Source organism: Pseudomonas floridensis (genome assembly GCF_002087235.1).
GTDB lineage: Bacteria > Pseudomonadota > Gammaproteobacteria > Pseudomonadales > Pseudomonadaceae > Aquipseudomonas > Aquipseudomonas floridensis.
In genome coordinates this window covers 1-56,667 of sequence record NZ_MUIO01000044.1, presented here as the reverse complement: position 1 = coordinate 56,667, position 56,667 = coordinate 1, and the positions used below count along the sequence as shown (strand labels likewise).

The window sequence follows — 56,667 nt, the reverse complement described above, 5'->3', positions numbered from 1 at the left end:
CGCCGCATCTACATCATCGCGTTGTATCTGCAGCAGGATGAAGCGGGCCAGGAAATCCTCGACGCGTTATACACGGCCAAGACGGCACGCCCCGAACTGGAGGTGGTCGTGCTGGTCGACTGGTTTCGCGCCCAGCGCGGCCTGATCGGTGCCGGACGGCAGCCGGGCAACTCGACCTGGTATCAGGCGCAGAATCTGGAATACGACCAGGAAGTGCCAATCTACGGCGTGCCGGTCCAGACTCGCGAGCTGTTTGGCGTGTTGCACCTGAAGGGCAGCATCATCGATGACTGCGTGATCTACAGCGGTGCCAGCATCAACAACGTGTATCTGCACAAGCTCGACAAGTACCGACTGGACCGCTATCACCTGATCGAAAGCGCGCCGCTGGCGGACAGCTTCGTGGGCATGGTGCAGGGCGAAATTCTGTCGTCACCGGCCGTGCATCGACTGGACCTGCAATCGCCACCGAGTTCGCGCAGCCTGCGCGGCGAGATTCGTGCGTTTCGCAGCCATCTCAAGCGCGTGGCCTATGACACATCGGCGGGCGAAAAGGAAAACGGTGAATTGCGCGTCGTGCCCCTGCTCGGTGTTGGGCCGCGCAACAGCCTTAATCGCACCATCTGCGACCTGATCGCGTCGAGCAAGATCCAGCTGACGATCTGCACGCCCTACTTTAACCTGCCGGTAGCGGTGACCCGTGAGATCAATCGCGCGCTCAAGCGGGGTGTGAACGTTGACATCATCATTGGTGACAAGACCGCCAACGACTTCTTCATCCACCCGGACGAGCCGTTCAAAGTGATCTCGGCTCTGCCCTATCTGTACGAGATAAGCCTGCGCCGCTTCACCCAGAAGCACCGCAAGGCCATCGCCCAGCATCGCCTGAACGTGCACCTGTGGAAGCATGGCGACAACACGTTTCACCTAAAAGGTATCTGGGTCGATAACCGCTATACGCTATTGACCGGCAACAACCTCAATCCGCGGGCGTTCAACCTCGATCTGGAGAACGGTCTGCTGATCGACGATCCGCAAGGTCAGTGGGCCGCGCCGCGAGAGGCGGAGATTGCGCACCTGATGCGCAACACGCAACGCGTCAGCCAGTACGATGAGCTGGACACTCTGGCCAACTACCCCGAAGGCGTGCGCAAGTTTCTACGGCGCGTCAGCCGGGTCAGGGTCGAACGGCTGCTGTACCGGATTCTGTAAGCGCTCCTGAGGTCATGACGCTCGCGGCCAGTGTTGCGAGCGCCTACCGCTGGCCCTTTGACTCAGCCTGCCAGTGAGATCAACTGCTGACGCTGAGCATCGGTCAGCGTCGGTCCAAAACCTGCGCCCACGTTTTCAGCCATGTAGCGCGGGTTGCCGGTGCCGGGGATCACACAGGTGACGGCCGGATGGGCCAGCAGGAACTTCAAGGCCAGTTGCGGCCAACTGTTGACCTCCACCTGTGCCGCCCAGCCTGGCAACGGCTTGTCCTTGAGCCGTGACAACAGCCCGCCGCCGCCAAACGGCCGATTACAGATCACCGCCACGCCACGCTCGCGACACAAGGGCAGCAAGCGTTTTTCGGCCTCGCGGTCGTCCAGCGCGTAGTTGATTTGCAGAAAGTCCAGGGGCTCCTGCCTGAGCACCGCCTCCACATCCGCATAAGCTGAAGACGTGTAGTGGCTGATGCCGATATACCGGATACGCCCTTGATCCTTCCACTGGCGCAAAGTCGGCAAATGCGTCTTCCAGTCCAGCAGATTATGAATTTGCATCAGGTCGATCCGGTCGGTCTGCAATAGCCTGAACGATTCCTCCATCTGCTCGATGCCCTCCCGGCGCCCCCGGGTCCAGACCTTGGTCGCCAGAAAGGCGGGCGAACGCGGCTCGTGAATCGACAGCAACTCACCAGTGGTCTGCTCCGCCCTTCCATACATCGGAGAACTGTCGACGACGCTGCCACCAGCCGCGAACAGCGCGTCGAGCACCGGGCGCAGCTGTTTGTAGGCCGCGCTGGACGTGGCCACGTCAAAACCGCGATAGGTGCCGAGGCCGACGACAGGCAGCGGCTCGTTACTGGAGGGAATCGCTCGGGTCAGCATGGGTTTGCCTCCGGGTCTCAGTTTGGGGGGAAGTGATGAGGGAGAAACAGGTGATGACAGTGTCGGCGGCTTGTCGCCACCGGCGGCGCTGTCGAACACCAACGCCGCGCCCACGCCTGCCGCGAGGGTAAGCAGTCTTCTGCGGGTCAGGTGATGGGGTGGCGTCATGACGTTCTCCTTATCTATCTGTCCTGCTCTGGTTGCCGGGCTCGCGAGAAAACCTGGCTACGGCCGTTTCGCGCCCAGTTGCTTCCACATTTTCTGGGTGATTCTCTGTCGGTTGGCGTAGCCCTTCCACGGATCGCCTCTCAGCTTGCGCAAGCGCTGCTCAAGGTTAGTGATGTCCCACTGCGCGGACGATGTCAGCCCTGCCAGCTCATCAAGGGCAATGGGCACCGAGACCGGCAGTCCGGGACGAGCGCGTACCGAATAGGCCGTGACCGTACTGCCACCCCGGCCGTTGCGCAGGTAATCGACGAAAATCCGGCCGACCCGGTTCTTCGGTCCCATGGTCGCCGTAAAGCGTTCGGGCAGTTGCCGGGCGACGAACTCGGCGATGGCCTTGGCAAAGCCTTTTACCGTATCCCAGTCAGCATGCCGGGCGAGTGGCACGATGATGTGCATGCCCTTGCCGCCGCTGGTTTTCAGGAAGGCGTCAAGTCCCAGTTCTTCCAGTACCGCAAGAACCATCTGTGTCGCCTCGATCATGCTGCGCCAAGGCAGCGCCGGATCCGGGTCAAGGTCCAGAACCAGATGATCCGGCGTTTCGATCCGATCGCTGGTGGCGCCCCACGTGTGAAATTCGATTGTGCCCATCTGCGCGGCACCAACCAGGGCCTGCACCGTGTCGATCTCCATCAGTGCTGCATGGTCCGGATCGAGCTTACGGTCCAGTTGCCTGATGTGCGGAATCGCAAGGCGTTCGGAATGCTTCTGGAAGAACTGTTCGCCATCGATGCCTTCCGGGCACCTCAGCAGTGCCACCGGACGATTGTTGAGGTAAGGCAGAATCCATTCGGCAATCGACTCGTAAAACTGCGCAAGCTCGATCTTTTGCGTAGCAATTTTGGTGTCGATGACTCGCTCCGGATGACTGATCCCGACGCCCGCCACATTGACCTTCCCCTTCGCGGCCTTGTGCGGCGCAGGAACGTCTGCCACCTTGGCGGGCTTTTTCGTTGCTTTGGGCCGGCTGGCGGGCTCGACCGGCCGCGGGTACTCGCGAATCACTTCACTGGCGGGCTTGTCGCTGCGCAGTCCAATGAACGCCGCCTGACGCAGAATGCCTTCACGGGTCCATTCGGCGAACTCCACTTCACAGATCAGCTGCGGCTCCAGCCAGTGCACGCCTCGCCCCTGCATGGCGGTAAGTTGCTTGTCCAGTGGCGAGGTATCGCGTTGCAGTGGCTGCAGTTGCTCGTGCAGTTGCTTGAGTGTCACGCTACTGAATCCAGTGCCCACCCGCCCGGCATAAACCAGCCCCTGATCATCGTGGACCGCCAGCAGCAAGGCACCAAATGAAGAACGGCTGCCTTGCGGTGCGGTGTAGCCGACAATCACGAACTCCTGACGCAACCGGCATTTGAGCTTGATCCAGTCTGCATTGCGCTTGCTGACATACGGGCTGCCTGCCCGCTTGCCGATCACGCCTTCCAGGCCCATGGCGCTGGCGCTCTCAATAATATCCCTGTGCCCGGAGCGAAACGCGTCCGAGAACCGCAACAGACGACTGCGCTGCTTGCCGAGCACCTGCCTGAGGGCATCGCGGCGTTGCTCGATGGCAATCTCGCGCAGGTCCTCGCCACTCAGATAAGGCATGTCGAACAGGTAGTAGACGATGTCCTTGCTGCCACCCGTCTCGAATGCGTTCTGCAACGCCTGGAAATCCGGCAGGCCTTCATCGTTGAGCACCACGACTTCGCCGTCGAACCAGGTGTCCTCCAGTTTCAGGCCTTTGAGCGCCTTGACCAGCTCGGGCAGACGATCGCTCCAGTCATGGCCGTTGCGGGTAAACAGGCGCACCTCATCACCCTGAATGCGGGTCAGAATCCGGTAGCCGTCGAATTTGATCTCGTACAGCCACTCACCGGCAGGTGGAGCATCGACCAGGGTGGCGAGTTGCGGGGTCAACAGTTCGGGAAGCGCCGTTTTGGGTTTCGCTGCAGCGCGAGACGATTTTGCCGGCACAGCGCGGGTCTTGCGGGTGGCCGGGCGTGTCTTTTTGGCGGCTGGAACCCGACCGACGCCGACGTGCGCGCCGCTGACGACACTCTGCGGCTGCTGTTCGGTAATGTCGTACTCAGCGGCAGGCCTGGCCACGGAATCCTTTTCCTTGATCAGCAGCCACTGTTCCTTGCTGCCACTGCCCTTGAGCCGGGTGCGCACCAATGCCCAGTCCCCGGTCAGCTTCTCGCCGACCAGGGTAAATTTGAGTTTGCCCTCGGCATAGGTCTCGTGCGGGTCACCGTGCGGCTCCCAAACCCCACGGTCCCAGACGATGACATCGCCGCCGCCATACTGCCCTTTGGGAATACTGCCTTCGAAACTCGCATAACCCAGCGGGTGATCTTCGACATGCACCGCCAGACGCTTTTGCGTGGGATCCAGGCTCGGCCCCTTGGGCACCGCCCAGCTTTTGAGCGTGCCATCCAGTTCCAGACGAAAATCGTAATGCAGGTTACGCGCATCGTGCTTTTGAATGACAAAGCTCAATGCATGGGCCTTGGCCTTGCGCCGGGTGCTGCCCGCCTCCGCAGGTTCGGAAGTGATGTCGAAATTGCGTTTGCGCGTGTATTCACTGACAGGCTTGGCCATCGTCGGCAGCTCCGTACGGCTCAGGAAGCCTTGCTGGTTTTCTTGCGAGCGGGCGCCCGGCGCTTGGCAGGCGGTTTGGTCTTGGCACCTTCGCTGTCATCCGCCTTGGCGGCCGCCTTGGGTTTGGCGGCCGGTTTGCCCGCCTTGCTCTTGCTGGCGCCCCCCTTGCCCGCCAGACTGCGGCGCAGCAGATCAGTCAGGTCGATGACATCGGCACTCTTGCGCTCTTCCTCGCCGGGATCGGTTTCGACCTCCTCGATCTTGCCCTCGCGCGCCTTGGTTTCGACAAGTTGCATGATCTTTTCCTGAAAGGTGTCGCGGTAATCCTCAGGCTGCCAGTCGGCGCTCATGTCCTTGACCAGACGCTTGGCCATGTCACGCTCACTCTTGTTCAACTGCACGTCGGTCACCGCATCGCTCAGGTCCAGGTCATCAAGCTCGCGCACATCGGCGGGCCAGCGCAGAATAACCATGACCAGCGCCGACGCCAGCGGCATGACCGCAGCCAGGTGTTCCTTGGTGTGCAGCACCACATTGGCCAGCGCGACCTTCTTGGTGTCGTGCAGGGTTTCGCGCAGCAGGGCATAGACCTTTTCACCGCGCTTGTCGGGCGTTAGAAAATAAGGCGTATCGATGTTCTGCAAAGGGATCTGCTGGCTGTCGACGAAACCGAAGATATCGATGGTCTGGGTCGACTTAGGGTGCGCGGCGCGGATTTCCTGCTCGCTGAGCACCACGTAACGGTCCTTCTCATATTCCACGCCCTTGACGATGTTCTCGCTGGACACTTCCTTGCCGGTGACTTTGTTGATGCGCTTGTACCCCACCGGGTCCATGCTGCGTTTGTCGAGCCAGTCAAAATCGACGCCTTTGGACGACGTCGCCGAGATCAGTGCCACTGGTATATGTACCAGTCCGAAGCTGATCGCGCCCTTCCAGATTGCCCTTGCCATTGCCTGACTCCCTTTGAACTTAGAAAGGTGACCGGCCCGCAAGAACAAAGTTTCGGCTGGCAGACGAGCGCGGACCCGCATCCATCGCTGAAAGAAGGGTGCTCGCTCCCTTGAGCAACCCTGGCCGACCAGCCATATAGCTTATAAGTCTAAAAATATGGATTAAGGTTCTTTTACGGAATAAATCTGAGTGTCTATAAATGGCGTCACTTCCAAACGCTGTTGGCCCGCTGTCCGTAATCCAACAGTTGCCCGCAGCGACTCTGACCCGGCTGACCACTCAAGGATTTTTCATGAACGTTTTCTGGTTTCTTCCCACTCACGGCGACGGCCATTATCTGGGCACCACCAAAGGCGCGCGCCCGGTCACGCTCAACTACCTCAAGCAGGTGGCGCAGGCGGCGGACGATCTGGGGTACTACGGGGTGCTGATTCCGACCGGACGCTCCTGCGAAGACTCTTGGGTCATCGCCTCGGCGCTGGTGCCGCTTACCGAGAAGTTGAAATACCTGGTGGCGATTCGTCCAGGGATCATTTCCCCTACTGTATCGGCGCGCATGGCCGCCACACTGGATCGACTGTCGGGCGGTCGGCTGCTGATCAACGTGGTGACCGGCGGCGACCCTGACGAGAACCGTGGCGACGGCAGCTTCCTCGACCACAGTGAACGTTACGAAGTCACCGACGAGTTCCTCAAAATCTGGCGTCGCGTCCTGCAGGGCGAAGCGGTGGACTTCGAAGGCAAGCACCTGCGCGTACAGAATGCCAAGGCCTTGTACCCGCCGATCCAGAAACCCTACCCGCCGTTGTACTTCGGCGGCTCTTCGGACGCGGCCCACGACCTGGCCGCCGATCAGGTCGATGTGTACCTGACCTGGGGCGAGCCACCCGCCGCTGTTGCGCAGAAGCTGGCCGATGTGCGTGAGCGAGCGGCGCGCAAGGGTCGGACCGTGAAGTTCGGTATTCGCCTGCACGTCATCGTTCGCGAAACCAGCGAAGAGGCGTGGAAAGCCGCCAGCACTCTGATCGAACACATCAGCGACGACACCATCGCGGCTGCACAGAAATCCTTTTCGCGCTTTGACTCCGAAGGCCAGCGCCGAATGGCCGCGCTGCATGACGGACGCCGTGACAATCTGGAAATCGCGCCCAACCTGTGGGCCGGTGTCGGGCTGGTACGTGGCGGTGCCGGCACCGCACTGGTCGGTAATCCGCAGGAAGTGGCCGCACGCATCAAGGAATACGCAGACCTGGGCATCGAAAGCTTCATCTTCTCGGGCTACCCGCATCTGGAAGAAGCCTATCGTTTCGCCGAACTGGTGTTCCCGCTGTTGCCAGAACCGTACGCCAGCCTGGCCGGACGCGGCATCACCAACCTGACCGGCCCGTTTGGCGAAATGATCGCCAACGACCTGCCGCCGCAGGCCAAGTGATGTCAGTGCAACTGCTGACCCTGCCCCACTCGCCTGCGCTGGCCACCTCGATCAGGGCCACCGCGCAGGTGTTCGAAGACCCCAAATCCAGAGCATTGCTGGAACACGTTCGACAGGTCGCACCCAGCGATGCCAGCGTACTGATCATTGGTGAAACCGGCACCGGCAAGGAGCTGGTCGCCCGGCATGTGCATGCACTCAGCGCACGCCGCGACAAACCCTTCGTGGCAGTCAACTGCGGAGCCTTTTCGGAAAACCTGATCGAGGCCGAACTGTTCGGCCACGAAAAAGGCGCGTTCACCGGAGCCGTTGGCGCCAAGGCTGGCTGGTTCGAAGAAGCCAACGGCGGCACGCTGTTTCTCGATGAGATCGGCGATCTGCCCATGAGCCTGCAGGTCAAGCTGCTGCGTGTGCTGCAGGAGCGTGAAGTGGTGCGCCTGGGCTCACGTAAAAGTATTCCGATCGATGTCCGGGTGCTGGCTGCCACCAACGTGCAACTGGAAAAGGCGATCAATGCCGGGCATTTCCGCGAGGACCTGTATTACCGGCTGGACGTCGTCAACCTGGAGTTGAGCCCGTTGCGTGAACGGCCCGGTGACATCCTGCCACTGGCGTTGCATTTCATTGATGTCTATAGCCAGCGCCTGAGACACGGCCCGGTCAGGGTGAGTGCCGAAGCGGAGCACAAGCTGCGCACCTATAGTTGGCCGGGCAATATTCGCGAGCTGGAAAACGTCATTCATCACACCCTGCTGGTCTGCCGTGACGGCGTGATTCAGCGTGATGACCTGCGCATGTCCAACCTGCGCATCGAGCGACAGGATGACGGCGCACCGGTAGATGAGTCGGCCGAACAACTGCTAGGGCGGGCTTTTCAGAAACTGTTCGAAGAGCAGGCCGGTGCGCTGCACGAGAAGGTCGAAGACGCACTGCTCAGAGCGGCCTACCGGTTCTGCCACCACAACCAAGTGCACACCGCCAGCCTGCTGGGCCTGACCCGCAATGTCACGCGCACGCGACTGATCCGCATCGGCGAACTGGCCGTCAACAAGCGCAGGCCCGGTGAAAATCTCCAGGGCGACCGCATGCTGCACTTGTCGGTCTGAGCCCTTGCATCGCTATCGCTCAAGGACGAGTCGATACCTGCGTCACTCCGTGAGACGAATCGCCAGCGCCTTGGCCTGACTCGCCACATCGTTCACCGCCGTGCTCTCCCACCACATGCCGCGCAGCGGCGGTCCCATGGCGAACAGTCGTGATGAACAATGTCCTTGCGCATCCATCACCGCACCGCCCGGATCGGCCGCAATGCCCAGCGCCAGAGGGCCGGGCTTTATCAGTCCCCGCGCCAGCAACTGTCGTGGCAATGAACGGTCCACGCGACGCCAGTCGTATTCAATGCCGGTGGAATTGATCAGCGCATCTCCCGTAATCCGCGACGGTTGTTCCTCGCCACGGTAACGCAGGCTGATCTGTACCTGCCCGGACGGCAGAGGTGCAACACCTTGCAGCGAGGCAGCGCGCAGGGTCAGTCGCCCCTCTTTGACCAGACGCGCCAGCAACGCGGCGCTCGGCGGCGGCGAGCGATGATGGTGGCTCTCCCACCAGGGCCGCACGTGACGAACGAACTGGCGACGCTGAAGGTCGGTGGCCTGGTTCCAGAGCCGTCCTATGTTGGCGCGCACGGTGTCCAGCGGCGCCTGCCAGTCGATCCCGCTTTCGATGGCCAGCTCACATTGTTCGCGCACCTTGCGAACCAGTTGCCGGGTGCTGCGAATACCGGGGTCCTGGCTGAGGAAATCCGGCCATTCCGGCGGCTGACGACGAACATGCGGCAGCAGCCCGTGACGGGAATAGACCTGAATCGGACCACGATGTCCGGACTGTTCGAGCGAGACGACCGCATCGACCATGGTCAGCCCCGAGCCGATGATCAACACTCGCGCCTGCGGATCGAGCTGGCGCATCGCGGCGACGTCCCACGGGTCGAGAGCCGCCGCATTGAGCCCGTTCGACTCGCGCTGCGGCGTGCGTGACGCGGCATACATGCCGGTGGCCAGGACCGCGACATGGCCGTGCAGGGTTCGCCCGTCGGCCAGCGTTACCTGCACGCCTTCAGCCTGGGTCTGGATATCCACGGCCTCTGCGCACACATGCTCGACAGTGGAGCCCTGCGCGGCACCGACGGACTGAGCCTCCCTCAATCGTTGCTGGACATAGAGCCCGAACACCCCGCGTGGCGGGAACAATTCGGCAACCGGAACACGCTGCCCGGCAGCCTCGGGCCAGCCGCCTGTAGCCAGGTATTGGGTCAGCCAGCGCGTCAGGTCGTCGGCGTCATCCGCGTCGGCGCTCATGCGCGCCGCGTTGCCATTGAGCGTGTGCCCAGGCTCGGTCGCGCTGTAGGCTTCGCCGCGGCCCAGCTCCTCACGGGTTTCGACAATCAGGATCCGCCGCGCCCCCGGTCTGCGTAACAGCTGCACCGCCAGCATGGTGCCACTCAGGCCTCCACCGATGATCAAAATGTCCGCTATGGGAAGGGTGTTATCGATCATCTGATCAGGGCCTCGCACTGGTGCCGCGTGAGTGGGACTGGAAGCTTACAGCACCACGTTGCGCACGAAGCGCAGCGTGACGGTGCCTTCGTTGCAATAGCGGTGCGGCTGGCTGCTGGGGAACATGTAGAACTCGCCGGGCCCGACATGCCGTGGCGCGACCGCGTCGCTAAAGCGAATAATCAGGTGCCCTTCCACGACATAGACCTGCTCGCTCCAGCCTTCGGGGTCGGCGTCGGCTGCATACAGGTCGTCCGGTGCCAGGCAGAACTCCCACAGCTCGACTTCCCGCCGGGCATTGGCCTTGGCCAGCAGCACAGCCTTGCTGCCCTGAATCGTACCCGCCCAGGCCAGTTCATTGATACGGCTGTGATCACGAACATCGGGCGCTTGAATCAGGTCGCTGAACGCTACTTCCAGCGCTTCGGCCACGCGGTCCAGCGTCGCCAGGCTCACGTTCTTTTCTCCGGCCTCAATGGCCACCAGCATCCGCCGGCTGACACCGGACTTTTCTGCCAACGCGGTCTGACTCAGATCGGCAGCGTTGCGCAGGCGGCGCACGTTCTGACTGACATGCTGCAATACCGGCGCGCGCTGGGAATTTTCTTTATCCATGGGAGTGCTCATCTGAACCAGTTGCGCATTATACTGCACACTTTTGCGACGCCATTGTGTGTCGACCCTCTTGTCACAAGCAAGGCCGTGGGATCTGGATCCGACATGAAGTCTATCAGCCGTACACCCCGTATCAGCAAGGCAGAAGCCGTGCTCATTTTCATCACCATGCTCTGGGGCGGAACGTTTCTGCTCGTGCAATACGCCATGACTGTGAGTGGGCCAATGTTCTTCGTCGGTCTGCGTTTCGCCGCCGCGGCCCTTATCGTTGCGTTGTGTTCCATGAAAGTGATGCGCGGGCTGACGCTGGTCGAACTCAAGGCCGGTGTACTGATCGGCACGGCGATCATGCTCGGCTACGGTTTGCAGACCATCGGCCTGCAAACCATTCCCAGCAGTCAGTCGGCGTTTATTACCGCGCTTTACGTGCCTTTCGTGCCGCTGCTGCAATGGCTGGTGCTGGGGCGACGTCCAGGGCTGATGCCAAGCCTGGGGATCGTGCTGGCCTTTACCGGACTGATCTTGCTCTCCGATCCGCAGGGCACCTCGCTGCACATGAGCTCCGGTGAGATCGCGACCCTGATCAGTGCCGTAGCCATTTCCGCTGAAATCATTCTGATCAGTGCCTACGCGGGCAAGGTCGATGTGCGCCGGGTCACGGTCGTGCAACTGGCGACCGCCTCGTTTCTGGCATTTCTGATGATCGTACCCACCCAGGAGCGCCTGCCGGATTTCTCCTGGACGCTGGTGTTCATCGCGATCGGCCTGGGCGTGATGAGCGCAGTGATTCAGGTGGCCATGAACTGGGCGCAGAAAAGTGTCTCGCCAACCCGCGCGACCGTGATCTACGCGGGTGAACCCGTGTGGGCAGGCATTGTCGGACGACTGGCTGGCGAGCGTTTGCCGGGTATCGCCCTGCTGGGCGCCGCGCTGATCGTCATGGGCGTGATCGTGAGCGAGATGAAGCGTCGCCCGGTACCGGTCGATCGGATGGACGTGGAACGGGAAGGCGTGGAAGAAGCGGACTGAGGCGCACCCTGACGCTGCAACTGACATCAATCCCTGTGAAGATGGCTGACACGGCGCTGCCAGACACTTTTTGTACAGAATTTGAAAAACTGTCCCTTTGGTATCGAAGTCTCTGGCACGTATGATGCTTGATATTTCCCTGCAGATTAGAAGCCTATGTCCCTGATAGTTCTACTGCTTCTGCCCTTCATCGGCAGCTGTCTGGCGGCCTTTTTGCCGCACAATGCGCGTAACGCGGAATCCCTTCTTGCCGGTCTTGTCGCCCTGATTGGCGCTGTGCAGATGGCCCTGTGGTTTCCGCAGATCGCAGACGGCGGGGTCATTCGTGAGGAATATGTCTGGCTGCCCAGCCTGGGACTGAATTTCGTGCTGCGGGTCGATGGCTTCGCGTGGCTGTTTTCGATGCTGGTGCTGGGAATTGGCGCACTGGTGTCACTGTATGCGCGCTATTACATGTCGCCGGATGATCCGGTGCCGCGCTTTTTCGCCTTCTTCCTGGCCTTTATGGGCGCCATGCTCGGGCTGGTCATGTCCGGCAACCTGATTCAGATCGTGTTCTTCTGGGAACTGACCAGCGTCTTCTCGTTCTTGTTGATCGGCTACTGGCACCATCGCGCCGACGCCCGACGCGGCGCCTATATGGCGCTGATGGTCACCGGCGCAGGCGGGCTGGCGCTGCTGGCGGGGATGATGATGCTGGGTCACATCGTCGGCAGTTACGACCTGGACCGCGTACTGGCTTCCGGCGACGCGGTTCGTGCCCATGCGTTGTACCCGGTGATGCTGACGCTGGTCCTGATCGGCGCCTTGAGCAAGAGCGCCCAGTTTCCATTCCATTTCTGGCTGCCTCACGCGATGGCCGCCCCCACTCCGGTGTCGGCGTATCTGCACTCGGCAACCATGGTCAAGGCCGGTGTGTTTCTCATGGCACGTCTCTGGCCGGCCTTGTCAGGCACCGAACAGTGGTTCTGGATCGTCAGCGGTGCTGGCGCCTGCACCCTGATTCTCGGTGCCTATGCTGCGATCTTCCAGAATGACCTTAAAGGTCTGCTGGCCTATTCCACCATCAGCCACCTGGGTCTCATCACCCTGCTGCTGGGCCTGAACAGCCCGCTGGCGGCAGTCGCTGCGGTCTTCCACATCCTTAACCATGCCACCTTCAAGGCCTCGCTGTTCATGGCTGCGGGCATCATCGACCATGAGAGCGGGACGCGAGACATCCAGCGCCTCAGCGGGCTGATAAAACTGCTGCCCTACACCGCCACGCTGGCGATGGTCGCCAGTGCGTCGATGGCGGGCGTACCACTGCTCAACGGTTTTCTGTCCAAGGAAATGTTCTTCGCAGAAACGGTGTTCATTTCCGCGACCGCCTGGGTCGAGATCGCCCTGCCAGTGGTGGCGACCATCGCGGGCGTGTTCAGCGTGGCGTACTCCCTGCGTTTCACCGTCGATGTGTTTTTCGGTCCGGCGGCCAAGGATCTACCGCACCTGCCGCATGAACCGCCACGCTGGATGCGCGCGCCGGTCGAGTTTCTGGTACTGGCCTGCCTGATCGTCGGGATCTTCCCTTCACAATCGGTCGCCCCGCTGCTGGCCGCTGCGGCGCAGCCAGTCGTCGGGGGCACGCTGCCCGAATACAGCCTGGCGATCTGGCACGGCTGGAACGCCCCGATGATCATGAGCCTGGTCGCGATGGCCGGTGGCATCCTCCTGTACCTGTTGCTGCGCAACTCACTGAAGAAGGACCGTTTCCCGGTGCCGCCACTGGTGGGACGTCTGAACGGCAAACGCTTCTTCGAGCGCAGTCTGGTGGTGGTGATGCACTGGGCGCGACGTTTCGAGCGCAAGGTCAGCACGCGCCGGTTGCAGCCGCAATTGTTTTTGCTGGTACTGGCGGCAGTGCTGGGCGGTTTCATTCCAATGTTTTTCAGCGGTCTGACCTGGGGCGATCGTCCGAAGATTCCGGGTTCCGGGGTATTCGTGACCCTTTGGCTGATCGCAATTGTCTGCGCCCTCGGCGCGGCATGGCAGGGCAAGTACCACCGTCTGGCGGCACTGGTAATGGTCAGCGTTTGCGGACTGATGACCTGCATCACATTCGTGTGGTTTTCGGCACCGGACCTGGCGCTCACCCAGCTGGTGGTGGAGGTCGTCACCACCGTACTGATCCTGCTGGGGCTGCGCTGGCTGCCGCGCCGCAGCGAAGAAGTCGCGGCAATCAGCACGCGCCTGCGGGCACGGACCCGCAGGATTCGCGACTTCATCCTCGCCGTCATGGTCGGCCTGGGCATGGCGACGCTGTCCTACGCCATGCTGACCCGCCAGACCCCCAACGCCATTTCGTCGTTCTACCTGAGCCGCGCCCTGCCGGAAGGCGGCGGGACCAATGTCGTCAACGTGATGCTGGTGGATTTCCGCGGGTTCGATACCTTCGGCGAGATCACCGTACTGGCGGCGGTGGCCCTGACAGTGTTCGCCCTGCTGCGCCGCTTCCGTCCGCCCAAGGAAAGTATCCCGCTGCCTGCGCAACAGCGCCTGCTGGCCCGCGATGTGGTCACCGACCTGATCAACCCGCGCAGCGCCAGCGACACGGCGCTCGGATTCATGATGGTGCCGGCCGCGTTGGTGCGCCTGCTGCTGCCGATCGCGTTCATCGTGTCGATGTATCTGTTCATGCGCGGTCATAACCAGCCGGGCGGCGGCTTCGTCGCCGGCCTGGTGATGTCCGTGGCGTTCATCCTGCAATACATGGTGGCGGGCACGCAGTGGGTCGAAGCCCAGATGAGCCTGCGCCCCTTGCGCTGGATGGGCACCGGCCTGCTGTGCGCGGTGCTGACCGGAGCAGGTTCCATGGCGCTGGGTTACCCGTTCATGACTACCCACACAGCCCACTTGCACCTGCCGGTCCTGGGTGACATTCACTTCGCCAGCGCGCTGTTCTTCGATGTCGGCGTCTACGCCGTCGTCGTTGGGGCGACGCTGCTGATCCTCACCGCACTGGCTCACCAGTCCGTGCGCAGCCATCGCCCGACCCCATTGCCCAAGCCTGTCGCCAACCCGCAAGGAGCCCTCTGATGGAAGAAGTCATCGCAATCGCCATCGGTGTGCTGGCCGCCTCGGGTGTCTGGCTGATGCTGCGGCCAAGGACCTTTCAGGTCGTGATGGGGCTGTGCCTGCTGTCCTACGGCGTGAATCTGTTCATTTTCAGCATGGGCAGCCTGTTCATCGGTCGCGAGCCGATCATCAAGGACGGCGTGCCTCAGGACTTGCTCAACTACACCGATCCCCTGCCCCAGGCACTGGTGCTGACGGCCATCGTGATCAGTTTCGCTATGACCGCGCTGTTTCTGGTGGTCCTGCTGGCGTCACGCGGCCTGACCGGCACCGACCACGTTGATGGCCGGGAGCCCAAGGCATGAGCTGGCTGAACCAACTGATCATCGCGCCGATTCTTTTGCCGCTGCTGACCGCCGGCCTGATGCTCTGGCTGGGCGAGAAACACCGTTCCCTCAAGGGACGCATCAACCTGTTGTCCAGCATGCTCGGGCTGGGCATTTCCATCGTGCTGTTTCTCTGGGTACAAAAAACCGGCAGTACCGGTTCCATCGGCGTCTACCTGCCAGGCAACTGGGGTGTACCGTTCGGCATCGTGCTGGTCGTGGATCACCTGTCGGCCCTGATGATGGTGCTGACCGGTATTGTCGGGGTCTGCGCGCTGCTGTTCGCCCTCGCTCGCTGGGACAAGGCAGGGGCGAGTTTCCATGCGCTGTTCCAGATTCAGTTGATGGGCCTGTATGGCGCATTCCTGACCGCCGACCTGTTCAACCTGTTCGTGTTCTTCGAAGTACTGCTGGCCGCATCCTACGGTCTGATGCTGCACGGCTCGGGGCGAGCGAGGGTCACGGCGGGTCTGCATTATATTTCCATCAACCTGCTGGCGTCCTCGCTGTTTCTGATTGGCGCTGCGCTGATCTACGGCGTCACCGGCACGCTGAATTTCGCCGACCTGGCGATAAAGATTCCGCAGGTGTCCGAGGCCGATCAGGGCTTGCTCCATGCTGGCGCGGCGATTCTGGCCACCGCCTTCCTCGCCAAGGCAGGCATGTGGCCGCTGAACTTCTGGCTGGTGCCCGCCTACTCCGCCGCCAGCGCGCCGGTGGCGGCGATGTTCGCCATCATGACCAAGGTCGGCGTCTATACCCTGCTGCGCCTGTGGACACTGTTGTTTTCGGGCCAGGCGGGCGCGTCGGCGTTCTTCGGTGGCGACTGGCTGATCTACGGCGGCATGGCAACCATCGTCACTGCGGCCATCGCGATCATTGCTGCGCAGCGCCTGGAGCGCATGGCCAGCCTGAGCATTCTGGTATCGGCCGGCATCCTGCTGTCGGCGATCGGCTTTGCGCAACCCAGCCTGACCTCCGGCGCGCTGTTCTATCTGGTCAGCTCGACACTGGCGCTGAGTGCGATGTTCCTGCTGGCCGAACTGATCGAGCGTTCGCGTTCGGCCAACGAGATTCCACTGGAGGAAGACGCCGACCAGTTGCCTCGTGCGCTTGAGTCGCTGCATCCGCCACCCGGCACCAACCTGGATGAACAGCAGAAAGTCGTGGTCGGTCAGGTCATTCCGGTCACCATGGCCTTTCTGGGGCTGAGTTTCGTGATCAGTGCGCTGCTGATCATCGGCATGCCGCCGCTGTCAGGCTTCATCGGCAAGCTGACGCTGCTCAGCGCACTGATGAATCCGCTCGGATTGGACGTCGCGCAGGACGAGGCGTTATCGACACCGTCGTGGATGTTGATCAGCCTGCTGATTTTTTCCGGGCTGGCATCGCTGATCGCGTTCTCCAGGCTGGGCACCCAGCGCTTCTGGACACCCTACGAGCGTCCATCGCCCATCCTGCGTCGCAACGAATGCCTGCCAATCATCATTCTGCTGGGCCTATGCGTGGCCCTGACGTTCAAGGCCGAACCGTTGCTGCGTTATACCCAGGACACCGCAGCGGCCTTGCATGAACCCAAACAGTACGTGCAGTCGGTGCTGGCTGCACGACCGGTGCCTGGCCCTGCCAGCAATGCCGGTGCGCCGGAGGTCCAACCATGAAACGCCTGCTCCCTGCACCGTTGTTTTCGCTGGCGCTGTGGGTGCTCTGGCTGGTGCTGAACCTGTCGGTAAGCCCGGGCCATCTGCTGCTCGGCGCGGTATTGGGATTTCTCGCCCCGCTGCTGATGGCACCGCTGCGGCCGCTGCCGGTACGTATCCGCAAACCGGGTACGATCTTCAAGTTTCTGCTGATGATCGGACGTGATGTGGTGGTCTCCAATGTTCAGGTCGGCCTGAGCGTGTGGACACTCAAGCGTCGTCCGCCGCGCTCGGCTTTCGTGCGTGTGCCGCTTGAGCTGCATGACGCCCACGGTCTCGCCGCACTGGCGATGGTGACCACGGTGGTGCCTGGAACGGTCTGGTCTGAGCTGGCGCTGGATCGCAGCGTACTGCTGATGCACGTCTTCGATCTGGAAGACGAGGCGCAATTCATCGAGCACTTCAAAACCACTTATGAGCGCCCCTTGATGGAGATCTTCCAATGAGTGCCCTGCTCGACAATGCCATTCTGATCAGTCTGCTGATCTTTGCGCTGGCCATGGTCATCACGCTGATCCGGCTGCTCAAGGGACCGTCTGCCCAGGATCGTGTGCTGGCGCTGGACTATTTGTACATCACAGCCATGCTGATGATGCTGGTACTCGGCATCCGCTACGCCAGCGACACCTATTTCGAAGCCGCCATGCTAATCGCCCTGTTCGGCTTCGTCGGCTCGTTCGCCCTGGCCAAATTCCTGCTGCGCGGAGAAGTCATCGAATGACAGCGTTACCGACTGACGTACCCTTCTGGGCTGAAGTGCTCACTGCTGTGCTACTGGTTGCCAGCAGCCTGTTCACCCTGACCGGCGCGCTGGGACTGCTGCGCCTGAAAGATTTTTTCCAGCGCATGCACCCGCCGGCCCTGGCCTCGACGCTCGGTGCCTGGTGCGTGGCACTGGCGTCGATCGTCTATTTTTCCGCGCTAAAGTCAGAGCCGGTGATACATGCCTGGCTGATTCCTGTCCTGCTGGCAATCACCGTCCCGGTCACCACCCTGCTATTGGCGCGAACCGCATTGTTCCGCAAACGCATGGCCGGGGATGATGTGCCGCCGGAAGTCAGCGGCGGGCGTACAGAGGGCGAGTCTGCCGGAGGCTGAACCGGCAAAAAATACCGGTGTTACTCGCTGGCCTTAAACGTCAGTTCGCCCTTGCGCCATTTGGCAGCCTTGCCGACTGCGGTTTTCAATGTCTTGCTCATGCCAGCCTGAAGCTGTTCGCTGGCGGCGAAGACCATGAAGACCGTGTGAGACTCTCTGAACACGATGCCATGACCTTCGGCCGTGTCGATGAATGCGTAGTCACCCAGACCATAGACGGTCAGCTTGATTTCACGAAACCTGATTTCCAGTTTGCCGCCTTCACGACTCGGCAACACGGAGGCGCGAAAATGATCGCCAACCTTGAGCTCAAGGCGCGGTTTGTCATCGACCACCAGTGCTGTTTCAGTGTCGATTTCTGCGATATAAATGCCTTCGGCCGATTGTTCGGTGACATAGACAAAACGTGACTGAAACTGCTTGACCAACTGTGCCCGCAAATCGCCGAGCACGAATAACGCATGGGTATCCAGGTTGCTTACAGCCAAAGTACAAACCCTCAAACGTGATAAATGATGCTGCCCGGTATGCGGGCAGTTGAAAGTCGTTCATCCGTGTTGCCGCATGGCGCGGCCAAGACCTGCTGACGCGCTGCACTGCGGGGTGCCGGACCGGCCACCACGAACCCTGTGCAGGCTGGCGACGGATTCTACCGGCTCACGGCGTCAACGGGATATATACCTTTTGTACAAACGATGTCGCACACGCGCCACCTTCGGAAGAAGGAAGACACAGCGTTCGCCGGAGGGTTGCGTGAGACGTGCCGTGGCCTTGAAAAATGGCTCGGTACCTGAACAAACATAGCACTTGCCTCGCGCATGAAAAAGGCTGAATGACCTCGCCGGCAAAATCCATCGAACTCTTGCCCGTGTCGGTGACTCCGATGAAGGACCACTGACAGCACGGGGCTTGCCCTCGTCGAGGAGATGACATGGAACTGCCCAACCCCGATTTGCCAGGTCTGTTTACCCAATTGGGTCTGGAGAACGATCAACCAAGTATCGATGCATTCGCTGCTGCCCACCGGCTGCCAGACGGCGTCAAGCTGATCGACGCTGATTTCTGGACCCCTCAGCAGGCGGCCTTTCTTCAGGAAGAACTGCGCAAAGATGCGGAATGGGCTCCCGTAGTCGACGAACTGAACGTGCTGCTGCACAACCCTGCCTGACCGGACAGAAGATGCAGGCATCATTGGCCTGCATCTTCTGAATAGGCCCGGCTACTGCGGATAGCCCGACTGACCGATATTAGGATGCAGCACTCTCCCGCCAACTTCCGGCGCGTGCACGAACACCGCATCGCTGATGCTGCCCAGCTTGCCAATCGCAGCATTCCAGTGCGCGGAGCGGTGAATGTACCGCCAGCGCAAGATCTGTTCTTCATGCTCGCTCAAGTCGTACGGCCCACCTCGAGCGTAGTCGGTCAGTTTGCGCGCAATCCCTTCAAGCTCTGGGGGCAAAGCAAATTCCTGATCAGTTGGCACAGCCCCGAACGGTACGCCCTCATCGCAGGACAGCGCGTGCATGACACGCAAATACACGCGTGACAGATGTCCGAACACTAAACGTCGCAGGGTGACGGCCACGATTGTTGAACGACCGCCCAACGCCGCCCTGCTTCGCGGCCGGTATTGATCCTCGCACGCGCGCACCTGCAGGGAAGCCTGCGTGTCCAGCGGATCGATCCAGCGTGACGAGTCCATGCTGTCCAGTTCGGCCTGTGCTTGCAGCCATGCCGATGTGGCAACTTCTGGATCATCGCCGTATACCGTGGTCATCCGTGGTCGCGTCAACAGCACGTTCTCTTCCATCTGCGGCAGGTAGCCTCCGCCAATGTCTGCGTGCGCTCCGGGCAGCACGATCTCGCGTGGCCACACCGGCCGGATGCTGTTAAGTGCAAAATTGCGCCGCAACTCATCTCGAGCGACAAGGTGCAAGACCTGTTGGGCACACCCCGGCGGCAGGTAGAGATTCACGCGTCGATTGACCGAATCACTGACATTGCCCAGGTCCTTGAAACTGCCAATGGCAGCGACCGTGTCGAACAGGCCGATCACCTTGATCAGAACGTTATCGGCCTTCCAGCTGAAGCCGTCGCTCACCGGGACCTTTCTGCTTGCCAGTACCGGCCCTAGCAGACCCCCGGACTGCTTGAGCACCTCGTTGACGAAATGCCGAGCGGACGCAGCGCCGCGACTGAAGCCGAATACATCCAGTTCAATCGCCTTGATGACGCAGCCGGGATTGTCCTGCGCAAACGTCCTGAAGCACGCGTCCAGCTTTCTGACAGCCCGCTCGACCTTGGCCACAACCCCCGTGAGACCACGACCAAAACTCTGGCCAGGCCAGAGTGAATCCCGGCCACCGGAGGTCGTCCCTGCGCCACTGACATACACGGGCCAGTAAACGCGCAACCCACAACCATCATTCACCGCAACCCGCTGATCGCGATAAAGTTCGACAAGCCTGGCAATATTGGTCAAATCATTGCTGTAGCTACTTCCGGGGTCCGCATGCCGCCCTGCGCACTCTCTGATGTGACGATCGCCATTGACCTCCATGAGCGCCTGACAATCAGCTCCGACTCGACTGTTGAGACGATTATTTCCCGTTCCGTCGAAGAATATTCCCGCACGTACTGTCACCTGCAATAAAGCCGCATCCGAAACGACGCTGGCGTTGCTCACATTCCCTGTATCTTTCATATTATTTCCGTCCTTAGATGCAACCCTGTGAAGGTCGCCTTTAAATCAACAAATTATTACGTTGATTCAAATAGCTTGCTCAGCAGTCGCAAACAGTCAAGGCACGGAAAGAATTTTCGGAACATTCCTACAATATAAAACCCAGCACAGTTAACTGCTGAAGTTCAAAAACCTCACACAGCACGTACTTGTCTACATCATTCAATCCATTCAGATTGAGTGCGCAGCATTTGAACTAACTTCAACCACTAACAGACCCTCTGTTATTTCAAGGCTCCGCCTTCTGGCTTGTAACCCAGTCGCAGACCGCCCCAATGTCGGCCCTTGATCATGATCGGCACGGAGAGATCGTGCATCAGCTCACCCGTGTCGCGGGTATAGGTTTGCAGCAACACCGGCTGCTGATGGCTGCCGCAGCGGATGCCGGTGCGATCGTCGAACTTGCGCTTGCTGCGATTGCGCGCGTTATCCACGGCGGGGTCGCCGGTCAAGGGCTGGTTGAATGCGTTGTTATGTGTCGGCACGTAGCCCTGTTGTGTACAGGCGATGGCGAACACCAGGCCTTCATGACGCGACAGCAGCGGCTCTTGCACTGCGGGCAGGACCTGATCGGTGTAGCGGTCGAAACGAGTGGTGAAACGGGTCGGCGAGGTATTGGGGATCGGTTTGTACTGGCGGTCGAACAGATCGTCGAGGCTGACGTGCCCGCGCTCGATATCGGCCTCGAATTTTGCCGCGATCTGCTGCGCACCCTCTCGGGCGAGGTCATAGATACGCTGGTGATAATCGTCCAGTCCGACCTGCGCCAGGCGCTGGCTGATGGTTTCGGCCTGCCCTTCCATCTGCACTGCGGACCTGGCCAGATGGCGGGTCTGCTCATCGCTGATTGCAAGATCGCTGCGCATGCGCTCGACGGCCGTGAACAGGCTCGCCAACTGGTCCTGATTGGTCTGGGCACCATGAGCAATTTCACCCACCTGACTCTCCACCTCAACCGCCAGCCGGGCGATATTTTCAAGGTGCTGGCCGGTCAGTTCCACTTGCTCCACGCCGCTGTTCAGGTCGGCAGACAGTTGGCGAATCTGTTCGACAACCTGCGAGGTGCGCTGCTGAATGTCGGCAACCATTTGCCCGACCTCTTGCGTTGCGCTCGCGGTACGCCCGGCCAGTCCGCGCACTTCATCGGCGACCACGGCGAACCCCCGGCCGTGCTCGCCCGCGCGGGCAGCTTCGATGGCAGCATTGAGCGCCAGCAGATTGGTCTGGCTGGCGATGGACTGAATCACCAGCGTGACCCGCTGGATTTCTTCGCTGCGCTGGTTCAACGCTTCGATCAACTCGCGACTGTCCACCGCACCCTGGCTGAGCCGGTGCATGCGCTGGATGGATTCATTCAACACCGCGCTGCCGGCATCACTGCGCTGTCTAGCCTGACTGGCGGCACTGAGTGCCTGGCGACTCAATTGGGCAGTCTGTTGCTCGGTAGCGATCATGACGTCGGCGCTGCTGACGACCTGCTCCGCCGCATCGAGTTGCGATTGCACCTTACCCGCCAACTGGCGGACGGAAAACGCTACTTGCGCGGCCGACAGCGCGTTATGGCTGGTGGTACGGGACAGATCCTGTGTCAGCCGCGCCAGGGCATTATCATCAGGCTCGGCAAGGCCTTGCGCGGTGTGAGCGGGCAGCAGACGCGGCAGCCAGATCAGCAAGAGGGCAATCGGTATAGCGAAATAGACAGACAGACTGGCGAAGGCGATTGCCGCCAGCATCAGACAAAGCGCGATGCTCTGCACGACAGGGACCCAGGAGCGGTTTGCCACGGATACGTGCTCGGTCATGCTGCGTCACCCCAGGTTGTTACCTATCGTTATTTGTCCTCATTAAACGACAGAAACCGGCCATGTGCCATGAGCCATTAGTGGTAATGGACGAGATTCACGTCAATAAATTGCAGGCACAACAAAACCGGGAGGCCATTAAGGCCTCCCGGTTCATTACGCACTGAGCTGATTCAGGCTTGCGCCTCGGAATCAGGCCTGACGCTGGTGCTTGTCGATCTGCTCGTGGCGCTCTTGCGCTTCGATGCAATACTTGGTCGTCGGGCTGATCAACAGGCGCTTCAGGCCGATAGGCTCGCCACTGTCGTCGCACCAGCCAAAGGTGTCTTCGGCGATACGCGTCAGCGCCATTTCCAGTTGAGGCAGCATGCGCTGATCACGATCGATCACGTTGACCAGCCAGTGACGCTCTTCTTCCACCGAAGCAGCGTCGGCAGGGTCTGCAGGTGTATCCAGGCTCTCGATGGCAATGCGGCTTTGCTCGATTCGCTCGTGGATTTCGACCTTCATGTTCTGCAACAGCTCGACGAAGAAAGCGTGCTGCTCGGCGTTCATGTAGTCATCGGCCGGCATGGCCAGCAACTTTTCCTTTGTCATTGATTTCTCTATAAAAAAACGTGCATTGAGGAGCGGCTCAACGTTGCCGTACAAGCGCCATGATCTCCAAGCGCCACCAGGCACTCAATTTACGAGGGGCGGCAGTCTAAGGCCGCCTCGCGCACTCGGCAACACAATTGAAGGCATTTTGAGCAACAATTGCGGGATCGCCCCTGAAAAACGGGCACCAAACCATTATTGCCATCGGTTCGATGAGGGTCTGACCGGCGCAACCCCCATCGGTTCCAGCTTCCTTATAACGCACAAAAGGGCCTGACAGGCCCTTATGTGCGCATCGCGTGTTTTAGCGTTTGGTCTTGCGCTTGTTCCGGTACTGATCGATCACCACCGCCACGACAATGATCAGCCCCTTGATGATGTCCTGAACGTAGGCGTCCACGCCGATGAACGTGAACCCGCTGGCCATGACGCCGAGAATCAGCGCACCGATCACGGTGCCGGTGATACGCCCTACGCCGCCGGCCAGGCTGGTGCCACCGATCACTGCCGCGGCGATGGCGTCCAGCTCATAGGACATGCCCATGCCGGCCTGACCGGTGGCGGCCCGCGCCGATGCGACCACGCCGGCCAGCCCGGCCAGCAGTCCGGCAATACTGTAGACAATGACCAGATGGCGCTTGACGTTGATCCCGGAAGTACGCGCTGCCTGCATGTTGCCGCCGATGGCATAGGTGTACTTGCCATACTTGGTGTAACGCAACGCGATGTGAAAGATCACCGCGACCACCAGGAAGATAATCACCGGCATGGCCCCCTGACCGATCGCGGTATAGGAGTCCGACAGCATGCTGACCGGCTGGCCTTCGGTGTAGAAACGCGCCAGACCGCGAGCGGACACCATCATGCCCAGCGTGGCGATGAAGGGTGGAATACCGGTAATGGCAATGATGCTGCCGTTGATCGCACCGGCCAGCAATCCGACCCCAAGGCCGACTACGACGGGTATCCAGACCGGCAGATCGGTCAGCGAAGGAAATACGGCGCGGGAGAAATCCGAGGTTTGCGCAAGGCTTGCGGCAATCATCGCCGACAGGGCCAGCACCGAGCCTGACGACAGGTCAATGCCGGTCGTGATGATCACCTGCGTCACACCGATCGCCAGCAGACCGATGATCGACACTTGCAGGATCATCAGCACCAGCCGCTGCGAATTGAGCAGGAAGCTCTGGTCGCGGACGATCCAGCCAAACAGTTCGAAGATCAGGCCGATGCCGATCAGCACCAGAAAAATACTCAGCTCGGTCGGCAGTCGTCGTTTGCTCTTGGTCGGCGACAGCGCCGGTTTGTTCTGCAGGATTGCGTTGCTCATGGTGTCTACCCTCTTGTTCTTGTTCTGGCGTTCGTCGAAAGGCCGGTCCTGCGTAGTCACTGGACCCGATGGCCGGACGCCAGATGCATGACGTTTTCCTGGGTCGCTTCACCGCGCGCCAGAATGCCCATCATTTCGCCCTCATGCATGACCATCACCCGGTCGCTCATGCCCAGCACCTCAGGCAACTCCGATGAAATCATGATGACTGCCATGCCTTCGCTGGCCAGCAGCGAGATCAGCCGATAGATCTCGGCCTTGGCCCCGACGTCGATGCCGCGTGTCGGTTCGTCGAGGATCAACACTCGGGGATTGGTCATCAGCCAGCGTGCCAACAAGGCTTTCTGCTGATTGCCGCCGGACAGGGTGTCGATGCACTGCTCCAGCGACGGCGTCTTGACCCGCAGTTTCTTGCACATGTCCTCGCAAAGTGCGCGCAAGGCCTTCTGTTTGACGAAACCGTTACCGGCGTAATTGGCCAGCACCGCCATTTCCATGTTTTCCATCACGGAAAGGCAGGGAAACAGCCCGGTCAGCTTGCGGTCCTCGGTCAGCAGCGCGAATCCCAGGCCGATGGCCTGATGAGGGTCTGCGATGCGCACCGCCGCGCCATCAAAATGGATTTCCCCGCCATCGCTGGGCGTGATGCCGAACAGGGTTTCGGCAATGTTGGTCCTGCCGGAGCCCATGAGCCCGGCAATCCCGAGAATCTCGCCAGCGTGCAGGTCGAACGAAACGTCCTGAAAAACGCCGTCCAGCCTTAGATCGCGCACGGAAAGCAGCAAATCACCCATCGGTTTTTCACGCTCGGGAAACAGCTGGGTCAGCTCGCGGCCCACCATCATGGAGATCAGGCTGTCGCCATCCATGCTCTCGGCACGTTGCAGGCCGATGTAGCAGCCGTCCCGAAACACCGCCACCTCATCGGCGATCTCGAACACCTCGCTCATCTTGTGCGTGATGTAAACGATGCCCTTGCCCTGCGCTCGCAAGTCGCCAATGATCGAAAACAGATGCGCGACTTCGGTTTCGGTGATCGCCGACGTCGGTTCATCCATGATCAGCACGTCGGAGTCGTAGGACACCGCCTTGGCAATCTCCACCATCTGCCGCTCGGCAATGCTCAGATTGCCCACCAGCTCTTCCGGATCAAGCTTGATGCGCAGGCGCTCGAGCAATTCGGCGGTGCAGCGAAACATTTCCCGGTGGTCGATCATGTGCAGGCCGTTGAGTTGTTCGCGGCCTATCCAGATGTTCTCGGCGATGCTCATGAACGGCATCAGGTTGAGTTCCTGGTGGATCATGGCGATGCCGGACTTCAGCGCCGCCAGCGGCGTGTCGAACGTGACCGGCTTGCCGCGCAGACGAATCTCACCGGCGTCGGGTTGATAGATGCCGGCGATGATTTTCATGAGGGTCGATTTACCGGCACCGTTCTCACCCATCAGCGCCAGCACGCTGCCGGGGCGGACTCGCAGTTGCACATCATTGAGCGCAATGACGCCGGGGAACCCCTTGCTGATGTTGCTGATTTCCAGCAGGTAAGGCGGCTGGGGCTGCGAGGCGTCGTGACCTGCACTACCGGAAGACGAGTCGCGCTTGACGGGCGTGGTGGCAGTAGCTGAACCGGACATGGTGACAAGCTCCTCGAGCGACAGGCGATGGCCCGAAGGCCACCGGACCCGTCGGCTGTTTTTATTTGAAAGAAACGACGTTTTCAGGCGTTATCAGTTGGTACGGAATGACAATGGCCTGGGACTCGAGCTTTTCCTTTTTGGCCATTTTCACTGCGGCGTCCACTGCGCCATTGGCCTGCCCTTTGGCGTCCTGATAAACCGAGACGGTCAGGTCGCCTCTGTTCACGGCGTTGAGCCCGTCGGGCGTGCCATCGACACCCGCCACGAACACGGTGCCTTTCTTGATGCCAGCCTGTTTCAGGGCCATCGCGGCACCGATCGCCATTTCGTCGTTATTGGCCAGTACGGCGTTGAATTCCTTGCCTTGAGTAATCCAGTCGTTGGTCAGGTCCATGCCTTTCTGACGCAGCCAGGTGCCAGTCTGCTCCTGGTCGATCTTGATGTTCGGGTATTTTTTCAGAACTTCCTTTACGCCATCGGTCCGGCCTTTCGTGGAATTGTTCGCCAGATCGCCCAGCAGAATCATTACACTGCCCTTGCCACCCATCTTGTCGGCGATGTACTGCATTTGCAGGCGGCCCGCTTCCATGTCATCGGACGTTACAGTTGCGACGCCCTCCGGCAGCTTCGGATCATCCGGACGGCGGTTGACGTACACCAGCGGAATACCGGCAGCGACCGCTATCTTGGTGATCCTGGCGGTGGCCGCCGTGTCGACCGGGTTGACGATCAATGCGTCGACTTTCTTGCCGATCAGTTCCTGCACCTGGTCGAGTTGCTTGTTCACATCGGCCCGGGCATCGACAAATTGCAGGGTCACGCCATCGGGCATGGTCTTGGCCTTGGCAGTCATGTCCTCACGCAGGTAAGTCAGCCAGGTGTCGTCAAACTGAGACATGGCTACACCAACCTTGACATCGGCCAGGGCGGCTCCGCTGCCCAGCATCAGCGCAAGGGCCAGAGAGGTGAAGCGAATCGGGGTCTTCATGAGGGTCTGTCTCCAAATTCTTGTTGTTGTTCGGACTTGGTAAAGACGTAGCAATGAAGCTGTAGAGCGCGTTATTCCGGCAAACGAACGCCGGTTGCACCGGGAATGCAGAACAGCAGCGCATCCTTGTGGCGCACGCACATGCCACGCGCGACGACGGTCAGGAATCGCTCCATGAGCCGGATCCAGAATGCAGAGGGAACAAAACGGTTGGCGCGAGCGTCAGGGCTGGGGGTTTTCATCGACAGTACCTATCTTGTTTTTGTTGGCGTGTCCCCGGTGATGTTCAGACGCGTCTGACAGCCCGGATGATTCGATAGTCGGTAACCTGAAAAAGACTCTATTGGAAAATATTTTCCAATTCAACTGGTTTTAGAATTTATTCTGTTTTTTCTTCTGCCGTTCCTTGAATGCAAGAAAGCCCGACGCCCTTGAGGGTGCCGGGCTAACCAAATGCGCACTGGTGGCTCGAATCGTTACAGAACCACGACACATCCCTGACGAGCGCTCAACCGCGCCGCGTCCATGACCACTGCAGAAGCCACCGCATCCTTCGCGTCCACCGGTAAAGCCCCCTGACCCTCAAAGGCGTCCTGCAATTGGCGATAGAACTCCAGCCAGCAGCCACGCTCGGACGGCACCCTCTCGCGATGATCGCCCTGTTCGAACCAGCCCCAGCGCCGGTGTTCCTCCACGCCCCAGCGCTCGCCTTCTGAACGGGGCGTCAGCCCGGCGAAGGCCGCTGCTTCCTGACCGTCCAGTCCTTCGACGCTGTAGCAGCCCTGGGACCCGCTGACCCGGAAGCGTGGCTTGGGGGTGTTCTGCAGGCAACTGCCGGACAGGTGGGAAACCACACCACTGGCATGGGTCAGTGAGACGAAGAACGTGTGATCCAGTTCATCGTCTGGAGCGGCGAACTGCAGTTCGGCATACACCCGATCCACCGGCCCGAACAGCACCAGCGCCTGATCCACCAGATGGCTGCCCAGATCACGCAGCACGCCACCGCCACTGGCCTTGCCGACCGAGCGTGGCGAATAGCGCTCGATGCCCGACTCGAAGCGGCTGATCGCGCCCAGTACCTGGTTGTCGATCAACTTGCGCACGGTAAGGAAATCCGAATCCCAGCGTCGATTCTGATAAACGCTGAGCAGAACGCCACGCCGCTCGGCGGCTTCGACCAGCATTCGTGCCTGCGCGGCATCGTTGGCAAACGGCTTGTCACTGACCACGCCGACGCCCAGTTCGATGGCCTCCAGTATCAAGGCCGGTCGCGCCGCCAGCGGCGTTGAAATCACCACCACATCAACTCCGGCAGCGACCAGATCAGCCAGCGTGTCGAACGTGGCCAGGCCAGGATGATCACCGGCCACTTCCTGCCTGCGCTCGGGCGAACGCGTCACCACGCCCACGAAGGTTGCGCCGGGTAGACTCGAAAGCAGCGTCGCATGAAAGTAACGCCCTCCCTTGCCGTAGCCCACCAGTCCTGCTCGCATGGCTTTCTCCTGTCCAGCAATAGTCAAAAAACGTAGGCCCTGGCCGACATGTGCGTCGCACAGACACTGGTCAGCGGTAGAACGCGGGTCGCTGTTCCAGATTGACCGGTACGATCGCTCCACTGCCCTGCGCCTCGATGCACGCATCGGCGGCGACCGCAGCGCAATAACCGTCCCACGCCGAAGGGCCGTTGATAGTGCCTGCACTGACCCCATCAATGAAAGCCTGCAGCTCGACGTCATAGGCGGCAATGAAGCGGTCCTTCCAGTCCATCAGAATCGCATTGGACAACTTGGCCTGGCTACGCAGCTGCACTTGCGAAGGCTCCGGCAGTTTCGCAATACCGGTCTCGCCGACCACTTCGCACTGAATGTCATAGCCGTACTGGCAATTGACGAAGACTTCGACATCGATGCGGGTGCCGCGCGCGGTTTCCAGCATCACAATCTGCGGATCACGCATGTGCGAAAGTGCCTTGCTGGTCTTGCGCGGGAACACCACCTGCACCGATACGTAGTCATCGTTGAGCAACCAGCGCAGCACATCGAGCTCATGAATCAGGGTGTCGGTAATCGCCATGTCGGTCTTGTAGTTCTCGCCAACCCTGGGGTTGCGATGCGCACAGTGCAGCATCAGCGGCTCGCCGATCTGACCGCTGTCGATTACCGCCTTCAGCGCACGATAACCCTGGTCGTACGGGCGCATGAAACCGACTTGTACCAGACGTCTGCCGCTGGCAATCTCAGCTTCGACGATGTGGCGGCAACCGGCCGCGGTCACGGCCAGCGGCTTTTCACAGAACACCGGTTTACCCGCAGCGATGGCGGCCAGCACATATTCTTCGTGGGTCGCGCCCCAGGAACAGACCAGCACCGCGTCCACATCCGGCGCGGCGATCAGCGCGTGGCCGTCACTGTACACCTCGGCGCTGATGCCCAGATCACTGACGACCCTGGCCGCCTGCACCAGATCGATGTCGGTGACCGCCACCACCTGACTGCCGAGCAGGGTTCGGCTGCAACGCCGGATATGATCCTGACCGATTGCGCCTGTACCGATCACACCTAGTTTCAAAGTCATTTCACTGTCCTGTATGAATGATTGTTCTTGTTCGAAGACGGTCTGCACAAAAGTGTGGAATCAATACTGGCGGGCCTTGGCCAGTTGCCGGGTGAGTTGCTGGTGAACCTGCTCGGCAGCACCGTTGATCGAGACCTCGGCCACACCGACCCGCCACCACGACAGGTAGTTGTGAATCATGGTCTTGGGCAGAACCTTGATGTCGATCAGCGTCGAGACGCTTTGGCGTTGCGCGTCGAGCAGCGCTTCGTGCAACTGCTCGGCGTTGCTGACCTTGTAGGTCTTGCAGCCGTAGGCCGCTGCGCTCATGGCGAAATCCACCGGCACGAAGTCGCCGTCCAGTTGGCCGGTCTGCGCGTTGCGAAACCGGAATTCGGTACCGAAACTGTTCATGCCATTGTTCATCTGCAGGTTGTTGATGCACCCGAAGGTCATGTTGTCCAGCAGCACAATGTTGATCTTGCGCCGCTCCTGGATGGAGGTGGCCAGCTCCGAATGCAGCATCATGTAGGAGCCGTCCCCTACCAGCGCGAACACTTCACGGTCCGGCTGGGCCAGCTTCACGCCCAATGCGGCGTTGACCTCGTAACCCATGCAGGAGTAACCGTATTCGACGTGGTAGGTGTCCACGCCGGTACTGCGCCAGGCGCGTTGCAGATCACCGGGCAGGCTGCCCGCGGCGGCAACGATCACCGCGTCTTCGGGCAGGTTGTGGTTGAGAATACCCAGCACCCGGCTTTGCGTGAGGCAAGACCCGGTTAGCTCGATGAATTCGCGCAACACCGCCGGGTCCATGTGGTCGTTGATTTCCGGGACGAAGTCCTGGTTCTGATATTCGACGGCGTAGAGCCGGTCGACCTCGGCATCCAGCTCGGCCTTGGCAGCGCGCGGTGCATCGCCCCAGGCCGCCCGGTAATCTGAAGCCTGCAGGCTTTCCGTCAGCGCCTGCAAGGCGAGCTGCGCATCCGCCAGCACTTGCACGCCGTCCAGCTTCTGCACGTCGAACGCGCCGACGTTGAGGTTGAGAAACTGCACGTCCGGGTTCTGGAACAGCCATTTTGACGCGGTGGTGAAATCGCTGTAGCGGGTGCCCACGCCAATGATCAGATCGGCTTCCCTTGCCAGACGGTTGGCCGCCACCGTGCCGGTCTCGCCAATGCCGCCCAGGTTCAATGGATGTGCCGAAACGATGGCACTTTTGCCCGCCTGGGTTTCCGCGAAGGGAATGGCGAAACGCTCGGCGAACGCCTGCAACGCCTGTGCGGCGCCGGAATAACGGACACCGCCACCGCAGATCAGCATCGGCTTGCGCTTGCCCTTGAGCAGCGTCAGCGCGTCGTCGAGCATGGCCTTGCTGGGCGGACGACGGTCGATGCGATGCACGCGCTTGCTCAGGAAGCTGTCGGGGTAGTCCCAGGCTTCGGCCTGAACGTCCTGCGGCAGCGCCAGCGTCACCGCACCGGTTTCGGCCGGATCGGTCAGCACGCGCATGGCATTGAGGGCTGCGCTCATCAACTGCTCCGGACGATTGATCCGGTCCCAGTATTTGCTGACAGCCTTGAACGCGTCGTTGGTACTGATACTCAGGTCGTGGAACTGTTCGATCTGCTGCAACACCGGATCCGGCTGGCGGCTGGCGTAGACATCGCCGGGCAACAGCAACAACGGAATGCGATTGGCCGACGCCGTGGCCGCAGCCGTTATCATGTTGGCCGCGCCAGGCCCGACGGACGACGTGCAGGCGTAGATTTTGCGCCGCAGGTTCTGCTTGGCAAAACCGATCGCCGCGTGGCACATGCCCTGCTCGTTGCGGCCCTGATGGACGACCAGATCGCCGCTGTCCTGCTCCAGTGCCTGGCCCAGACCCAGCACGTTGCCGTGACCAAAAATGGTGAACACGCCAGCGACAAACTTGCTCTGCACGCCATCGACTTCGACGTACTGGTTATCGAGAAACTTCACCAGAGCCTGTGCCATGGTCAGTCGGGTGGTACTCATGCTTGCACCTTGTTGTTGTTTGAGGTGGAAGGTGTCGTTGATTGCACCGCCATGTTGCGGGAGTTGCTCCTGGGATCGTCAGACCGGAGAAACGCTTTGGGACAGATGCGCCATGCTCGCCGATACCGCGTGCTCGATGTCGTCCAGCGCATGAACACTGTCGGCGAAAGGCTCGAAGGATAAATAGCCGCGATAGCCACCCCCCAGCAATCGCCCGATCTGCGCCGCGTTACCCAGAATATCCGCTTCGCCGACCAGTACCCGGTGGCCGTCGCGAATGCTGTTGAGCGGGGCCTCGGCATCCTCGACACCGGAAATGTGCACCAGGCCCGTCAGCTCCGGGAACAACTCGACTTCACCCGCCAGATGATGGTGAAAAGTGTCGTGAACCAGACGAAACACATCCAGCCCGCCAACGTTGCGGATCGCTTCGACAGCCTGGCGCTTGAGGCGTAGCGAGCACTCCTCGAACCCCAACGGCTCGATGAAACCCAACAGGCCATGCTCGCGCAGGATCGGTCCCAGCGCCGTCAACGCAGTACGCAGACCGGCGGCACGCCGGGCACTGTTGCGCGGGTCGGCACGGTCGTTGAGCGGGCAAAGCACCAACCCCTGTGCACCGCAATCGCGTGCGTATTGCGCAAGCTGCGTCGCCTGCACGCGACGCTCCTCGTTCCAGACATCGAACGGGTACAGCGCATTGATCGACAGCACTTGCACGCCCTTGGCCGCGCACTGTTCCCGCACCTGGTGTGCGGGCGAGCCGTCCTCGGTCTCGACGCCTTTGAGGTCGTTGCGAATCTCGATGGCATCACTGCCCAGCCTGACCGCCAGGTCGAGGAATCCGGTCAGCGGCAGGTGCGGTGCAACCATTCGGTTGAGGGCAAAACGCAAAGGTTGGCTCATTATTGTTGTTCTCCACAGTCTGCTGAGGAAACGCTATTTGGCAGTCGGCATGCTGAATTCAGGCCCCTTGGCGATGCTGTCCGGCCAGCGCTGCATGACGCTCTTGTAGCGGCTGTAGAAGCGCAGGCCTTCTTCACCATAGGCGTGGTGGTCACCGAACAGCGAGCGCTTCCAGCCGCCGAACGAATGCCACGCCATGGGCACTGGAATCGGTACATTGATGCCCACCATGCCAACCTTGATTGAGCGGGCGAACGCGCGCGCCACGCCACCGTCGCTGGTGAAGCACGACACACCGTTGCCGAACTCGTGAGCGTTGATCAGCTCGACCGCGCTGGCGAAGTCAGGCGCATGCACGATGCCCAGTACCGGTCCGAAGATTTCCTCCTTGTAGATCTGCATATCTGGCGTGACCTGATCGAACAGCGTCGCGCCGACGAAAAAGCCCTTCTCGGCACCTGGCACCTTGAAATTGCGCCCATCGACGATCAGCTTCGCGCCTTCCTTTACGCCCTGCTCGATGTAACCCTCGACCTTGGCTTTGTGCACGGCGGTGACCAGCGGGCCCATGTCCGAGTCGGCGTTCATGCCGTTGCCGACCTTGAGCTGGTCGATGCGCGGCAACAGTTTGTCGATCAGCGCCTGCCCGACATCGCCGATCACCACAGCGATGGAGATCGCCATGCAGCGCTCGCCGGCCGAGCCGAAGGCGGCACCGATCAGTGCGTCGGCGGCCTGGTCCAGGTCGGCGTCAGGCATGACGATCATGTGGTTCTTGGCACCGCCCAGCGCCTGCACACGTTTGCCGTGCGCGGTACCCTGGCGATGAATGTATTCGGCAATCGGTGTCGAACCGACAAAGGACACCGCTTCGATATCCGGGTGCTGCAACAACGCATCGACCGCCACCTTGTCGCCCTGCACCACATTGAATACGCCATCGGGCAGTCCGGCTTCCTTGAGCAGGCGGGCCATCAGCAGGCTGGCCGAAGGATCGCGCTCGGACGGCTTGAGAATGAAGCAGTTGCCAGTGACCAGCGCCATGGGGATCATCCACAACGGCACCATCACCGGAAAGTTGAACGGCGTGACTCCGGCACAGACGCCCAGCGGCTGGCGCAGGTTCCAGTTGTCGATGCCGCCGCCGATGTTGTCACTGAAATCGCTCTTGAGCAGGCTCGGTGCGCCGCAGGCAAACTCGACGATCTCGATGCCCCGCACCACTTCGCCACGTGCGTCGGACAACACCTTGCCGTGCTCACGACAGATGATTTGTGCCAGTTCGTCATGATGCCGGTCCAGCAATTCCTTGAACTTGAACATCACCCGCGCGCGGCGCAGCGAGGACTGATCGGCCCAGCCCGGAAAAGCCGCCTTGGCGCAAGCGACCGCCTCGTCGACGGTCTTGACACTGGCCAGGGCAACGCGGGCCTGCACGCTGCCCAGCGCCGGGTTGAAGACGTCGCTGTAGCGCTCGCTATCGCCGTTGTGCACGCGTCCGTTGATGTAGTGGCCGATCACCGGTGACTCGCTCATCTGACTGACTCCAAAAAAGGGAAATTAAAGTTCCAGCAGCCAACTGTGCTGCGGATCGTTATGGAACTGCCACGCACGGGTCGGACCGGCCATCACGTTGAGGTAATAGGATTCGTAGCCGTAAGGCACGGTCACCGGGTGATAGCCCTTGGGCACCACGACCAGATCGCTGTTTTCCACGGCCATGGCCTGATCGATGCTGCGGTCGTCGGTGTAGACGCGCTGAAACACGAACCCTTGGGGCGGGTTGACCTGGTGGTAATAGGTTTCCTCAAGAAAACTCTCATGAGGCAAGTTGTCCAGGTCATGCTTGTGCGGCGGGTAGCTGGACGAATGGCCCGAAGGCGTACGCACTTCCACCACCAGCAGCGAATGCGCGACTTCAGTGTCTGGCAAGATGTCGCACACGTAACGGGTGTTGGCCTGTTTGCCGCGCACGCTGCGCTTCATGCTGTCAGGCGTGATCAGCCGTGCCGGGACTCGCTTGGTGCTATCGCCAGGCGCGGCGCAAACCGCCAGATGAGCCGGCCCCAGCGCGGTGAAATGCGCCTGGCTGTTGGGTGGCAGGTAGACGGCGAACGGCGACTTCTCTTCGAAGACAGAATGACGATCGCCAATGTTTTCCCAATTGAACGCGCCCTGCCCCGGTGCCTCGCCGCTGACGCTGGCATGACCGGTAAGCAGCACCACGCACAGCTCTTTTTCGCCAGCGCTCAAGGGCAGACGTTCTCCCGCTTCGAGACGGTAGGCCGCAAACCCGACGTAGTCGAGCGCGCCTTGTGGCAATGCCACAACGTCACGACCCTGAGCGTTGCTTTTGATCAACAGATTCATTGTCCAGTCCTCCTTATCGAGCGTCGGCCAGCAGCTGGCGCAGTGTCTCGTAGCCTTTACTGGCGTAGATGTAACTGGGCGCGACCGCCGGGTCCTGTTCGGCCTCGACCACCAGCCAGCCGTTGTAATCAGCCTTCAACAGGACGTTCAGCAGCGCCGAAAAATCAATATCGCCATCACCCGGCACAGTGAAGGTGCCGTTGATAATGCAGTCCGGAAAGCTCCAGAGATTGTTACGCGCCAGTTGCACGACAGGCTTGCGCACGTCTTTGAAATGCACATGACAGACACGATCGATGTGCCGGCTCAGAACCTCGAGCGGCTCGCCGCCACCCATGTAGCAATGCCCCGAATCGAACAGCAGACCGACTTCGCTGCCCGTCAGCGCCATCAGACGATCGATGTCCTGCGGCGACTCGATGTACGCGCCCATGTGGTGGTGATAGGCCAGACGTACGCCCTGCGACAGCGTAAAGCGAGCAAGTTCGGTGAGCTTGTCGGCGTATTCGCGCCAGGCTTCGTCGGTATGGAAGCGCGGGCGTTCGACCAGAGGAATGCGCTGACCCTGAATCGAGTCGGCGACCTCGCCATACACCAGCACCGAAGCACCGTTTTGCGCCAGCAATTGGACATGGGAAGCGATGGCTTCAATTTCTTCGGCAACCGAGCGGCGCGCCAGCCGACTGGAGTACCAGCCGGAAACCAGCGCCAAGTCGTAAGGACGCAACACATCACCGACGCCTTTGGCGTCTTTGGGAAACTTGCCGTTGAGCTCGAACCCTTCGTAGCCGATGGCTTTGCCTTCACTCAGCGCGGTACTGAGCGGCGTTTCACCGCCCAGCGCTGGCAGGTCATCGTTGCTCCAGGAAATCGGGTTGATGCCGATGCGGATTTTAGGTACGGAAGCGGGCATGGCTGGACCTTTTTGTTGTTATCACAGCGTCAGTGACGATTGGCTTCAGGCGCGGCTTTCTCGCCAGGACTCGATCAACCAGTTGAACGTGCTCTGCACTCGGGCGACCAGGGTGGCGTCATCGATCTCACCGGCCATCCAGGCCCGGCTCGGTTCACGAAAAATCGTCCGGCCAACGGCAAACCCCTGACAGGTGACACTGTGACGTGCGGCGGAAAACCCGGCCGCCAGGTCTTCGACCGGCGCGTTCAGGCCCAACAGAACGACGCCACGGCAATACGGATCGCGCTCCTGAATCAGTGCATCCAGTTGCTGCCAGACCTCGGCAGTCTGCGCTTCGATCTTCCACCACGCAGGATAGATGCCCAGATTGTACAAACGCTTCAGCGCACGCAGCATTACGTCGGCATAGGTCGAGGGATGATCCTTGGGCGGGATGATTTCCAGCAGGAGTTCATGCCCGCTGACTCTGGACGCGTCATAGAGTGCCTTGATCTGCGCTTCCTGTTCGAGACGCAACATCGGCTCGTCATCGGGGTGGTATTGCACCAGGCACTTGATGATCTGCTCCTGCGGCCAATTGATCAGGTTGCTGCCGATCGACCGACCATGCTCGAACGCCAGGGGTCTGGAGCCCTGGATTTCCACCGGACGAGCCACCCACCAGCCTCGGCCGGTGGCGGCATTAAGGGCGTCCTGCCCGAAGCGTTGATCGGCAAGCAGCCCGACATCGGCTTCGATGCCACGCTTGCGCAAGTCATTTTCGACCTGCGCCACCGCCTGTACGAACAACTGCTTGATATGACTGATGCTGCTCAGGTCCCGACCCGCCTGCTGCGCCAGCTCGACCAACTGTCCGCGATGATCGAACGCAAATATGAACAATTGGCGCCATTGTCTGCGCGGCACGCTGACCTGATGCAAACGTTGCAGGCTCACGTCCCGATCCGGACGGGTCACCGGCTCCGGGCTGTTGAGCAGATAATCCAGTTCGGCAGGTGTCGGCATGGCAGGCGCGCAGGCATGGCGCGACACCACCAGACCGCCACAGGCATTGGCCAGTTGGCAGCAGCGCTCGTCACTGGCATCGTTCAGCCAACCGCTGAGAAACCCGGACATGAAAGCATCGCCCGCCCCCAGCACGTTGAGCACCTCGACGCGAACGCCCGGGTAAATCGCGCCATCTTCGAGACGCGCAGGAATCGCGCCGTGAATCACCGTGCAACCCTGCGGGCCGAGTTTGACCACCAAGGTTGCGGCAGTGAGTTCACGCACGGTTCGCAAGGCCGTGAGCAGATCGGGTGCGCCGCCTGCAATCAGGAACTCTTCTTCGGTGCCGACGATCAGGTCGAAACGCGGCAGAATCCGCTGAACATGCTGACTGACAGTGTGATCGGCGACGAAGCGGGTCTCGCCATCGGCTTTACCGGCAAGCCCCCAGAGCACCGGGCGGTAATCGATGTCCAGCACTCTGTGAACGTGATGCTTCTGCGCATAATCAAGCGCCTGAATACTGGCCTTGAACACCTGATCGGTAGAAAAATGCGTGCCGGTGATCAGCAGCGCCTTGCTGGATGCGATCTGCTGTTCATCGATGTCTTCGGCACGCAGGGCCATGTCGGCGCAGTTCTCGCGATAGAACACCAGCGGAAAGGTTTCACGGTCCTTCAAACCCAGCAACACCATGGCGGTCAGGCGCTCGGGGTCGCGCTTGATCGCGCTGACGTCACAGCCTTCGCGGGCCAGCGACTCGACCAGAAAACGCCCCATGTGATCGTCGCCAACGCGACTGAGCATGGCTGACTTCAAGCCCAGACGCGCCGTGCCGAACGCGATGTTGGCCGACGAACCGCCCAGGTACTTGGCGAAACTGGAAACGTCCTCCAGGCGGGCGCCCACCTGCTGTGCATAGAGATCGACGCCCAGACGTCCAAGACAGATAAGATCCAACTGACGCCCGGTAGCAAAGCGTGTCTGGCCCATGGTGGCTCCTGTTATTTTTATCAGCCTGCATTGCATGCATCAGGTGCGCACAATGCCTTTGTGAATAAAGCCTAAAACGTCCTGCGGCATCAATCAATATTTATTCTATAATTTTTTCTTGTGGAATATTTTTTCCATATGCTAACGCAAGTGCTGGCACACTGGGCGGGCAGGTGCGATATAGTTCCCAATCCTGCCGGAGGCAGCCTTTATTGTCGGGGGCCTCTCAATGCGTGAATGCCCCGGAAAAACGTAAGAAGGATTGACTATGAACAGCACCGATCAGCCGACTCTGCCTGACGCCAATGTCGACCTGCCGCCAGGCAGTGCCGAGGGTCTGTTGCGGCTGATCACCGACGAGTACGACGCCCTGCCCCGTCAGCTCAAGCGCATTGCCAGCTACATGAGCCAGCAGAGCGACCGGATTATGGTCGACCGGATCAGCGACATCGCACGTGAATGCGAGGTGCATCCGTCGGCCATCGTGCGTTTTTCGCAACGTTTCGGGTTCAGCGGCTTCAGCGAGATGCAGGCGTTGTTCCGCGAGGCCTATACGCACAAAACCACGCCCGTACAGAACTACCAGCAGCGCATCCGCAGCATGATCGCGAACAAATCGCACAAGGCCAGCGGCGGTGATCTGGCGCGTGAATGCGTGCACGCGACCCTGTCCGGGCTGGAGCGGCTGGGTGCGGACCTGGACGACGAAGAGTTCGACAAGGCCGTGGACCTGGTGATCAACGCCGACAATATCTATGTGGTCGGCGTGCGTCGCTCATTCGCCGTGGCTGACTACCTGGTCTACAACCTGCAGCACACCAACAAGCGCATCCACCTGATATCGGGGCTTGGCGGCAGTTATCGCGAGCAGATGCGCAGCGTGCGGGCCAATGATCTGGTGATTGCCATCAGCTTCACACCGTACGGCAAGGAAACCCAGCATTGCCTGCGCATCGCCCAGCATCATCAGGCCAAGACCCTGATCATCACTGACAGCAACCTGTCGCCACTGGCCAAGCGCGCCAACTCGGTGTTGCTGGTCAATGAGGGCAGCTCGTTCGCGTTCCGCTCCCTGAGTGCAACACTGTGCCTGTGTCAGGCGCTGTTCATCGCAGTGGCGTATCGCCTGGAACTCAAAGTCGACGAAATCCACGAGCAGGTGGGATTCGACGACTGATCACGGAGGTTCTTTTCGAGGTCGATCGCTGGAGAATTATCGAAGCCACCTATAGTGCCAGCATTGAGCACAAGGATGAGCATCGGTGAGCTTGCATCGGAGACCAAGGGAACTGGAGCCTTTCAGCCGCCTACTGTACAGGCCTGCTCCTGGCCATCGACCAATCTGCTGGCGCTCAACGCCGCCATTGAGGCCGCTCGGACAGGCGATCAGGGTCGAGGCTTCGCGGTGGTGGCCGACGAGGTCCGTCAACTGGCCGGCCGCACCAGTCGTTCGACGGCAGAGATATCAGAGATGATTAGCGTGATTCAGCACGAGACCCGCCAGGCGATCCAGAGCATGGACAACACACGCGCCAATGCCGCCAAAGGCGTGAACCTGGAGGATCAGGCCGGTGATGCCATCGTGCAGATCAGTGAAGGCACCGGCCACGCGGTGGAGGCAGTAAAAATGTTCGCCAGCCTGGCCAGTCATTGACGCCAGGCTGACCATGCGCGATCAGGATTTGGCCTGATCACCCATTCGCTGCTGATTCTTCTCGTTCATCTTCTTGGCACGCTTTTCCAGTACCAGGTAGACAATCACCGCCAGCAACAGCGGCAGCAGGAAGTAAATGGCTCGGTAGCCGATCAGCGCAGCCAGCAGACTGCCCTTGGAAAACTGATGCGACAGCAGCGTAATGAACACAGTTTCCAGTACACCCAGTCCTGCCGGAATATGAGTGATGACGCCGGCAATACTGCTGATCAGCAAGACACCTAGAATCGCCGGATAAAATGCCTTGTCCGGCAATAGCGTGTAGATCACCGCCGCCATCAGCGACCAGTTCAAGGCACCCAGGCTCGCCTGCATCAGCGCCTGCTTCAAAGAAGGCAGATTGAATTCCTGATCGCGAATTTTCCACGAGCGACGTTTGGAAAAACGGCACGCCATCAGGTAGGCAAAACACACCGCCAGCAGGCCAAAGCCAATCAACTGCAGGGTGTCAGTGCCGATCGACCATTCCTTGGGCAGCGACAGGAAACGCATCGAAAACACGAAGCCCGCCAGTAGCATGTAACCCAGCCAGTTGGTGATCAGGCTCAGACTCAAGATACGGGTGATGGTCGCCACATCCAGACCAAGCCTTGAATACAGGCGATAGCGCAACGCGATGCCGCCGACCCACGAGCTGAGATTCAGGTTGAAGGCGTAGCAGACGAATGTCACCGGCACGATCTGCTGGATCGATAGCTTGTGCCGGGTGTAATACCGCGCCAGAACATCGAACCCGCAATACGTCAGATAGCTGAGCAAAGCCACGAACGCAGCCATCAGCAAGGTACTGAGCTTATAGGACTGCAGCGCCTGCCTGACCTCTTGCCAGTCCAGGTTCTTGACCAGCAGGAACAGCAAAACCGGCACGGCAATGAAGAAAAACAGGTTGAACGCCCGTTTCGCCCATTTCCACTTGTCACTTTTCTTGTCGTCCTTTGCGCTCTGAGGGGACGCGCTCGCCGCCTGAGTCATGATGTTTTCTCCTGATCCAGCTCGTGGTGCGCCTGTTGCTGCTCGATGACTTTTGCCTCCGGCACCACATCCCCGGCGCGCAGAGGCTTCAAACGCATGCCATGTACCGGGAACAGGCCGGCAATCGCCGGGAATCTGCGCAGAAAAAAGAAGCTCAACACGATCATCGGCGCACGCCACCATTGACCGCGCGCCGCACCTTTCAAACTCATCTGGGTGCTGTGCGCTGCCGCAAGTTCCATCAGGTGCGTCTGCAACCGATCATTGAGCGACGGATCGCGGATGAACAGATTGGCTTCCAGATTCAGCGCCAGGCTAAGCGGATCCAGGTTGCTGGAGCCGACGGTGGACCAGTCCTGATCGATCAGCGCGACCTTGCCGTGCAGCGCGCGCTGTTTGTACTCATGAATGATCACGCCATCGCGCAGCAGGTAGGTGTAGGTCAGTCGCGAGCAGACCCGCACGAATGGCATGTCCGGCTTGCCCTGCAGAATCAGCGTGACCTTGACGCCACGTCGGGAGGCGTTGCGCAGTTCTCGCAGAAAACGATAGCTGGGGAAGAAATAGGCGTTCGCCAGGGTAATGCGTTGCTTCGCCCCGCGAATGGCCTCCAGATACTGCTCTTCGATATCGGTGGTGTGTTCAGCGTTATCGCGTTCGGCCAAAAGCATCCGGGCATTGCCGGCCGGCTCCAGCTTGAGAGTAATCGGCGTCAATTTGGCGCGCACTGCATCACTGAGCATGTGCACGGCGCTGCGATGAATGTCCTGTACAATGGGGCCTCGGACCAGCACCGCGTAATCCTGCTTGGCGGTCAGGCCAGTATCCGTCATGTGATCGACGCTGTAGTTGATGCCGCCGATAAAACCAAGCTCGCCATCGATCACCACCACCTTGCGGTGCAGGCGACGGAACAGGTTGGTACGCATACCCATGAACCGCGGACGCGGGTCGAACAGTTGAATCTGCACACCCGCATCGATCATAGCCCTTACAAACGTCGAGCTGAGGTCGGAGGTGCCGTAGTCGTCCACCGTGATCACGACTTTCGCGCCATTACGAGCAGCCTCGATCACCGCCTGCTGCAGGCCGACGCCGATCCGGTCCTCGAAAATGATGAACGTCTCGATCAATACTTCTGTTCGAGCGGCACGGATGCACTCGAAAACACGGGTGAAAAAGTCTTCACCATTGATCAGCAGCTCCACCGAGTTACCGTCGCGCCATGGTTGCCTGTTGCGTTCTGTGGTGTTGCTCATAAGGTCACCTCCACCGCCAGCGGTGCATGATCGGAAAGATGAGACCAGGGTCGGTTGGACAACACCTTGGGCCTGTGGGTCGTGGCGTTGCGCACATAAATCCGGTCCAGCCTGAGCAGTGGCCAACGGGCCGGGAAACTTTTTGCCGGGGCACCGAAGCGCTGAACGAACGCTTCGTGCAACCCCGTCCCTTGCAGCAAGGCGTCGGCACGCTGACGCCAGTCATTGAAGTCGCCGGCGACAATCACAGGCGCCCCTTCCGGCAGCCGGTCCATCAGTTCGGCGAGCAGCCCGAGCTGTTTGCGCCGATGGCTTTCAAACAACCCCAAGTGGACGCAGACAGCGTGAACCTGGCCATAATCCGGCACCTGCAGGATGCAATGCAGTAAACCGCGCTGCTCCGTACCGTCGATGGAAATGTCGAGATTCTCGTGACTGACGATCGGGTATTTGGACAGCAGTGCGTTGCCGTGGTCGCCATCCGGGTAAACCGCATTGCGTCCATAGGCGAAATCACTCCACATGCTGTCCGCGAGAAACTCGTACTGCGAAATGGTCGGCCAGTCCTTTACGGTCCGCGCATGACTCTGATGCTCGCCATGCACTTCCTGCAAAAACACCACATCAGCCGACACACTTCGAACCGCCTCACGCAACTCGGGGAGGATGAAGCGTCTGTTGAAGATGCCGAAGCCCATGTGCATGTTCATGGTCAGTACATTCAGAGAAATGCTGGCCGATACCGGCGTTGCCTGGCCGACGGGCGTATTGGCACTGGTCAAGACTGACTCCTGGGTGAAGATTCAACGTATATGAAGCCTGCGGTTGGCACAGGTTCCGTTACTGGCCCCGGATGATAGGTATTTGCCATGAACGGCCATTCATCGAAACCGCCGAACTTCGCCCGGCCAACTGATTCGGATTTTTTGACGGCAGTGAGCGTAACCGGCGAGGAAGACGATGATGACGCGCAGGTCATGGTGGAGAAACGGGGCGGGAATCGCTGCCTGCCTTTTTTACACGGGGTTTGTCTTGGGCGAGGCCTGCGAAGTCAGGACAATGCCCTCCAGCCCGCAAATGCCGGTCGTTCAGGGCCACACCTGCTATGAGTTCAGCGGCATGCCGCAGGGCAGCATCGATTGGTCGTGCAGTAATGAGGACAAGGGGGCGACGCCACGCGAGAAGCGCAAGGTCGATGCCTGCCCGCAAGGCGCGGCGGCCTCGTGTAGCGCCACCCTGACTCAAGAGGCGCTGGCCAACGAGCGGTCCACCAGCAAGGAGCCTGGGCAGGCGACGCTGGATATTCCCGCAGACGCAAAGGTAATCACCTGGTATTACGAGATGCCGGAGCAAGCGCAAACCCGAATCGATTGCGAGCAGACCGGCGGAACATTCAGCTATCCCTTGAAGTGACAGGACGGAGCCATGAAGCCGCGTTGAGGCACACGGTTTGCTTAAGGCCCTTAAGGAACGAAAATCGCGTCAGGAAAGCGGCACGCCTTGCGTGCATTTGTGCTGAAACGCGCAGGTTGCGAGTGAACCGCAGCACTGCTCAACGACTCTCACGCTGTGTGCTGAATCTCCGTGCACACAGCCTGAAAAAGCGACAAGGAATTCAACCGTGGATGCACCGACTTCGCAACGTTACACCGCTCGCGCACGCTGGTTTCACTGGATCATGGCCGCGCTGATCGTACTGGCGTACACCTTGATTCTCAGCCGCACTCAGTTTGGCAAAGGCTCTGAATACCGCTTGCTGGTGGTGCAAAGCCATTTCTGGGTCGGGATCCTGATCCTGACCCTGGCGTTCTTTCGTATTGCCGAACGACGCAGGCATCGTCCGCCGGGCATTCCCCCGCCACTGGAGGGCGTCCTGCGGATGGCCGCCAGCGCTTCGCATTACGCGCTCTACGCCTTTCTGTTCACCCAGCCGGTGTTGGGCCTGCTGACGGTCATGGTGGAAAAAGGCGCGCTGCCAATCCCTTTCACCGATGTGCAGATACCCTGGCCGTTCGCAACTTCGGACCGGACCGCCGAGTCTTTCGAAGACCTGCACAAGCTGTTGGGGTCGATCTTCTACTATGTGATCGGACTGCACGTGATCGCGGCGTTCTGGCACCACCTCGTGCGCAGAGACAACACTCTAAGGCGCATGGTCTGAACCGCGCCCAAGGGCTTTGGTTGAGGGCCCTTGGGTTTCGACGAATGCGATGGGCCGCTGCTACCGAGCCGACAATACCCGCGCCAGTGTGGATTTGACCTTGCCCATGCCGTCACGCAAAGCCTGTTCGATCTCGGCCATGGTGATGACCGTCGTCGACTTGCCTGCGGCCGGATTCACCACCAGCGCCAGACAGGCATAATCCAGTTCCAGCTCGCGCGCCAACGCGGCTTCTGGCATGCCGGTCATGCCGACAATGTCGCAGCCGTCGCGCTCCAGGCGAACGATCTCGGCCACCGTTTCCAGCCGTGGCCCCTGGGTGCAGGCATACACACCGCGATCACTGAACGCGCAACCCTCTGCCGTCAATGCCGCAATAAGGCGGGCGCGCAAGGCTTCGCTGTAGGGATAGCTGAAATCGATGTGCGTGACCTGCTCCAGGTCATCGGCAAAGAACGTGTGTTGGCGACCGCTGGTGTAATCGATCAGGTCATGCGGAACACAGAAATGCCCGGTGCCCATCGCCGGATGAATGCCGCCTACCGCATTCACCGCGAGGATGGCTTCAGCACCGGCCTGTTTGAGGGCCCAGATATTGGCCCGGTAGTTGACCTGATGCGGCGGCAGGCGATGCGGATGACCATGCCGCGCCAGGAACATCACCTCGCGGCCTGCATACTCACCCATCTGGATTTCACCGGACGGGGCGCCATACGGCGTGTTCATGGGCAGCGACTGACGAATCTTCAACCCTTCGAGCTGCGTCAGTCCGGTGCCACCAATAATCGCGTAAACAGTCATTGCCAATCCTCAGTCGATCAATCGAGCGCTGCGCAGAGCCGCAAGAGCAGCCAGCCAGCGAGGGTGCTGTCGATATTCAGTGCTGGCGACCGCGTTGCCGCGCATGCGGGCGATGCGCGGCGAAGGCTTGACCTTCAGGCGCTGTGCAGCGCCCAATGCCAGCTCTGCTGCTGCCCGGTCGTTGCAGACCAGCCCCATGTCACACCCGGCCGTCAGTGCCGCCTCGATGCGACTCGCCGCATCACCAACCACGTGCGCACCCGCCATCGACAAGTCATCGCTGAAGATAACCCCGTCAAATTTCAGTTCGTCGCGCAGAATGTCCTGCAACCAGCGTCGCGAGAAGCCGGCCGGTTGTGCATCGACCTTGGGATAAATGACGTGGGCAGGCATCACTGCGGCCAGTTGCTGACTCAGACGGGCAAACGGAACCAGATCATTGGCGCGGATATGCTCAAGGCTGCGCTCGTCCACCGGAATGGCCACATGAGAATCGGCTTCCGCCCAGCCGTGACCGGGGAAATGCTTGCCGGTAGCAGCCATTCCTGCAGCGTTCATGCCACGCATGAATGCGCCAGCCAGCAACGCAGCACGCTCGGGGTCACCTTCGAAGGAACGAGTGCCCACCACCGCACTGCGCTGGTAATCCAGGTCAAGCACAGGGGCAAAACTCAGATCGAGCCCCACCGCCAGAACCTCGGTCGCCATGACCCAGCCGCAGTGTTCGGCGAGCGACTCGGCATTCGGTCTTTCGGCGATCGCCCGCATCGCCGGCAGACGCACGAACCCCTGACGCAGGCGCTGCACGCGTCCGCCCTCCTGATCCACCGCGAGCAGCAGGTCAGGCCGAATGGCGCGAATGGACGCACTCAGTTCACGGACTTGACGGGGATGCTCGATGTTTCGAGCGAAGATGATGAGACCGCCCACTTCGGGCTGACGCAAAAACTGACGGTCTTCGCTGGTCAGCCATGTACCGGCGACATCGACCATCAGGGAGCCTTGCAGGCCAGAACTCATAAAAAACCCTTACACACCAGTGCCCGATTTCAATGCGGGCATGGTGCTTGATCCTGAGGCCCCGCGCAATCCGAAGGGGCCGGGACAGCTGTCAGACCTTGGCTGCCACGGGTGCAGGCGTACTGCTGCTCTTGCTGCGTGGCTTGAGCTGGGCGGCAATCATGGCCGGGTCGGTTACACCGGTGTCGGCACGCATGCCGGCGGCCAGAAACGGCACCATCAGGCGCATGACCTGTTCGATCGACGTGTTGACGCCGAAATCGGTCTCGGCGATGGCTCGCAGCGCCTTGATGCCGGACATGCTGAACGCGGCGGCACCCAGCATGAAGTGCACACGCCAGAACAGTTCGATGGGGGGAATTCGCGGGGCGGCTTCGTTGACCAGTGTCATGTAACGGCGAAACACCTTACCGTACATGTCTTCCAGATAGCGTCGCAGGTGACCCTGGCTCTGACTGAACGCCAGGCCCAGCAAACGCATGAAGATGGACAGATCGTTGCCACTGCGCGGCTGCACTACCAGCGCCTGCTCGACAAGGATCTCGAGCAGTTCTTCGAGGGTAGGTTTGTGCTCGGGCCGAGCCTGACGGCGCTCCAGCTCGCGATCCAGACTGATGCAGAAAGGCCCCAGAAAGCGGGAGAATACCGCTTGAATCAGCGCCTTCTTCGAACCGAAGTGGTAGTTCACCGCTGCCAGATTGACCGAAGCCTTGCTGGTGATGAGGCGCAGCGAGGTTTCAGCGAAACCTTTCTCTGCGAACAACTGCTCGGCAGCATCAAGAATGCGTTCAACGGTTTCCGACTGGGCCATGGCTCTCTGCCTAACAAACGAACGTTTGAAACATACGTATCATACGCCTCGATTGTCAAGCGAACCCGTTCATTTTGTGGCCGGACAGTCACGAAATCACGTCATAAACGACGAATCGCCCGTCAGTCGCGCAACCGGGGAATCACACACGGCCACTATTTCTGCTACCGCTCGGCGCTGAAAATGAAATAGACGATTGCCAATGCGCTTTCACTGTATATAATCCCAGTCACTGTATAAAAAGACAGAGCGCTCGACATGATTAAACTGACGCCACGCCAGGCCGAGATCCTGGGCTTCATCAAACGCTGTCTTGAAGACAACGGATTCCCACCGACGCGTGCTGAGATCGCTCAGGAACTGGGCTTCAAATCGCCGAATGCCGCCGAAGAGCATCTCAAGGCACTCGCCCGCAAGGGCGCCATCGAGATGACGCCCGGTGCATCACGCGGTATTCGTATTCCCGGCTTCGAAGCCAAACCCGACGAAAGCAGCCTGCCGATCATCGGCCGGGTCGCAGCCGGCGCACCCATTCTCGCGCAGCAGCACATCGAAGAATCCTGCAACATCAACCCGACTTTCTTCCATCCCAGTGCCGACTACCTGTTGCGCGTACACGGCATGAGCATGAAGGACATCGGTATTCTCGACGGCGATCTGCTGGCGGTTCACACCACGCGTGAGGCTCGCAACGGCCAGATCGTCGTTGCCCGGATTGGCGATGAGGTGACGGTCAAACGCTTCAAGCGCGAAGGCAGCAAAGTATGGCTGCTGGCTGAAAACCCGGAGTTCGCCCCTATCGAGGTCGACCTCAAGGATCAGGATCTGGTGATCGAAGGTTTGAGCGTCGGCGTCATACGCCGCTAAGCTAAGGAGACGTTATGCAGTTCCATCAAGCACCGCATTCGCAATTGCCACTGTTCGAGGCGTTCATGGCCCAGCCCATCGCCCCGATGCTCACGGATATCGTCGAAACGCCCTGGAGCAACGAGCCGGAGCCTTTCAGCGAACTGTCCTTGCGTGGTGCCGCCGGGAACTGCCTGAACCTCCTCGCCCCCATCCTCCGCGAACTGAGCCAGGATGCCGACGCGCGCTGGCTCACACTCATTGCGCCGCCATCGAGCCTGACCCAGGCCTGGCTGCGTGATGCGGGATTGAACAGGGAACGCATTCTTCTGCTTCAGCCACGCGGCACTCAAAGTGCGCTGGAGCTGACTCGCGAAGCGCTGCGACTGGGGCGCAGCCATACGGTGGTGAGCTGGATCAATCCGCTTGGCACATCGGCACGTCAGCAGTTGATCAATGCAGCGAAGGTCGGGGAAGCACAGAGCCTGAATATCAGACTGGGCTGAATGCCCGGTCGCTGTTCAACGCCATCGATCAGTGCAGAACGTGCGGCACTTCATCTTTTTCGACTTCGCCTTCAGCCAGACGCCCTGCCATTTGCACGCCTACGCTCAGCATGGCCTTGGCAACTTCGACGTGCTGTCCTTGCATGAATGCCTTGGCGTCTGCCGAGAAATCCAGCGTGACCAGCGAGCCTTCGTCATCGGCGCGACGCAGTTCAATGCGGCCGTCAGGCAGTTCGACAATTTCTAGAAAAGAGGTAGGCATCAGTACAGTTACTCCGCAATAGGCCGGCATTGTAACAGCCTGCCAGCCCATCCAGTATTGCTTTTCAGCACTCGCTCAAACCTTCACGGAAACGAACGGCCAGACTTTTCAGCTGCTGTCGCCAGCTTTCCAGCTCTTCGCGGGTCAGCTCCGGCTCAGGCTCGGCATCCAGATTAACAGCCACAATCATGGGTTGAGTCACGTCACCTTTGGGCTTTACCGGAGCACGAGGTGGCTGAAACAACGCGTTGTAGGCCGCCAAAAGTCTGGCCAGCCAGGTTTCCCGATGCTGCGCCAGTTCGACCAGCTCAGCCATTTCCGGAATCGCGATAGCGTCCAGCACATCCTGCGTCAGCAACTGTTCTGCACGGGGAGCATTCGCCTGAGGCAGGCGATAGAACCCGGCGATCTCGTGACACAGCCCCAACAATGCGCCGTACAGGTGAAACAGCACCGATTCACGCTCGGCCTGCTGCAGCGCCTGCGCGTTCATGGCCAGACCTTTTTCAGCCTTGCCCAAAGCCTCGAGCGCAAGTCCGGCGAAGTAAATTTTCTGGTTAGTGCGGGTATAGAGTTCATGAGCCATGACGAGCCCCTCCATCACTTCGAATAAACACCAGCATAGCCTGACAGCATTGCGCCAGTCAGGCATCCGACACCTGGGGTGCCGGATGCCGATCGATCAGCGCTTGTCCTCGACCTTCCAGGCACTGCCATCGTAGAACGCACGCCAGCCGGTAGGCTTGCCTTCGACTTCGGTCTGCACGTACTGCTCCTTGGTCTTGCGGCTGTAGCGGATCACCGCTGGACGACCATCCGGATCCTTCTTCGGCGCCTCGCAAAGGAAATGATACTTCGGATCGATCTCGTCCTTGTGCGGCGCGATCTCGATCACCAGCGGTGCGCGGGTTTCGCGGTTTTTCGGGAATTGGCTGGCAGCCAGAAACAGCCCGGAAGCGCCATCGCGCAGGATGTAGGTGTCATCGACCTTGTCGCATTTGAGCTCCGGCATCTTGACCGGGTCCATCTTGGGCGGTGCCGCATCGCCGCTTTTGAGCAGCTTGCGGGTGTTCTTGCAATCGGGGTTGGTGCAACCGAAGAACTTGCCGAAACGGCCGGTCTTGAGCTGCATCTCGCTACCACACTTGTCGCACTCCAGGCTCGGACCTTCATAGCCCTTGATGCGATAGGTACCCTTTTCGATCTCGTAACCGGTGCAATCCGGGTTGTTACCGCAGATGTGCAGCTTGTGATTCTCGTCCAGCAGATAGGCATCCATCGCTGTGCTGCAGATCGGGCAGCGATGCTTGCCGCGCAGAACCCGGGACTCGGACTCGCCCTCATCGTCGTCGGCAATCTCGTCGCCGGGCGTGAGGTTGACGGTGGCCTTACAGCGCTCCTTGGGCGGCAGGCTGTAGCCGGAGCAGCCGAGGAATACGCCTGTCGAGGCCGTCCGGATCTGCATCGGACGACCACACACCTTGCACGGAATATCGGTCATGACCGGCTGATTGGCGCGCATGCCGCTGTCAGGCGCTTCGGCCACGTCCAGCTTCTTGCGGAAATCGCCGTAGAACTCGTCCAGCACGTTTTTCCAGTCCCGCTGACCTTGTGCAACGTCGTCGAGATTTTCTTCCATGCCGGCGGTGAAGCCGTAGTCCATCAGGTTGGCAAAGCTCTCGGACAGACGTCCGGTGACGATATCGCCCATCTTTTCCGAATAGAAACGACGGTTGTGTAGCGCGACATAGCCACGGTCCTGAATGGTCGAAATGATCGCTGCGTAAGTCGAAGGACGTCCAATACCGCGCTTTTCCATCTCTTTGACCAGGCTCGCCTCGGAATAACGCGCAGGCGGCTTGGTGAAGTGCTGAGTCGGGTCGAGCTTGTTCAGTTTCAGGCTCTCACCCTGAGCCATGTCCGGCAGAACGTCGTCGTCACCCGGCTTGGTCATTTGCGGCAGCACGCGGGTATAACCGTCGAACTTGAGGATACGGCCCTTGGCGCGCAGTTCGAAATCGCTGGCCGCGACGCTGACTGTGGTGGACAGGTATTGCGCAGGCGGCATCTGGCAAGCGACGAATTGACGCCAGATCAGCTCGTAAAGGCGCTCGGCATCGCGCTCCATGCCCGACAGCCTGGAGGGGTGCATGTTGACGTCGGAGGGACGAATCGCTTCGTGCGCCTCTTGCGCGCCTTCCTTGCTGCTGTACACATTTGGCGATTCCGGCAGGTACTTCTTGCCGAACTCGGTTTCGATGTAGTCGCGCGCCATGCTGACTGCGTCGGCCGACAGGTTGGTCGAGTCGGTACGCATGTACGTGATGTAGCCCGCTTCATACAAGCGCTGAGCCATCATCATGGTCTTCTTCACGCCGAAGCCGAGACGATTGCTCGCCGCCTGCTGCAGGGTCGATGTGATGAACGGCGCCGACGGCTTGCTGCTGGTCGGCTTGTCTTCACGCTTGACGATGCTGTAACTGGACGCCTTGAGCTTTTCCAGCGCGGCCATCGCCTGCGCTTCGTTCAGCGGCTTGAACGCCTCGCCATTTTCACGGGCCACCTCAAAACGCACGTTCGCGCCTTTGGCAGTACCCAGATCGGCGTGGATTTCCCAGTACTCTTCAGGGTTGAACGCACGAATTTCACGCTCACGCTCCACGACCAGCTTCACGGCGACCGATTGCACGCGGCCAGCGGAAAGACCACGAGCCACTTTCTGCCACAACAGGGGTGAAACCATGTAGCCCACAACGCGGTCCAGGAAGCGACGCGCTTGCTGGGCGTTGACACGGGCAATATCCAGCTCGCCTGGCTTGGAGAAAGCTTCCTGAATGGCCTTCTTGGTGATTTCGTTGAACACCACGCGCTTGAAGCGGCTGTCATCCCCACCGATGGCTTCGCGCAGGTGCCAGGCAATGGCCTCCCCCTCGCGGTCCAAGTCCGTCGCGAGATAGATGGTGTCGGCATCCTTGGCGAGCTTGCGCAGCTCTTCAATGACCTTTTCCTTGCCAGGAAGGATTTCGTACTTGGCTTTCCAGCCATGTTCCGGATCGACCCCCATGCGCGAGACCAACTGGCGCTGCGCCTTTTCTTTCGGCGTCAGTACCGGGCCTTCACCTGCGGTGGCCTTGCCCCGCTTGGCGGCAGGCTCTTTGGCAGCACTGGCCGAACCGCTGGTGGGCAGGTCTCGGATATGGCCGATACTCGACTTCACCACGTACTGGTTGCCCAAATACTTGTTGATGGTCTTGGCCTTAGCCGGGGATTCCACGATGACCAGCGATTTGCCCATGGATCAGAAAATTCCTGAATACTAGATGAAAGACAATGAGGAGCGTGTAAAGGCCACGCTATATATAGTGGCTACAAGGTGAGGTCAAGCACAGCCTGTTGTGAATTTCCGCTTCACGAACCGGAAAACAGGCTGGGTTCGGCCTGGACCAAAGCAAAGCGCGGGACTTGCTCGCCGTCAACCTCGACGGACTCCAGGAACATCTCCAGAGGGCGAACCCACAGGCCGAAATCGCCGTACAGCGCCTGATAGAACACGACCTGCTCTTCGGTCTCGGAGTGTCTGGCCACGCTGAACACCCGGTATTCCGGGCCTTTGTAATGGCGATAGAGCCCTGGTTGCAGTTGCATGGTGCAGCCCTCGTGAAACACATTCAAAACATTTGGTAAAAACTGCTTTTTCAAAAATACAAAAGCCGGGGCATCAAGCCCCGGCTTGCATCACGCCAGGCAATCAGACGCGTTCGAAAACGGTCGCGATGCCCTGACCCAGCCCGATGCACATGGTGGAAACCCCAAGGTTGCCGCCATTCTGCTTCATGACATTGAGCAAGGTGCCGGAGATTCGCGCACCGGAGCATCCAAACGGATGGCCCAGAGCGATGGCGCCGCCATGCAGGTTAACCTTCTCATTCATCTTGTCGAGCACTTTCAAATCTTTCAACACCGGCAAGGCCTGTGCAGCGAACGCTTCGTTGAGCTCGAAGAAGTCGATATCCGAGATACTCAGACCGGCGCGCTTAAGCGCTTTCTGGGTCGCCGGCACCGGGCCGTAGCCCATGATTGCAGGGTCCACGCCGGCAACGGCCATGGATCGAATCACCGCCATCGGCTGGATGCCAAGGTCCTTGGCGCGCTGTGCCGACATCACGATCATGCAGGATGCACCGTCGGTGATCTGCGAAGACGTGCCGGCCGTCACAGTGCCGCCCTTTGGATTGAAGGCCGGCTTGAGCGCCGCCAGACTTTCAAGGGTGGTATCCGGACGAATGGTTTCATCGTAGTCGAAGACCTTGAGGAAGCCATTCTCGTCATAGCCCTGCATCGGGATGATCTCGTCCTTGAACTTGCCCTCCAGCGTCGCCTTGTGGGCGAGCTGGTGGGAGCGCAGGCCGAAAGCGTCCTGCTGTTCACGAGTGATGCCGTGCATCTTGCCCAGCATTTCGGCGGTCAGGCCCATCATGCCCGATGCCTTGGCGGCGTACAGAGACATGTGCGGGTTCGGATCGACGCCATGCATCATGCTGACGTGGCCCATGTGCTCCACACCGCCGATGACGAAGACATCGCCGTTGCCGGTCATGATCGCCTGCGCAGCAGTGTGCAGTGCGCTCATGGAAGAACCGCACAGGCGGCTCACGGTCTGCGCCGCAGATGTATGTGGAATCTGGGTCAGCAGCGAGGCCATGCGGGCAATGTTCCAGCCCTGCTCCAGAGTCTGATTGACGCAGCCCCAGATCACGTCCTCGACTTCCGCCGGGTCGATCTTGTCGTTGCGCTCCAGCAGCTTGCTGATCAGGTGCGCGGACATGTCTTCGGCGCGGGTGTTGCGGTGCATGCCGCCTTTGGAGCGGCCCATCGGGGTGCGACCGAAGTCGACAATCACGACGTCTCTTGGATTCAAGCTCATACGTTCATTCCTCAGAAAGGCGCTTAACCGAAGAAGCTCTGGCCGTTCTTGGCCATCTCACGCAGCTTCGCGGTCGGTTGATACAAGGCACCCAGCTCGGCATATTGGTCAGCGAGGGCAACGAATTCGGCAACACCGATCGAATCGATATAACGCAGCGCACCACCGCGGAACGGAGGGAAGCCGATGCCGTAGATCAGGCCCATGTCAGCCTCTGCTGCGGTTTCCACGATGCCGTCTTCCAGGCAGCGCACGGTTTCCATGCACAGCGGGATCATCATCCAGTTGATGATGTCTTCGTCGGTCACTTCACGCTGTTCGAACACAATCGGCTTGAGCACGTCGAGCACTGCCGGATCATTGACCTTTTTCGGCTTGCCCTTCTTGTCCATTTCGTAGGCATAGAAGCCCTTGCCGTTCTTCTGACCGAGGCGATTGGCCTCGTAAAGAACGTCAACAGCCGAACGACGGTCGTCCTTCATGCGGTCCGGGAAGCCTTCAGCCATCACGTCACGACCATGATGGCCAGTGTCGATACCAACCACGTCCATCAGGTAGGCAGGGCCCATCGGCCAGCCGAACTTCTCCATCACCTTATCGATGCGCACGAAGTCGACGCCCGCGCTGACCAGCTTGGCGAAACCGCCGAAGTACGGGAACAGCACGCGATTGACCAGAAAGCCCGGGCAGTCGTTGACCACGATCGGGTTCTTGCCCATCTTCTTGGCGTAGGCAACGGTGGTGGCCACCGCTTCTTCGCTGGACTTCTCGCCACGAATCACTTCCACCAGCGGCATCATGTGCACCGGATTGAAGAAGTGCATGCCGACAAAGTTTTCCGGACGCTTGAGGGCTTGAGCCAACAGGCTGATCGAAATGGTCGAGGTGTTGGACGCCAGGATGGTATTTTCGCCCACCTGCGCTTCGACTTCGGCCAGAACGGCCTGCTTGACCTTCGGATTCTCGACCACGGCTTCGACCACCAGATCGACATTGCCGAAATCGCCGTAGGAAAGCGTAGGACGAATCGCATTCAGCGCTTCGGCCATTTTCGCGGCCGTCAGACGGCCCTTCTCGACGCGGTTGCCTAGCAGTTTGGACGCCTCGTTCAGACCCAGCTGGATGGCCTCTTCACGAATATCCTTCATCAGAATCGGCGTACCCTTCACAGCCGACTGATAAGCGATACCGCCCCCCATGATGCCTGCGCCGAGCACGGCCGCCTGCTTCACGTCCTTGGCAATCTCGTCGTAGCCCTTGGCTTTCTTTTTCAGTTCCTGGTCGTTCAGGAACAGGCCGATCAGACTCTGCGCGGCAGAAGTCTTGGCCATTTTCACGAACCCGGCAGCCTCGATTTCCAGCGCCTTGTCACGACCGAAATTGGCGGCTTTCTGAATGGTCTTGATCGCCTCGACCGGTGCCGGGTAGTTAGGACCGGCCTGACCTGCGACAAAACCCTTGGCGGTTTCGAATGCCATCATCTGCTCGATGGCATTGAGCTTGAGCTTGTCGAGTTTGGGCTGGCGCCTGGCCTTGAAGTCGAACTCGCCGGAAATGGCGCGCTTGATCAGGTCCAGTGCCGCAGCCTGCAGCTTGTCAGGTGCAACGACCGCGTCGACCGCGCCCACTTTAAGAGCGTCTTCGGCAGCGTTTTCCTTGCCTGAGGCAATCCATTCGATGGCATTGTCAGCCCCGATGATGCGTGGCAAACGAACCGTACCGCCGAAGCCAGGATAAAGGCCCAGCTTGACTTCCGGCAGGCCGACCTTTGCGGTGCCGGCCATGATGCGGTAATCCGCCGCCAGACACATCTCCAGACCGCCGCCCAGCGCGATGCCATTGATGGCCACCACTGTCGGCACGCCCAGGTCTTCGAAATCGCTGAAGATGCGGTTGGCTTCCAGATTGCCGGCGACCAGCTCGGCTTCGGGCAACTTGAAGTTCTCGACAAACTCGGTGATGTCAGCGCCGACGATGAACACGTCCTTGCCGCTGGTGACGATCACACCCTTGACCGATGCGTCGCTCTTGATCGCATCCACGGCCCGACGCAGCTCGTTGAGGGTGAGACGGTTGAACTTGTTGACGGACTCACCCTTGAGGTCGAAATTCAATTCGACGATGCCACTTTCAAGAGCCTTAACCGTGATGGCTTTACCTTCGTAAATCATCAACTGATCTCCACAGTATGGAAGCTGAACAATACTCGCCGAGCATCAGCGCTCGGCGAGACTACGACGTCGCCGTCGATGAACACGCCAAATCACACGTACATCCGCTGCGACGTGGTAGCCAGGATTCTGTCAGAGCCGTCTGACGACCAAACGCTCATTTCATACGCCCGTTTGATTTGGGTACGCACACCATCAGGCAAAACCGGATAATTGTCAATTCGCCAAAACGTCAATAAAAACGGTCGATTGCAAAAGGCACAAGCGATTCCTGACCAGCTAACCGATGTTTGATTTGCCATGATTCACTGAAATGATAGTGCGCGATTTGGCCCAAAGTCCGCAGATTTTGCACCGTTGAGGCTCATTTGTAAGAAGCGGCGGGAAAAACGCGACAAAACGGAGCAGAAAGGCTAGAGTCAGCGCACTGCGCCACAAGAGGCCTGTGATGAAGCTGATCACAGGTGCGCAGCGGTGATAACCGGCATTCAGCAATCTGGGTGCCGGCACACAAGGATTACGGCCTGCCTGGCCAACCCCGGCCCGATGTTGTTATCGGGCTTTTTATTGCCTGCGATTTGACCGGCGTTCAGGCCAGCGCCTTGAGCACCGCATTAATACGCTGCAACACTTCTGCCTCACCGCGCTCAGCCCAATACACCGCGATCATCTGCGAGTCCGCCTCCACTTTGAAGACGTCGGCAGGCAGCGTGCTGAAATGATCAAGCAAAACACTGTCTTCACAAGGTTCTCGCCAGCGGTTGACCCAGGCACCCGGCTCACGCTGCCAGTAGACCCAGGCGTCAGGTTTGGCGCTTCTGCGCGGCCGATGGTACTGAGCGCACGGGCTGGGCGGCTCTTTGGCGAGCCAGTGCGGCCACTCCTGAGGCGCCAGCTGCATCGCCATGCCGATACGCCGCGCCTCCATGCGCAACGCCATCCGGCCACTCTGTCGACGCGACGGACGCAGCCAGACCAGTGGGCTCAACATGACACAAATGATTGACAGGACTATCCAGACCGTCATATTTCTTGCCCCCGCTTGATTCAGACTTAAAACAATACGTTGAAAACAATGGCATGCACGGGGTCTGCCCAGATGCGAACGAAAGCGCCATACTCACACATCGCAACCCTCTCGGAGGACACCTTCATGTCGTATCAACATATTCTGGTCGCCATTGACCTCACCGACGAATGCGACCCGGTCATTCGCCGCGCTCGAGAGCTGGCCGAAGCCAGCGGCGCGAAGCTGTCGACGGTACACATCGTGGAACCGATGGCGATGGCTTTCGGCGGCGATGTCCCGATGGACCTCTCCCAGCTGCAGCAGCAACAGTTCGACCAAGCCAAGGAAAAGCTGGAAAGACTCAAGCAAAAGCACCCTCAATTGATAAAGGGTGAAAGTCACCTGGTGTACGGCCAGCCTCGCCAGGAAATTCATCAATTGGCCAAGACCCAGCACTGCGACCTGATTGTCGTAGGCAGCCACGGCCGTCACGGCCTGGCCCTGCTGCTGGGTTCGACTGCCAACGACGTACTGCACGGCGCACCCTGCGATGTATTGGCGGTACGCCTCAAGAAGCAGGAGTGAACGCGACGCGATAATGAAAAGCCCGGACAGGATCCTAATGCTGTTCACTTAA

The 56,667-nt window shown here is 60.0% G+C and carries 51 protein-coding genes and 1 pseudogene (1 of these 52 only partly in view); 18 read left to right on the top strand and 34 right to left on the bottom strand.

Annotated elements, in window-relative coordinates:
• Positions 1–1,212: the 3' portion of a CDP-diacylglycerol--serine O-phosphatidyltransferase gene (pssA, locus tag BZK31_RS13020; RefSeq protein WP_083183351.1), read on the top strand. It extends 132 nt beyond the left edge of the window; only the last 1,212 of its 1,344 coding nucleotides appear in the window; the start codon falls outside the window, past its left edge; the stop codon is at positions 1,210–1,212.
• Positions 1,213–1,274: 62 nt separating this feature from the next.
• Here pssA and BZK31_RS13015 read toward each other — a convergent pair whose 3' ends face one another.
• The 3 genes from BZK31_RS13015 to ku are packed head-to-tail and all read right to left on the bottom strand — an operon-like array spanning position 1,275 to position 5,860.
• A complete protein-coding gene (locus BZK31_RS13015; protein WP_244182677.1) occupies positions 1,275–2,261 on the bottom strand; it encodes an aldo/keto reductase in 987 nt (328 codons plus the stop codon).
• Between the two features lie 57 nt (positions 2,262–2,318).
• Positions 2,319–4,907, bottom strand: a complete 2,589-nt coding sequence (gene ligD / locus BZK31_RS13010; RefSeq protein ID WP_083183347.1) for a DNA ligase D — start codon at positions 4,905–4,907, stop codon at positions 2,319–2,321.
• Positions 4,908–4,927: 20 nt separating this feature from the next.
• Positions 4,928–5,860 carry a non-homologous end joining protein Ku gene (gene ku / locus BZK31_RS13005; RefSeq protein WP_083183345.1) on the bottom strand — a complete coding sequence of 311 codons (933 nt, stop codon included), beginning with the start codon at positions 5,858–5,860 and terminating at the stop codon, positions 4,928–4,930.
• Positions 5,861–6,153: 293 nt separating this feature from the next.
• Between ku and ssuD the strand changes: the two genes are divergently transcribed.
• Positions 6,154–7,293: an FMNH2-dependent alkanesulfonate monooxygenase gene (ssuD, locus tag BZK31_RS13000; RefSeq protein ID WP_083183342.1), complete on the top strand. Its 1,140-nt coding sequence runs from the start codon at positions 6,154–6,156 to the stop codon at positions 7,291–7,293.
• Positions 7,293–8,399: a sigma-54 interaction domain-containing protein gene (locus BZK31_RS12995; RefSeq protein ID WP_083183340.1), complete on the top strand. Its 1,107-nt coding sequence runs from the start codon at positions 7,293–7,295 to the stop codon at positions 8,397–8,399. Before ssuD ends, BZK31_RS12995 begins: the two co-directional genes overlap by 1 nt.
• A gap of 42 nt (positions 8,400–8,441) precedes the next feature.
• On the opposite strand, the gene BZK31_RS12990 is transcribed toward BZK31_RS12995, so the two are convergent.
• Together BZK31_RS12990 and BZK31_RS12985 are read right to left on the bottom strand one after the other, a co-directional pair.
• Positions 8,442–9,848 carry an FAD/NAD(P)-binding protein gene (locus BZK31_RS12990; protein WP_083183338.1) on the bottom strand — a complete coding sequence of 469 codons (1,407 nt, stop codon included), beginning with the start codon at positions 9,846–9,848 and terminating at the stop codon, positions 8,442–8,444.
• A 45-nt stretch (positions 9,849–9,893) separates the two neighbouring features.
• On the bottom strand, positions 9,894–10,463 hold the full coding sequence (locus BZK31_RS12985; RefSeq protein ID WP_083183335.1) for a helix-turn-helix domain-containing protein: 570 nt from the start codon (positions 10,461–10,463) through the stop codon (positions 9,894–9,896).
• A 105-nt stretch (positions 10,464–10,568) separates the two neighbouring features.
• Here BZK31_RS12985 and BZK31_RS12980 point away from each other — a divergent pair, with 105 nt between their 5' ends.
• From BZK31_RS12980 to BZK31_RS12950, 7 genes are all read left to right on the top strand, one after another.
• Complete coding sequence (locus BZK31_RS12980; protein ID WP_083183332.1) at positions 10,569–11,492, top strand: DMT family transporter; 924 nt, start codon at positions 10,569–10,571, stop codon at positions 11,490–11,492.
• 156 nt (positions 11,493–11,648) lie between these two features.
• Positions 11,649–14,567 (top strand): monovalent cation/H+ antiporter subunit A, encoded by a 2,919-nt coding sequence (locus BZK31_RS12975; RefSeq protein WP_083183330.1) that lies wholly within the window; start codon positions 11,649–11,651, stop codon positions 14,565–14,567.
• The gene (locus tag BZK31_RS12970) at positions 14,567–14,911 is read left to right on the top strand and encodes a Na+/H+ antiporter subunit C (RefSeq protein WP_004883771.1); all 345 of its coding nucleotides are present in this window, start codon (positions 14,567–14,569) and stop codon (positions 14,909–14,911) included. The genes BZK31_RS12975 and BZK31_RS12970 overlap by 1 nt, the downstream gene beginning before the upstream one ends.
• Entirely contained in the window at positions 14,908–16,593 is a 1,686-nt protein-coding gene (locus tag BZK31_RS12965) for a monovalent cation/H+ antiporter subunit D (protein WP_083183327.1), read from the top strand. Before BZK31_RS12970 ends, BZK31_RS12965 begins: the two co-directional genes overlap by 4 nt.
• Entirely contained in the window at positions 16,590–17,078 is a 489-nt protein-coding gene (locus BZK31_RS12960) for a Na+/H+ antiporter subunit E (RefSeq protein WP_083183325.1), read from the top strand. Before BZK31_RS12965 ends, BZK31_RS12960 begins: the two co-directional genes overlap by 4 nt.
• A complete protein-coding gene (locus BZK31_RS12955) occupies positions 17,075–17,353 on the top strand; it encodes a K+/H+ antiporter subunit F (protein WP_083183322.1) in 279 nt (92 codons plus the stop codon). Before BZK31_RS12960 ends, BZK31_RS12955 begins: the two co-directional genes overlap by 4 nt.
• The gene (locus BZK31_RS12950) at positions 17,350–17,730 is read left to right on the top strand and encodes a Na+/H+ antiporter subunit G (protein ID WP_083183320.1); all 381 of its coding nucleotides are present in this window, start codon (positions 17,350–17,352) and stop codon (positions 17,728–17,730) included. Before BZK31_RS12955 ends, BZK31_RS12950 begins: the two co-directional genes overlap by 4 nt.
• Positions 17,731–17,750: 20 nt before the next feature.
• Here the strand turns inward: BZK31_RS12950 and BZK31_RS12945 are convergent, their stop codons facing one another.
• Positions 17,751–18,218 (bottom strand): hypothetical protein, encoded by a 468-nt coding sequence (locus BZK31_RS12945; RefSeq protein ID WP_083183318.1) that lies wholly within the window; start codon positions 18,216–18,218, stop codon positions 17,751–17,753.
• 443 nt (positions 18,219–18,661) lie between these two features.
• Between BZK31_RS12945 and BZK31_RS12940 the strand changes: the two genes are divergently transcribed.
• Entirely contained in the window at positions 18,662–18,898 is a 237-nt protein-coding gene (locus tag BZK31_RS12940; protein ID WP_083183316.1) for a DUF2789 domain-containing protein, read from the top strand.
• A gap of 51 nt (positions 18,899–18,949) precedes the next feature.
• On the opposite strand, the gene BZK31_RS12935 is transcribed toward BZK31_RS12940, so the two are convergent.
• From BZK31_RS12935 to BZK31_RS12870, 15 genes are all read right to left on the bottom strand, one after another.
• Entirely contained in the window at positions 18,950–20,434 is a 1,485-nt protein-coding gene (locus tag BZK31_RS12935) for a phospholipase effector Tle1 domain-containing protein (protein WP_083183314.1), read from the bottom strand.
• A 263-nt stretch (positions 20,435–20,697) separates the two neighbouring features.
• Positions 20,698–21,927, bottom strand: a complete 1,230-nt coding sequence (locus tag BZK31_RS12930; RefSeq protein ID WP_425273297.1) for a methyl-accepting chemotaxis protein — start codon at positions 21,925–21,927, stop codon at positions 20,698–20,700.
• A gap of 540 nt (positions 21,928–22,467) precedes the next feature.
• On the bottom strand, positions 22,468–22,872 hold the full coding sequence (locus BZK31_RS12925) for a TraR/DksA family transcriptional regulator (protein ID WP_083183310.1): 405 nt from the start codon (positions 22,870–22,872) through the stop codon (positions 22,468–22,470).
• 304 nt (positions 22,873–23,176) lie between these two features.
• A complete protein-coding gene (locus tag BZK31_RS12920; RefSeq protein ID WP_083183307.1) occupies positions 23,177–24,202 on the bottom strand; it encodes an ABC transporter permease in 1,026 nt (341 codons plus the stop codon).
• Positions 24,203–24,258: 56 nt separating this feature from the next.
• Positions 24,259–25,836 (bottom strand): sugar ABC transporter ATP-binding protein, encoded by a 1,578-nt coding sequence (locus BZK31_RS12915; protein WP_083183303.1) that lies wholly within the window; start codon positions 25,834–25,836, stop codon positions 24,259–24,261.
• A gap of 61 nt (positions 25,837–25,897) precedes the next feature.
• Positions 25,898–26,827: a sugar ABC transporter substrate-binding protein gene (locus BZK31_RS12910; RefSeq protein ID WP_083183297.1), complete on the bottom strand. Its 930-nt coding sequence runs from the start codon at positions 26,825–26,827 to the stop codon at positions 25,898–25,900.
• A gap of 71 nt (positions 26,828–26,898) precedes the next feature.
• Positions 26,899–27,069, bottom strand: a complete 171-nt coding sequence (locus BZK31_RS29435; RefSeq protein ID WP_157900729.1) for a hypothetical protein — start codon at positions 27,067–27,069, stop codon at positions 26,899–26,901.
• A gap of 234 nt (positions 27,070–27,303) precedes the next feature.
• A complete protein-coding gene (locus BZK31_RS12905) occupies positions 27,304–28,323 on the bottom strand; it encodes a Gfo/Idh/MocA family protein (protein ID WP_083183294.1) in 1,020 nt (339 codons plus the stop codon).
• Positions 28,324–28,393: 70 nt separating this feature from the next.
• A complete protein-coding gene (iolG, locus tag BZK31_RS12900; protein WP_083183292.1) occupies positions 28,394–29,404 on the bottom strand; it encodes a bifunctional inositol 2-dehydrogenase/D-chiro-inositol 1-dehydrogenase in 1,011 nt (336 codons plus the stop codon).
• A 60-nt stretch (positions 29,405–29,464) separates the two neighbouring features.
• Complete coding sequence (gene iolD, locus BZK31_RS12895; protein WP_083183289.1) at positions 29,465–31,402, bottom strand: 3D-(3,5/4)-trihydroxycyclohexane-1,2-dione acylhydrolase (decyclizing); 1,938 nt, start codon at positions 31,400–31,402, stop codon at positions 29,465–29,467.
• Positions 31,403–31,480: 78 nt separating this feature from the next.
• Positions 31,481–32,308: a TIM barrel protein gene (locus BZK31_RS12890; RefSeq protein WP_083183286.1), complete on the bottom strand. Its 828-nt coding sequence runs from the start codon at positions 32,306–32,308 to the stop codon at positions 31,481–31,483.
• 33 nt (positions 32,309–32,341) lie between these two features.
• On the bottom strand, positions 32,342–33,844 hold the full coding sequence (locus tag BZK31_RS12885; RefSeq protein ID WP_083183283.1) for a CoA-acylating methylmalonate-semialdehyde dehydrogenase: 1,503 nt from the start codon (positions 33,842–33,844) through the stop codon (positions 32,342–32,344).
• A 24-nt stretch (positions 33,845–33,868) separates the two neighbouring features.
• Positions 33,869–34,678: a 5-deoxy-glucuronate isomerase gene (gene iolB, locus BZK31_RS12880; RefSeq protein ID WP_083183281.1), complete on the bottom strand. Its 810-nt coding sequence runs from the start codon at positions 34,676–34,678 to the stop codon at positions 33,869–33,871.
• A gap of 13 nt (positions 34,679–34,691) precedes the next feature.
• Positions 34,692–35,591: a myo-inosose-2 dehydratase gene (gene iolE / locus BZK31_RS12875; RefSeq protein WP_083183279.1), complete on the bottom strand. Its 900-nt coding sequence runs from the start codon at positions 35,589–35,591 to the stop codon at positions 34,692–34,694.
• Positions 35,592–35,636: 45 nt separating this feature from the next.
• Positions 35,637–37,574: a bifunctional 5-dehydro-2-deoxygluconokinase/5-dehydro-2-deoxyphosphogluconate aldolase gene (locus tag BZK31_RS12870; RefSeq protein ID WP_083183277.1), complete on the bottom strand. Its 1,938-nt coding sequence runs from the start codon at positions 37,572–37,574 to the stop codon at positions 35,637–35,639.
• A 268-nt stretch (positions 37,575–37,842) separates the two neighbouring features.
• Between BZK31_RS12870 and BZK31_RS12865 the strand changes: the two genes are divergently transcribed.
• Together BZK31_RS12865 and BZK31_RS12860 are read left to right on the top strand one after the other, a co-directional pair.
• Complete coding sequence (locus BZK31_RS12865) at positions 37,843–38,751, top strand: MurR/RpiR family transcriptional regulator (protein ID WP_083183275.1); 909 nt, start codon at positions 37,843–37,845, stop codon at positions 38,749–38,751.
• A 159-nt stretch (positions 38,752–38,910) separates the two neighbouring features.
• Positions 38,911–39,228, top strand: a pseudogene (locus BZK31_RS12860) (methyl-accepting chemotaxis protein); the annotation flags it as partial.
• 21 nt (positions 39,229–39,249) lie between these two features.
• Here the strand turns inward: BZK31_RS12860 and BZK31_RS12855 are convergent.
• From BZK31_RS12855 to BZK31_RS12845, 3 genes are read right to left on the bottom strand one after another with little or no spacing between them, the layout of a single operon-like run.
• The gene (locus BZK31_RS12855; protein ID WP_083183270.1) at positions 39,250–40,260 is read right to left on the bottom strand and encodes a lysylphosphatidylglycerol synthase domain-containing protein; all 1,011 of its coding nucleotides are present in this window, start codon (positions 40,258–40,260) and stop codon (positions 39,250–39,252) included.
• The gene (gene clsB, locus BZK31_RS12850) at positions 40,257–41,519 is read right to left on the bottom strand and encodes a cardiolipin synthase ClsB (protein ID WP_083183268.1); all 1,263 of its coding nucleotides are present in this window, start codon (positions 41,517–41,519) and stop codon (positions 40,257–40,259) included. The genes BZK31_RS12855 and clsB overlap by 4 nt, the downstream gene beginning before the upstream one ends.
• Complete coding sequence (locus tag BZK31_RS12845; RefSeq protein ID WP_167377948.1) at positions 41,516–42,301, bottom strand: endonuclease/exonuclease/phosphatase family protein; 786 nt, start codon at positions 42,299–42,301, stop codon at positions 41,516–41,518. The genes clsB and BZK31_RS12845 overlap by 4 nt, the downstream gene beginning before the upstream one ends.
• Positions 42,302–42,578: 277 nt before the next feature.
• Here BZK31_RS12845 and BZK31_RS12840 point away from each other — a divergent pair, with 277 nt between their 5' ends.
• The gene (locus tag BZK31_RS12840) at positions 42,579–42,932 is read left to right on the top strand and encodes a hypothetical protein (protein WP_244182676.1); all 354 of its coding nucleotides are present in this window, start codon (positions 42,579–42,581) and stop codon (positions 42,930–42,932) included.
• Positions 42,933–43,140: 208 nt separating this feature from the next.
• Complete coding sequence (locus BZK31_RS12835; RefSeq protein ID WP_083183264.1) at positions 43,141–43,680, top strand: cytochrome b; 540 nt, start codon at positions 43,141–43,143, stop codon at positions 43,678–43,680.
• A gap of 60 nt (positions 43,681–43,740) precedes the next feature.
• Here the strand turns inward: BZK31_RS12835 and BZK31_RS12830 are convergent, their stop codons facing one another.
• From BZK31_RS12830 to psrA, 3 genes are all read right to left on the bottom strand, one after another.
• On the bottom strand, positions 43,741–44,481 hold the full coding sequence (locus BZK31_RS12830) for an S-methyl-5'-thioinosine phosphorylase (protein ID WP_083183262.1): 741 nt from the start codon (positions 44,479–44,481) through the stop codon (positions 43,741–43,743).
• Between the two features lie 9 nt (positions 44,482–44,490).
• The gene (nagZ, locus tag BZK31_RS12825) at positions 44,491–45,501 is read right to left on the bottom strand and encodes a beta-N-acetylhexosaminidase (protein WP_083183259.1); all 1,011 of its coding nucleotides are present in this window, start codon (positions 45,499–45,501) and stop codon (positions 44,491–44,493) included.
• A 91-nt stretch (positions 45,502–45,592) separates the two neighbouring features.
• Positions 45,593–46,312, bottom strand: coding sequence for a transcriptional regulator PsrA (gene psrA / locus BZK31_RS12820; protein ID WP_083183257.1), 720 nt, complete (start codon positions 46,310–46,312; stop codon positions 45,593–45,595).
• 258 nt (positions 46,313–46,570) lie between these two features.
• Here psrA and lexA point away from each other — a divergent pair, with 258 nt between their 5' ends.
• Together lexA and sulA are read left to right on the top strand one after the other, a co-directional pair.
• Positions 46,571–47,179, top strand: coding sequence for a transcriptional repressor LexA (gene lexA / locus BZK31_RS12810; protein ID WP_004883801.1), 609 nt, complete (start codon positions 46,571–46,573; stop codon positions 47,177–47,179).
• Positions 47,180–47,193: 14 nt separating this feature from the next.
• Complete coding sequence (gene sulA / locus BZK31_RS12805; RefSeq protein WP_083183253.1) at positions 47,194–47,664, top strand: SOS-induced cell division inhibitor SulA; 471 nt, start codon at positions 47,194–47,196, stop codon at positions 47,662–47,664.
• Between the two features lie 28 nt (positions 47,665–47,692).
• On the opposite strand, the gene BZK31_RS12800 is transcribed toward sulA, so the two are convergent.
• The 7 genes from BZK31_RS12800 to BZK31_RS12765 all read right to left on the bottom strand — a co-directional run bounded on the left by BZK31_RS12800 (position 47,693) and on the right by BZK31_RS12765 (position 56,048).
• Positions 47,693–47,926 carry a hypothetical protein gene (locus tag BZK31_RS12800; protein WP_083183251.1) on the bottom strand — a complete coding sequence of 78 codons (234 nt, stop codon included), beginning with the start codon at positions 47,924–47,926 and terminating at the stop codon, positions 47,693–47,695.
• A gap of 64 nt (positions 47,927–47,990) precedes the next feature.
• Complete coding sequence (locus BZK31_RS12795; RefSeq protein WP_083183248.1) at positions 47,991–48,512, bottom strand: DUF6586 family protein; 522 nt, start codon at positions 48,510–48,512, stop codon at positions 47,991–47,993.
• A gap of 96 nt (positions 48,513–48,608) precedes the next feature.
• Positions 48,609–51,221: a type I DNA topoisomerase gene (topA, locus tag BZK31_RS12790; protein ID WP_083183246.1), complete on the bottom strand. Its 2,613-nt coding sequence runs from the start codon at positions 51,219–51,221 to the stop codon at positions 48,609–48,611.
• A gap of 113 nt (positions 51,222–51,334) precedes the next feature.
• Positions 51,335–51,571 (bottom strand): DUF1653 domain-containing protein, encoded by a 237-nt coding sequence (locus BZK31_RS12785; RefSeq protein ID WP_083183244.1) that lies wholly within the window; start codon positions 51,569–51,571, stop codon positions 51,335–51,337.
• Positions 51,572–51,674: 103 nt separating this feature from the next.
• On the bottom strand, positions 51,675–52,850 hold the full coding sequence (gene fadA, locus BZK31_RS12780) for an acetyl-CoA C-acyltransferase FadA (protein ID WP_073165382.1): 1,176 nt from the start codon (positions 52,848–52,850) through the stop codon (positions 51,675–51,677).
• A 23-nt stretch (positions 52,851–52,873) separates the two neighbouring features.
• Complete coding sequence (gene fadB / locus BZK31_RS12775) at positions 52,874–55,021, bottom strand: fatty acid oxidation complex subunit alpha FadB (RefSeq protein WP_083183242.1); 2,148 nt, start codon at positions 55,019–55,021, stop codon at positions 52,874–52,876.
• Positions 55,022–55,610: 589 nt separating this feature from the next.
• Positions 55,611–56,048, bottom strand: a complete 438-nt coding sequence (locus tag BZK31_RS12765) for a hypothetical protein (RefSeq protein ID WP_083183240.1) — start codon at positions 56,046–56,048, stop codon at positions 55,611–55,613.
• A gap of 126 nt (positions 56,049–56,174) precedes the next feature.
• Between BZK31_RS12765 and BZK31_RS12760 the strand changes: the two genes are divergently transcribed.
• Positions 56,175–56,615, top strand: coding sequence for a universal stress protein (locus BZK31_RS12760; RefSeq protein WP_083183237.1), 441 nt, complete (start codon positions 56,175–56,177; stop codon positions 56,613–56,615).
• The last annotated feature ends 52 nt before the right edge of the window (positions 56,616–56,667 follow it).

What these genes read in the sequence shown, in the direction of transcription:
- psrA (WP_083183257.1), bottom strand. Translation starts at nt 46,312, where the DNA reads ATGGCCCAGTCGGAAACCGTTGAACGCATTCTTGATGCTGCCGAGCAG.
- fadA (WP_073165382.1), bottom strand. Translation starts at nt 52,850, where the DNA reads ATGAGCTTGAATCCAAGAGACGTCGTGATTGTCGACTTCGGTCGCACC.
- BZK31_RS12930 (WP_425273297.1), bottom strand. Translation starts at nt 21,927, where the DNA reads ATGATCGCTACCGAGCAACAGACTGCCCAATTGAGTCGCCAGGCACTC.
- BZK31_RS12915 (WP_083183303.1), bottom strand. Translation starts at nt 25,836, where the DNA reads ATGTCCGGTTCAGCTACTGCCACCACGCCCGTCAAGCGCGACTCGTCT.
- lexA (WP_004883801.1), top strand. Translation starts at nt 46,571, where the DNA reads ATGATTAAACTGACGCCACGCCAGGCCGAGATCCTGGGCTTCATCAAA.
- BZK31_RS12970 (WP_004883771.1), top strand. Translation starts at nt 14,567, where the DNA reads ATGGAAGAAGTCATCGCAATCGCCATCGGTGTGCTGGCCGCCTCGGGT.
- BZK31_RS12995 (WP_083183340.1), top strand. Translation starts at nt 7,293, where the DNA reads ATGTCAGTGCAACTGCTGACCCTGCCCCACTCGCCTGCGCTGGCCACC.
- BZK31_RS12965 (WP_083183327.1), top strand. Translation starts at nt 14,908, where the DNA reads ATGAGCTGGCTGAACCAACTGATCATCGCGCCGATTCTTTTGCCGCTG.
- BZK31_RS12955 (WP_083183322.1), top strand. Translation starts at nt 17,075, where the DNA reads ATGAGTGCCCTGCTCGACAATGCCATTCTGATCAGTCTGCTGATCTTT.
- nagZ (WP_083183259.1), bottom strand. Translation starts at nt 45,501, where the DNA reads ATGAGTTCTGGCCTGCAAGGCTCCCTGATGGTCGATGTCGCCGGTACA.
- BZK31_RS12975 (WP_083183330.1), top strand. Translation starts at nt 11,649, where the DNA reads ATGTCCCTGATAGTTCTACTGCTTCTGCCCTTCATCGGCAGCTGTCTG.
- BZK31_RS12935 (WP_083183314.1), bottom strand. Translation starts at nt 20,434, where the DNA reads ATGAAAGATACAGGGAATGTGAGCAACGCCAGCGTCGTTTCGGATGCG.
- BZK31_RS12910 (WP_083183297.1), bottom strand. Translation starts at nt 26,827, where the DNA reads ATGAAGACCCCGATTCGCTTCACCTCTCTGGCCCTTGCGCTGATGCTG.
- BZK31_RS12765 (WP_083183240.1), bottom strand. Translation starts at nt 56,048, where the DNA reads ATGACGGTCTGGATAGTCCTGTCAATCATTTGTGTCATGTTGAGCCCA.
- BZK31_RS12905 (WP_083183294.1), bottom strand. Translation starts at nt 28,323, where the DNA reads ATGCGAGCAGGACTGGTGGGCTACGGCAAGGGAGGGCGTTACTTTCAT.
- BZK31_RS29435 (WP_157900729.1), bottom strand. Translation starts at nt 27,069, where the DNA reads ATGAAAACCCCCAGCCCTGACGCTCGCGCCAACCGTTTTGTTCCCTCT.
- BZK31_RS13015 (WP_244182677.1), bottom strand. Translation starts at nt 2,261, where the DNA reads ATGACGCCACCCCATCACCTGACCCGCAGAAGACTGCTTACCCTCGCG.
- topA (WP_083183246.1), bottom strand. Translation starts at nt 51,221, where the DNA reads ATGGGCAAATCGCTGGTCATCGTGGAATCCCCGGCTAAGGCCAAGACC.
- clsB (WP_083183268.1), bottom strand. Translation starts at nt 41,519, where the DNA reads ATGAGCAACACCACAGAACGCAACAGGCAACCATGGCGCGACGGTAAC.
- BZK31_RS12785 (WP_083183244.1), bottom strand. Translation starts at nt 51,571, where the DNA reads ATGCAACTGCAACCAGGGCTCTATCGCCATTACAAAGGCCCGGAATAC.
- BZK31_RS12800 (WP_083183251.1), bottom strand. Translation starts at nt 47,926, where the DNA reads ATGCCTACCTCTTTTCTAGAAATTGTCGAACTGCCTGACGGCCGCATT.
- ssuD (WP_083183342.1), top strand. Translation starts at nt 6,154, where the DNA reads ATGAACGTTTTCTGGTTTCTTCCCACTCACGGCGACGGCCATTATCTG.
- iolG (WP_083183292.1), bottom strand. Translation starts at nt 29,404, where the DNA reads ATGACTTTGAAACTAGGTGTGATCGGTACAGGCGCAATCGGTCAGGAT.
- BZK31_RS12855 (WP_083183270.1), bottom strand. Translation starts at nt 40,260, where the DNA reads ATGACTCAGGCGGCGAGCGCGTCCCCTCAGAGCGCAAAGGACGACAAG.
- BZK31_RS12990 (WP_083183338.1), bottom strand. Translation starts at nt 9,848, where the DNA reads ATGATCGATAACACCCTTCCCATAGCGGACATTTTGATCATCGGTGGA.
- BZK31_RS12830 (WP_083183262.1), bottom strand. Translation starts at nt 44,481, where the DNA reads ATGACTGTTTACGCGATTATTGGTGGCACCGGACTGACGCAGCTCGAA.
- BZK31_RS12870 (WP_083183277.1), bottom strand. Translation starts at nt 37,574, where the DNA reads ATGGGCCAGACACGCTTTGCTACCGGGCGTCAGTTGGATCTTATCTGT.
- BZK31_RS12920 (WP_083183307.1), bottom strand. Translation starts at nt 24,202, where the DNA reads ATGAGCAACGCAATCCTGCAGAACAAACCGGCGCTGTCGCCGACCAAG.
- fadB (WP_083183242.1), bottom strand. Translation starts at nt 55,021, where the DNA reads ATGATTTACGAAGGTAAAGCCATCACGGTTAAGGCTCTTGAAAGTGGC.
- BZK31_RS12885 (WP_083183283.1), bottom strand. Translation starts at nt 33,844, where the DNA reads ATGAGCGAGTCACCGGTGATCGGCCACTACATCAACGGACGCGTGCAC.
- BZK31_RS12890 (WP_083183286.1), bottom strand. Translation starts at nt 32,308, where the DNA reads ATGAGCCAACCTTTGCGTTTTGCCCTCAACCGAATGGTTGCACCGCAC.
- BZK31_RS12925 (WP_083183310.1), bottom strand. Translation starts at nt 22,872, where the DNA reads ATGACAAAGGAAAAGTTGCTGGCCATGCCGGCCGATGACTACATGAAC.
- BZK31_RS12960 (WP_083183325.1), top strand. Translation starts at nt 16,590, where the DNA reads ATGAAACGCCTGCTCCCTGCACCGTTGTTTTCGCTGGCGCTGTGGGTG.
- BZK31_RS12840 (WP_244182676.1), top strand. Translation starts at nt 42,579, where the DNA reads ATGCCCTCCAGCCCGCAAATGCCGGTCGTTCAGGGCCACACCTGCTAT.
- iolD (WP_083183289.1), bottom strand. Translation starts at nt 31,402, where the DNA reads ATGAGTACCACCCGACTGACCATGGCACAGGCTCTGGTGAAGTTTCTC.
- ligD (WP_083183347.1), bottom strand. Translation starts at nt 4,907, where the DNA reads ATGGCCAAGCCTGTCAGTGAATACACGCGCAAACGCAATTTCGACATC.
- sulA (WP_083183253.1), top strand. Translation starts at nt 47,194, where the DNA reads ATGCAGTTCCATCAAGCACCGCATTCGCAATTGCCACTGTTCGAGGCG.
- iolE (WP_083183279.1), bottom strand. Translation starts at nt 35,591, where the DNA reads ATGCCCGCTTCCGTACCTAAAATCCGCATCGGCATCAACCCGATTTCC.
- BZK31_RS12980 (WP_083183332.1), top strand. Translation starts at nt 10,569, where the DNA reads ATGAAGTCTATCAGCCGTACACCCCGTATCAGCAAGGCAGAAGCCGTG.
- iolB (WP_083183281.1), bottom strand. Translation starts at nt 34,678, where the DNA reads ATGAATCTGTTGATCAAAAGCAACGCTCAGGGTCGTGACGTTGTGGCA.
- BZK31_RS12940 (WP_083183316.1), top strand. Translation starts at nt 18,662, where the DNA reads ATGGAACTGCCCAACCCCGATTTGCCAGGTCTGTTTACCCAATTGGGT.
- BZK31_RS12760 (WP_083183237.1), top strand. Translation starts at nt 56,175, where the DNA reads ATGTCGTATCAACATATTCTGGTCGCCATTGACCTCACCGACGAATGC.
- BZK31_RS12795 (WP_083183248.1), bottom strand. Translation starts at nt 48,512, where the DNA reads ATGGCTCATGAACTCTATACCCGCACTAACCAGAAAATTTACTTCGCC.
- BZK31_RS12865 (WP_083183275.1), top strand. Translation starts at nt 37,843, where the DNA reads ATGAACAGCACCGATCAGCCGACTCTGCCTGACGCCAATGTCGACCTG.
- BZK31_RS12950 (WP_083183320.1), top strand. Translation starts at nt 17,350, where the DNA reads ATGACAGCGTTACCGACTGACGTACCCTTCTGGGCTGAAGTGCTCACT.
- ku (WP_083183345.1), bottom strand. Translation starts at nt 5,860, where the DNA reads ATGGCAAGGGCAATCTGGAAGGGCGCGATCAGCTTCGGACTGGTACAT.
- BZK31_RS12985 (WP_083183335.1), bottom strand. Translation starts at nt 10,463, where the DNA reads ATGGATAAAGAAAATTCCCAGCGCGCGCCGGTATTGCAGCATGTCAGT.